Annotated in this window: 56 protein-coding genes (1 of these 56 only partly in view); 23 read left to right on the top strand and 33 right to left on the bottom strand. The window is 66.4% G+C overall.

The annotated features are described in order from the left end of the window. Positions 1–904, bottom strand: the 5' portion of a protein-coding gene (locus ACNQR1_RS13535) for an amidohydrolase family protein (protein ID WP_418046751.1). It extends 392 nt beyond the left edge of the window; only the first 904 of its 1,296 coding nucleotides appear in the window; the start codon lies at positions 902–904; its stop codon lies beyond the left edge, outside the window. A 237-nt stretch (positions 905–1,141) separates the two neighbouring features. Between ACNQR1_RS13535 and ACNQR1_RS13530 the strand changes: the two genes are divergently transcribed. From ACNQR1_RS13530 to ACNQR1_RS13500, 7 genes are all read left to right on the top strand, one after another. After that, positions 1,142–1,672, top strand: a complete 531-nt coding sequence (locus ACNQR1_RS13530; protein WP_418046749.1) for a carboxymuconolactone decarboxylase family protein — start codon at positions 1,142–1,144, stop codon at positions 1,670–1,672. A 25-nt stretch (positions 1,673–1,697) separates the two neighbouring features. Then, positions 1,698–3,047 carry an aromatic ring-hydroxylating oxygenase subunit alpha gene (locus ACNQR1_RS13525; RefSeq protein WP_418046747.1) on the top strand — a complete coding sequence of 450 codons (1,350 nt, stop codon included), beginning with the start codon at positions 1,698–1,700 and terminating at the stop codon, positions 3,045–3,047. Next, a complete protein-coding gene (locus tag ACNQR1_RS13520) occupies positions 3,040–3,369 on the top strand; it encodes a hypothetical protein (protein ID WP_418046745.1) in 330 nt (109 codons plus the stop codon). The genes ACNQR1_RS13525 and ACNQR1_RS13520 overlap by 8 nt, the downstream gene beginning before the upstream one ends. 2 nt (positions 3,370–3,371) lie before the next feature. After that, a complete protein-coding gene (locus ACNQR1_RS13515) occupies positions 3,372–4,613 on the top strand; it encodes an amidohydrolase family protein (protein ID WP_418046743.1) in 1,242 nt (413 codons plus the stop codon). Next, a complete protein-coding gene (locus ACNQR1_RS13510) occupies positions 4,597–5,043 on the top strand; it encodes a nuclear transport factor 2 family protein (RefSeq protein ID WP_418046741.1) in 447 nt (148 codons plus the stop codon). Before ACNQR1_RS13515 ends, ACNQR1_RS13510 begins: the two co-directional genes overlap by 17 nt. A gap of 61 nt (positions 5,044–5,104) precedes the next feature. After that, positions 5,105–6,229 (top strand): acyl-CoA dehydrogenase family protein, encoded by a 1,125-nt coding sequence (locus ACNQR1_RS13505; RefSeq protein ID WP_418046739.1) that lies wholly within the window; start codon positions 5,105–5,107, stop codon positions 6,227–6,229. Positions 6,230–6,289: 60 nt separating this feature from the next. Next, positions 6,290–7,039 carry an acyl-CoA dehydrogenase family protein gene (locus ACNQR1_RS13500; RefSeq protein WP_418050357.1) on the top strand — a complete coding sequence of 250 codons (750 nt, stop codon included), beginning with the start codon at positions 6,290–6,292 and terminating at the stop codon, positions 7,037–7,039. Between the two features lie 157 nt (positions 7,040–7,196). Here the strand turns inward: ACNQR1_RS13500 and ACNQR1_RS13495 are convergent, their stop codons facing one another. After that, entirely contained in the window at positions 7,197–8,684 is a 1,488-nt protein-coding gene (locus ACNQR1_RS13495) for an adenylate/guanylate cyclase domain-containing protein (RefSeq protein ID WP_418046737.1), read from the bottom strand. A gap of 15 nt (positions 8,685–8,699) precedes the next feature. Further along, positions 8,700–9,482, bottom strand: coding sequence for an enoyl-CoA hydratase (locus tag ACNQR1_RS13490; protein ID WP_418046735.1), 783 nt, complete (start codon positions 9,480–9,482; stop codon positions 8,700–8,702). Between the two features lie 205 nt (positions 9,483–9,687). Here ACNQR1_RS13490 and ACNQR1_RS13485 point away from each other — a divergent pair, with 205 nt between their 5' ends. From ACNQR1_RS13485 to ACNQR1_RS13475, 3 genes are all read left to right on the top strand, one after another. Further along, positions 9,688–10,407 (top strand): TetR/AcrR family transcriptional regulator, encoded by a 720-nt coding sequence (locus ACNQR1_RS13485; RefSeq protein ID WP_418046733.1) that lies wholly within the window; start codon positions 9,688–9,690, stop codon positions 10,405–10,407. Positions 10,408–10,456: 49 nt separating this feature from the next. Continuing rightward, the gene (locus tag ACNQR1_RS13480; protein WP_418046731.1) at positions 10,457–11,509 is read left to right on the top strand and encodes a dihydrodipicolinate reductase; all 1,053 of its coding nucleotides are present in this window, start codon (positions 10,457–10,459) and stop codon (positions 11,507–11,509) included. Between the two features lie 147 nt (positions 11,510–11,656). Further along, positions 11,657–12,502 (top strand): mycofactocin-coupled SDR family oxidoreductase, encoded by an 846-nt coding sequence (locus ACNQR1_RS13475; RefSeq protein WP_418046729.1) that lies wholly within the window; start codon positions 11,657–11,659, stop codon positions 12,500–12,502. A gap of 10 nt (positions 12,503–12,512) precedes the next feature. Here the strand turns inward: ACNQR1_RS13475 and ACNQR1_RS13470 are convergent, their stop codons facing one another. Beyond that, the gene (locus ACNQR1_RS13470; protein ID WP_418046727.1) at positions 12,513–13,319 is read right to left on the bottom strand and encodes an SDR family NAD(P)-dependent oxidoreductase; all 807 of its coding nucleotides are present in this window, start codon (positions 13,317–13,319) and stop codon (positions 12,513–12,515) included. Positions 13,320–13,358: 39 nt separating this feature from the next. On the opposite strand from ACNQR1_RS13470, the gene ACNQR1_RS13465 reads away from it, so the two are divergent. Continuing rightward, positions 13,359–14,636 carry a hypothetical protein gene (locus ACNQR1_RS13465; protein WP_418046725.1) on the top strand — a complete coding sequence of 426 codons (1,278 nt, stop codon included), beginning with the start codon at positions 13,359–13,361 and terminating at the stop codon, positions 14,634–14,636. Between the two features lie 18 nt (positions 14,637–14,654). Here ACNQR1_RS13465 and ACNQR1_RS13460 read toward each other — a convergent pair whose 3' ends face one another. The 18 genes from ACNQR1_RS13460 to ACNQR1_RS13375 form a co-directional block, all read right to left on the bottom strand. Beyond that, positions 14,655–17,081, bottom strand: coding sequence for a CaiB/BaiF CoA transferase family protein (locus ACNQR1_RS13460; RefSeq protein ID WP_418046723.1), 2,427 nt, complete (start codon positions 17,079–17,081; stop codon positions 14,655–14,657). A 4-nt stretch (positions 17,082–17,085) separates the two neighbouring features. Then, positions 17,086–18,069, bottom strand: coding sequence for an enoyl-CoA hydratase/isomerase family protein (locus ACNQR1_RS13455; protein ID WP_418046721.1), 984 nt, complete (start codon positions 18,067–18,069; stop codon positions 17,086–17,088). Further along, entirely contained in the window at positions 18,062–19,195 is a 1,134-nt protein-coding gene (locus ACNQR1_RS13450; RefSeq protein WP_418046719.1) for a M24 family metallopeptidase, read from the bottom strand. The genes ACNQR1_RS13455 and ACNQR1_RS13450 overlap by 8 nt, the downstream gene beginning before the upstream one ends. Next, complete coding sequence (locus ACNQR1_RS13445) at positions 19,185–20,465, bottom strand: M24 family metallopeptidase (RefSeq protein ID WP_418046717.1); 1,281 nt, start codon at positions 20,463–20,465, stop codon at positions 19,185–19,187. The genes ACNQR1_RS13450 and ACNQR1_RS13445 overlap by 11 nt, the downstream gene beginning before the upstream one ends. Next, the gene (locus ACNQR1_RS13440; protein ID WP_418046715.1) at positions 20,462–21,631 is read right to left on the bottom strand and encodes an amidohydrolase family protein; all 1,170 of its coding nucleotides are present in this window, start codon (positions 21,629–21,631) and stop codon (positions 20,462–20,464) included. The genes ACNQR1_RS13445 and ACNQR1_RS13440 overlap by 4 nt, the downstream gene beginning before the upstream one ends. A gap of 50 nt (positions 21,632–21,681) precedes the next feature. After that, positions 21,682–22,899 (bottom strand): cytochrome P450, encoded by a 1,218-nt coding sequence (locus tag ACNQR1_RS13435; protein WP_418046713.1) that lies wholly within the window; start codon positions 22,897–22,899, stop codon positions 21,682–21,684. 21 nt (positions 22,900–22,920) lie between these two features. After that, positions 22,921–23,115, bottom strand: coding sequence for a ferredoxin (locus ACNQR1_RS13430; protein ID WP_418046711.1), 195 nt, complete (start codon positions 23,113–23,115; stop codon positions 22,921–22,923). Next, a complete protein-coding gene (locus ACNQR1_RS13425) occupies positions 23,112–23,777 on the bottom strand; it encodes a TetR/AcrR family transcriptional regulator (RefSeq protein WP_418046709.1) in 666 nt (221 codons plus the stop codon). Before ACNQR1_RS13425 ends, ACNQR1_RS13430 begins: the two co-directional genes overlap by 4 nt. A 163-nt stretch (positions 23,778–23,940) precedes the next feature. Continuing rightward, the gene (locus tag ACNQR1_RS13420) at positions 23,941–24,744 is read right to left on the bottom strand and encodes an SDR family NAD(P)-dependent oxidoreductase (RefSeq protein WP_418046707.1); all 804 of its coding nucleotides are present in this window, start codon (positions 24,742–24,744) and stop codon (positions 23,941–23,943) included. Continuing rightward, a complete protein-coding gene (locus ACNQR1_RS13415) occupies positions 24,741–25,577 on the bottom strand; it encodes an alpha/beta fold hydrolase (protein WP_418046705.1) in 837 nt (278 codons plus the stop codon). The genes ACNQR1_RS13420 and ACNQR1_RS13415 overlap by 4 nt, the downstream gene beginning before the upstream one ends. Next, positions 25,574–26,155, bottom strand: coding sequence for an NADPH-dependent FMN reductase (locus ACNQR1_RS13410; RefSeq protein ID WP_418046703.1), 582 nt, complete (start codon positions 26,153–26,155; stop codon positions 25,574–25,576). The genes ACNQR1_RS13415 and ACNQR1_RS13410 overlap by 4 nt, the downstream gene beginning before the upstream one ends. 6 nt (positions 26,156–26,161) lie before the next feature. Beyond that, entirely contained in the window at positions 26,162–27,148 is a 987-nt protein-coding gene (locus tag ACNQR1_RS13405) for a cyclase family protein (RefSeq protein ID WP_418046701.1), read from the bottom strand. Positions 27,149–27,162: 14 nt separating this feature from the next. Further along, positions 27,163–28,005, bottom strand: a complete 843-nt coding sequence (locus ACNQR1_RS13400) for a coniferyl-alcohol dehydrogenase (RefSeq protein WP_418046699.1) — start codon at positions 28,003–28,005, stop codon at positions 27,163–27,165. Between the two features lie 16 nt (positions 28,006–28,021). Then, entirely contained in the window at positions 28,022–29,329 is a 1,308-nt protein-coding gene (locus tag ACNQR1_RS13395) for an LLM class flavin-dependent oxidoreductase (protein WP_418046697.1), read from the bottom strand. Further along, positions 29,326–31,134 (bottom strand): FAD-binding protein, encoded by a 1,809-nt coding sequence (locus tag ACNQR1_RS13390; RefSeq protein ID WP_418046695.1) that lies wholly within the window; start codon positions 31,132–31,134, stop codon positions 29,326–29,328. Before ACNQR1_RS13390 ends, ACNQR1_RS13395 begins: the two co-directional genes overlap by 4 nt. Then, positions 31,131–32,054, bottom strand: coding sequence for a 3-carboxyethylcatechol 2,3-dioxygenase (locus ACNQR1_RS13385; protein ID WP_418046693.1), 924 nt, complete (start codon positions 32,052–32,054; stop codon positions 31,131–31,133). The genes ACNQR1_RS13390 and ACNQR1_RS13385 overlap by 4 nt, the downstream gene beginning before the upstream one ends. Continuing rightward, entirely contained in the window at positions 32,011–33,690 is a 1,680-nt protein-coding gene (locus tag ACNQR1_RS13380; RefSeq protein WP_418046691.1) for a bifunctional 3-(3-hydroxy-phenyl)propionate/3-hydroxycinnamic acid hydroxylase, read from the bottom strand. Before ACNQR1_RS13380 ends, ACNQR1_RS13385 begins: the two co-directional genes overlap by 44 nt. Further along, positions 33,683–34,597, bottom strand: a complete 915-nt coding sequence (locus ACNQR1_RS13375) for an alpha/beta fold hydrolase (RefSeq protein ID WP_418046689.1) — start codon at positions 34,595–34,597, stop codon at positions 33,683–33,685. Before ACNQR1_RS13375 ends, ACNQR1_RS13380 begins: the two co-directional genes overlap by 8 nt. A 130-nt stretch (positions 34,598–34,727) precedes the next feature. Here ACNQR1_RS13375 and ACNQR1_RS13370 point away from each other — a divergent pair, with 130 nt between their 5' ends. The 3 genes from ACNQR1_RS13370 to ACNQR1_RS13360 are packed head-to-tail and all read left to right on the top strand — an operon-like array spanning position 34,728 to position 37,656. After that, a complete protein-coding gene (locus ACNQR1_RS13370; protein WP_418046687.1) occupies positions 34,728–35,453 on the top strand; it encodes an IclR family transcriptional regulator in 726 nt (241 codons plus the stop codon). Positions 35,454–35,467: 14 nt separating this feature from the next. Further along, positions 35,468–37,081 carry an FAD-dependent oxidoreductase gene (locus tag ACNQR1_RS13365; RefSeq protein WP_418046685.1) on the top strand — a complete coding sequence of 538 codons (1,614 nt, stop codon included), beginning with the start codon at positions 35,468–35,470 and terminating at the stop codon, positions 37,079–37,081. A 17-nt stretch (positions 37,082–37,098) separates the two neighbouring features. Continuing rightward, entirely contained in the window at positions 37,099–37,656 is a 558-nt protein-coding gene (locus tag ACNQR1_RS13360; RefSeq protein ID WP_418046683.1) for a TetR/AcrR family transcriptional regulator, read from the top strand. Here ACNQR1_RS13360 and meaB read toward each other — a convergent pair. After that, positions 37,645–38,523: a methylmalonyl Co-A mutase-associated GTPase MeaB gene (meaB, locus tag ACNQR1_RS13355; protein ID WP_418046681.1), complete on the bottom strand. Its 879-nt coding sequence runs from the start codon at positions 38,521–38,523 to the stop codon at positions 37,645–37,647. The two genes, ACNQR1_RS13360 and meaB, sit on opposite strands and share 12 nt — an antisense overlap. Positions 38,524–38,534: 11 nt before the next feature. Beyond that, complete coding sequence (locus ACNQR1_RS13350; RefSeq protein WP_418046679.1) at positions 38,535–39,695, bottom strand: thiolase family protein; 1,161 nt, start codon at positions 39,693–39,695, stop codon at positions 38,535–38,537. Positions 39,696–39,774: 79 nt separating this feature from the next. Between ACNQR1_RS13350 and ACNQR1_RS13345 the strand changes: the two genes are divergently transcribed. Beyond that, the gene (locus ACNQR1_RS13345; RefSeq protein ID WP_418046677.1) at positions 39,775–40,539 is read left to right on the top strand and encodes an SDR family NAD(P)-dependent oxidoreductase; all 765 of its coding nucleotides are present in this window, start codon (positions 39,775–39,777) and stop codon (positions 40,537–40,539) included. A gap of 83 nt (positions 40,540–40,622) precedes the next feature. After that, positions 40,623–41,408, top strand: coding sequence for an SDR family NAD(P)-dependent oxidoreductase (locus tag ACNQR1_RS13340; RefSeq protein WP_418046675.1), 786 nt, complete (start codon positions 40,623–40,625; stop codon positions 41,406–41,408). Positions 41,409–41,561: 153 nt separating this feature from the next. Here ACNQR1_RS13340 and ACNQR1_RS13335 read toward each other — a convergent pair whose 3' ends face one another. The 4 genes from ACNQR1_RS13335 to ACNQR1_RS13320 are packed head-to-tail and all read right to left on the bottom strand — an operon-like array spanning position 41,562 to position 45,584. Then, the gene (locus ACNQR1_RS13335; protein ID WP_418046673.1) at positions 41,562–42,326 is read right to left on the bottom strand and encodes an enoyl-CoA hydratase/isomerase family protein; all 765 of its coding nucleotides are present in this window, start codon (positions 42,324–42,326) and stop codon (positions 41,562–41,564) included. A gap of 4 nt (positions 42,327–42,330) precedes the next feature. Then, complete coding sequence (locus ACNQR1_RS13330; protein WP_418046671.1) at positions 42,331–43,428, bottom strand: acyl-CoA dehydrogenase family protein; 1,098 nt, start codon at positions 43,426–43,428, stop codon at positions 42,331–42,333. Further along, entirely contained in the window at positions 43,415–44,236 is an 822-nt protein-coding gene (locus ACNQR1_RS13325; RefSeq protein ID WP_418046669.1) for an acyl-CoA dehydrogenase family protein, read from the bottom strand. Before ACNQR1_RS13325 ends, ACNQR1_RS13330 begins: the two co-directional genes overlap by 14 nt. After that, a complete protein-coding gene (locus ACNQR1_RS13320; protein WP_418046667.1) occupies positions 44,214–45,584 on the bottom strand; it encodes a class I adenylate-forming enzyme family protein in 1,371 nt (456 codons plus the stop codon). Before ACNQR1_RS13320 ends, ACNQR1_RS13325 begins: the two co-directional genes overlap by 23 nt. Positions 45,585–45,725: 141 nt before the next feature. Here ACNQR1_RS13320 and ACNQR1_RS13315 point away from each other — a divergent pair, with 141 nt between their 5' ends. Beyond that, complete coding sequence (locus tag ACNQR1_RS13315) at positions 45,726–46,037, top strand: 2Fe-2S iron-sulfur cluster-binding protein (RefSeq protein ID WP_418046665.1); 312 nt, start codon at positions 45,726–45,728, stop codon at positions 46,035–46,037. Between the two features lie 70 nt (positions 46,038–46,107). On the opposite strand, the gene ACNQR1_RS13310 is transcribed toward ACNQR1_RS13315, so the two are convergent. The 4 genes from ACNQR1_RS13310 to ACNQR1_RS13295 form a co-directional block, all read right to left on the bottom strand. After that, complete coding sequence (locus ACNQR1_RS13310) at positions 46,108–47,169, bottom strand: CaiB/BaiF CoA transferase family protein (RefSeq protein ID WP_418046663.1); 1,062 nt, start codon at positions 47,167–47,169, stop codon at positions 46,108–46,110. Positions 47,170–47,242: 73 nt separating this feature from the next. Then, complete coding sequence (locus tag ACNQR1_RS13305) at positions 47,243–48,199, bottom strand: LLM class F420-dependent oxidoreductase (RefSeq protein WP_418046662.1); 957 nt, start codon at positions 48,197–48,199, stop codon at positions 47,243–47,245. Next, positions 48,196–48,597 carry a cobalamin B12-binding domain-containing protein gene (locus tag ACNQR1_RS13300; protein ID WP_418046660.1) on the bottom strand — a complete coding sequence of 134 codons (402 nt, stop codon included), beginning with the start codon at positions 48,595–48,597 and terminating at the stop codon, positions 48,196–48,198. The genes ACNQR1_RS13305 and ACNQR1_RS13300 overlap by 4 nt, the downstream gene beginning before the upstream one ends. Before the next feature lie 2 nt (positions 48,598–48,599). After that, on the bottom strand, positions 48,600–50,201 hold the full coding sequence (locus ACNQR1_RS13295) for a methylmalonyl-CoA mutase family protein (protein WP_418046658.1): 1,602 nt from the start codon (positions 50,199–50,201) through the stop codon (positions 48,600–48,602). Between the two features lie 255 nt (positions 50,202–50,456). Here ACNQR1_RS13295 and ACNQR1_RS13290 point away from each other — a divergent pair, with 255 nt between their 5' ends. From ACNQR1_RS13290 to ACNQR1_RS13280, 3 genes are read left to right on the top strand one after another with little or no spacing between them, the layout of a single operon-like run. After that, positions 50,457–51,305 (top strand): SDR family oxidoreductase, encoded by an 849-nt coding sequence (locus ACNQR1_RS13290; RefSeq protein WP_418046656.1) that lies wholly within the window; start codon positions 50,457–50,459, stop codon positions 51,303–51,305. Beyond that, a complete protein-coding gene (locus ACNQR1_RS13285; RefSeq protein ID WP_418046654.1) occupies positions 51,302–52,804 on the top strand; it encodes a class I adenylate-forming enzyme family protein in 1,503 nt (500 codons plus the stop codon). Before ACNQR1_RS13290 ends, ACNQR1_RS13285 begins: the two co-directional genes overlap by 4 nt. Continuing rightward, positions 52,801–53,103, top strand: coding sequence for a hypothetical protein (locus ACNQR1_RS13280; protein ID WP_418046652.1), 303 nt, complete (start codon positions 52,801–52,803; stop codon positions 53,101–53,103). The genes ACNQR1_RS13285 and ACNQR1_RS13280 overlap by 4 nt, the downstream gene beginning before the upstream one ends. 13 nt (positions 53,104–53,116) lie before the next feature. Here ACNQR1_RS13280 and ACNQR1_RS13275 read toward each other — a convergent pair whose 3' ends face one another. Next, entirely contained in the window at positions 53,117–53,752 is a 636-nt protein-coding gene (locus ACNQR1_RS13275; protein ID WP_418046650.1) for a TetR/AcrR family transcriptional regulator, read from the bottom strand. 90 nt (positions 53,753–53,842) lie between these two features. Between ACNQR1_RS13275 and ACNQR1_RS13270 the strand changes: the two genes are divergently transcribed. From ACNQR1_RS13270 to ACNQR1_RS13260, 3 genes are all read left to right on the top strand, one after another. Next, positions 53,843–54,124, top strand: coding sequence for a nitroreductase/quinone reductase family protein (locus ACNQR1_RS13270; protein ID WP_418046648.1), 282 nt, complete (start codon positions 53,843–53,845; stop codon positions 54,122–54,124). Positions 54,125–54,198: 74 nt separating this feature from the next. Continuing rightward, positions 54,199–55,602: an IS1380 family transposase gene (locus ACNQR1_RS13265; RefSeq protein WP_011768002.1), complete on the top strand. Its 1,404-nt coding sequence runs from the start codon at positions 54,199–54,201 to the stop codon at positions 55,600–55,602. 166 nt (positions 55,603–55,768) lie between these two features. Then, complete coding sequence (locus ACNQR1_RS13260; protein ID WP_418046646.1) at positions 55,769–55,939, top strand: hypothetical protein; 171 nt, start codon at positions 55,769–55,771, stop codon at positions 55,937–55,939. Positions 55,940–55,960: the final 21 nt, after the last annotated feature.

Here is a 55,960-nt window from a genome sequence, read left to right as displayed (position 1 = left end):
ACACCTCCGAGGGCAGCTTGTCGCCGAAGTCCTGGTGCGTCCAGGTCGAGTGCATGTCGTAGGTGCGGTCCACCCGGTCCAGGAAGTACGGAATCCACCCGGTGCCACCTTCGGACAGCGCGATCTTGAGGCCGGGGTATGCCTTGATGGGTGCTGACCACAGTAGGTCGGCCGCGGCCTGCACGATGTTCATCGGCTGCAGAGTGATCATCACGTCCATCGGGGCATCCGGGGCGGTGATCGCCAGCTTGCCTGACGACCCGATGTGCACGTTCATCACGGTGTCGGTATCGACCAGGGCCTCCCACAACGGCTTCCAGTACTCCAGGTCGTGGAAGGACGGGTAGCCCAACGTCGACGGGTTCTCGGTGAAGGTCAGCGAGTGCACGCCCTTCTTCGATACCCGGCGCACCTCGTCGGCGCACAACTGCGGATCCCAGATCGCCGGGATGGCCATGGGGATGAACCGTCCGGGATTCGACCCGCACCACTCGTCGATGTGCCAGTCGTTGTAGGCCTGAACCAGTGCCAGCGAGAACTCCGCATCCTCGGTGGCGAACAACCGCGCTGCGAAACCCGGGAAGGAGGGGAAGTTCATCGTGGCCAGCACGCCGCCGGCGTTCATGTCCTTCACGCGCTCGTCGGGGTCATAGCACCCCTTGCGGATCTCATCGAGTCCCTGGGGCTCCAGGCCGTACTCCTCCTTGGGTCGGCCGGCGACGGCATTGAGCGCGACGTTCGGGATCACCGTGTCGCGGAACTGCCAGGTGTCGCTGCCGTCGGGGTTGTGCACCAGACGGGGCGCCTCGTCGCGGTACTTCTCCGGAAGATGGTTCTTGAACATGTTCGGCGGTTCGATGATGTGGTCGTCGACGCTGATCAAGATCATGTCGTCTTTGTTCACTGCCTCGCTCCGTCCCATAGGCCGTCACATTGGTTCTCTATGAGAGAAAACTAGCTTCTCATCTAGAGAGAATCAATGTCTGAGGCTGCTGACAAGCAGATTTAGCCAGGTCACCATGCAATCTGACGCGTTCTTGTTGACCATCGACGCAAAAGATGGAAACCTCTTAGTCGGAAATGAGAACCTGATTCTCGCAACCGAGAGTCAGTGATGGGTCATCGAGAGGAGAACCGCCCCGTGCGCTTGGCCCCCTTGCCTGCCGAGGAGTGGGACGACGACGTGCGACGCGCACTGTCCGTCATGCTTCCGGAGGAGCGGCTCAATCCCGAGGGAGCGGGCACCGCGCTGTCGACGCTGGCCCGCCATCCCTCGCTGACCAAGGCGTTCCTACGGTTCAGCAATCATCTGCTGTTCCGCTCGACGCTGGATCCGCAGATGCGTGAGCTCGCCATCCTGCGGATCGCCCACCGCAAGAAGTGCGAATACGAGTGGACGCATCACGCTTTCATCGGCAAGTCCGAGGGACTGACCGATGAGCGGATCGTGAGCAGCACGAGTGGCGAAGGTGCCACTCCCCTCGACCAGCTGGTGCTCGACTCCGTCGATGAACTCGACGGGCAGGCGGAGATCTCGGACGGCACCTGGGCCGCGCTGAGCGAGCACCTCGACGAGCGCCAGCGCATGGACCTGGTCTTCACGATCGGCGGCTATGGCCTGATGGCCATGGCTTACAACACTTTTGGAATTGCGCCGGAATCCGGCCACTAACTCAAGAAGAAAGTAGAGGTAGATGATGGCGTTCTTCCCGAAGCCGGATGCCGGCAGCTGGACCGAGAACTGGCCCGAACTGGGCACCGGCCCGGTCAACTACGAGGATTCGATCGATCCCGAGCACTGGAAGCTGGAGCAGCAGGCCATCTTCCGCAAGACCTGGCTGCAGATGGGCCGCGTGGAGTTGATTCCCAAGAAGGGCAGATACATCACCCGTGAGCTGCCGTCGGTCGGTCCCGGCACCTCGATCATCATCGTCAACGACGGCGAGCAGATCCGCGCCTTCTACAACCTGTGCCGCCACCGCGGCAACAAGCTGGTGTGGAACGACTACCCGGGCGAAGAGGTCTCCGGCAGCTGCCGGCAGTTCGTCTGCAAGTACCACGCCTGGCGTTACGACCTCAAGGGCGATCTGACGTTCATCCAGCAGGAGCAGGAGTTCTTCGACGTCGACAAGGCCGACTACCCGCTCAAGCCCGTGCGCTGCGAGGTGTGGGAAGGCTTCATCTTCGTCAACTTCGACGACGACGCGGTGTCGCTCGAGGAGTACCTGGGCGAGTTCGCCGAGGGCCTCAAGGGTTATCCGTTCCACGAGATGACCGAGCACTACAGCTACCGCTCGGAGATCAAGGCCAACTGGAAGCTGTTCATCGACGCGTTCGTCGAGTTCTACCACGCGCCGATCCTGCACATGAAGCAGGCGGAGAAGGAGGAGGCCGAGAAGCTGGCCAAGTTCGGCTTCGAGGCGCTGCACTACGACATCAAGGGCGATCACTCGATGATCTCGTCCTGGGGTGGCATGAGCCCGCCGAAGGACCTCAAGATGGTCAAGCCGATCGAGCGCATCCTGCACAGCGGCCTGTTCGGGCCGTGGGACCGCCCCGACATCAAGGGCGTCCTGCCCGACGAGCTGCCGCCCGCGATCAATCCCGGCCGGCACGCCACCTGGGGTCAGGACTCTTTCGAGTTCTTCCCGAACTTCACCCTGCTGTTCTGGGCGCCGGGCTGGTACCTGACCTACAACTACTGGCCCACCGGAGTGGACAGCCATATCTTCGAGGCCGACCTGTACTTCGTGCCGCCGAAGAACCTGCGCGAACGGCTGTCCCAGGAACTGGCCGCGGTGACGTTCAAGGAGTACGCGTTCCAGGACGCCAACACGCTGGAGGCCACCCAGACGCAGATCGGTACCCGCGCGGTGCTCGACTTCCCGCTGTGCGACCAGGAGATCCTGCTGCGCCACCTGCACCACACCGCGCACAACTACGTCGACCGGTACAAAGAAGCCAAGGCCAACGGGAATGGCTCGACCAACGGCAAGCACGTCGCCCCGAGTGAGAAGGCCGCAGAAAAGGATGCCGCAAATGTCTAAGTTGCCCGAAGAATTCGCCGACCTGGAGCGGTTCAGCGACTGGTGCCTGCCCACCGAAGAGGAGCGTTACCAGAAGCGCCTCAACTCGTCGATGGACGAGATGCAGGAGCTCTACGACGCAGGCATGGCGCGCCTCGAGGACATCATGGTCTACGTCGACGCCCGCTTCCCGCTGGCGAGCATGCCAGACGACGCCAAGGCGCTGGTGCACCTCGGACAGTCGGTCGTCATGGTCAGTTTCCCGATCGAGGTGTGGAAGCAACCGCGAGTGCTCGACAGTGGCGCGGCCTACGTCAATCTCATCAAGGAGCCGGTGGTTTAGTCGTGCTGACCCTCAAAGCTGCGGGTCTTGTCGACGTCGATGCCGGGACGATCATTCGTCCCGGCATTGTCCGTGTCGACGGTGACCGCATCGTGGCCGTCGGAGACGGCACATCAGACCCAGTCATTGGTCCTGACGACGAAGTCATCGACCTCGGCGACTCCATCCTGCTGCCCGGCCTGATGGACATGGAGGTCAACCTGCTCATGGGTGGCCGGGGCGAGAACCCGGGCCTGTCCCAGGTGCAGGACGATCCCCCGACCCGCGTGCTGCGGGCGGTCGGCAACGCCCGCCGCACCCTGCGCGCCGGGTTCACCACCGTGCGCAACCTCGGATTGTTCGTCAAGACAGGCGGTTACCTGCTCGACGTCGCGCTGGGCAAGGCCATCGACGCCGGCTGGATCGACGGACCGCGCATCGTCCCCGCCGGCCACGCCATCACCCCGACCGGCGGGCACCTGGATCCGACGATGTTCGCGGCGTTCATGCCGGGCGTGCTGGAGCTGACCATCGAGGAGGGCATCGCCAACGGGGTCGACGAGATCCGCAAGGCCGTGCGCTACCAGATCAAGCACGGCGCCCAGCTGATCAAGGTGTGCTGTTCGGGCGGAGTCATGTCGCTCACCGGAGAGGCCGGGGCACAGCACTATTCGGACGAGGAATTGCGCGTCATCGTCGACGAGGCGCACCGGCGCGGGCTGCGCGTGGCGGCCCACACCCACGGCGCCGAGGCGGTCAAACACGCCGTGGACTGCGGCATCGACTGCATCGAACACGGCTTCCTGATGGACGACGAAGCCATCCAGATGCTCGTCGACAACGACCGGTTCCTGGTCACCACCCGCCGCCTGGCCCAGGCCATGGACGTGTCGAAGGCACCGAAGGTGCTGCAGGACAAGGCAGCCGAGATGTTCCCGAAGGCCGAGACCTCCATCAAGGCGGCCTACGAGGCCGGGGTGAAGATCGCGGTCGGCACCGACGCCCCGGCGATCCCGCACGGCCGCAACGCCGACGAACTCGTCACGCTGGTCGAATGGGGCATGCCGCCGGCCGCGGTGCTGCGTTCGGCCACCACCATCGCCGCCGATCTGATCAACGTCACCGACCGGGGCCGGCTGGCAGAAGGCCTCCTCGCAGACATCATCGCGGTGCCGGGTAATCCACTCGAGGACATCAGCGTTACACAACATGTGGATTTTGTAATGAAAGGCGGTAAGGTCTTCCGCAATGAGCACATCAACTGACACCCCGACGCGGACCGAGGATCTGATCGAGATCCAGCAGGTGCTCGCCAAGTACGCGGTGACCATCACCCAAGGCGACATCGACGGTCTGATCAGCGTTTTCACCCCGGACGGCACCTACAGTGCATTCGGCGAGACCTACACGCTCAATCGCTTCCCGGTGCTGGTGGACGCCGCACCCAAGGGCCTGTTCATGACCGGCACCGCCCTGATCGACCTGGTCGAAGGGGCCGATACCGCGTCCGGTACCCAACCGCTGTGCTTCATCGAGCACTCCAAGCACGACATGCGCATCGGCTACTACCGCGACACCTACGTGCGGACCGCCGAGGGCTGGCGGTTGAAGACCCGTGCGATGACCTTCATCCGGCGCAGTGGCGATCACGACCACGGCCGGCCACACGCGATCGGCAGGCCGGAGGCCGGATGAGCGAGCGTAGCGAGCGAATCGCAGATCTGAAATGCGGGAGCCGAGCATGCGAGGCAACCGCATGAGCGAGCTGTTCGAACCCGCGGCTTTCCGTACGGCGCTGCAGGATTGGCTCGCCGAGAATGACCTGACGCCACCCGATGACCATTCGCTCGAAGGTCACATGCGCCAGTTCGCCCGCGTGCAGAAGGCACTGTACGACGGGGGCTGGAGCCGCTACGGCTGGCCCGAGCACGCCGGCGGCCTGGGCGGTCCGGAGATGCTGCGCGCCATCGTCGGCGAGGAGGTCGTCGGCCGCAGGCTGGCCGAGCCCGGCCCCTACTCGATGCTGGAAGTGCTGGCGCCGACGATGATCGACTACGCGCCCAAAGAACTGGCCGCCGAGATGGTGCCGAAGCTGCTTTCCGGCGAAGAGCAGTGGTGCCAAGGCTTCTCCGAACCGGGCTCGGGCAGCGACCTGGCATCGCTGACCACCAGAGCGGTCCAGCGCGAGGACGGCAAGTGGGTCATCAACGGCCAGAAGGTCTGGACCAGCTTCGCGCAGTACTCACATCGGTGCATCCTGCTCACCCGCACCGGCGATGCGGACACCCCCAACCACCAAGCGATCACGGCCTTCTTCGTCGACACCGACTCCCCCGGCATCACTGTCCGGCCGTTGCGCACCATGCACGATGTCGATGAGTTCTGCGAGGTGTATTTCGACGACGTCGAGGTCGACGCGAGCCGGATGCTGGGCAATCCCGGCGACGGCTGGCAACTGGCGATGGACCTGCTTCCCTACGAGCGTTCGACCTGCTTCTGGCAGCGCATCGCTTATCTGTACTCGCGGTTCGACGCACTGGTCGACGCAGTGAAACGGCAAGGGCAGGTGGTGGATACGGATCTCGGAGAGGTCTACCTGGCCCTGCACACACTGCGCTGCCGTTCGGCGGCAACCCAGCGCCGGCTGGCCGAGGGCCACCGGCTTGGACCGGACACCTCGATCGACAAGGTGCTGCTGGCAAGTGCCGAACAGCTGCTCTACGACACCGCGCGCAACCTGATGCCCGGCGTCATCGAACTCGAAGACTCCGAATGGCGCACCGAGTACCTGTACTCGAGGGCGTCGACCATTTACGGCGGCACCGCCGAGGTGCAACGCAACATCATCGCGCGCCGCCTGCTGGACCTCGGGAAGGAGTGAGGCGTGACCGATTTGGATACCGAATCTCTCGGCCTGCTCGAAGACACTCTGCGCAAGACCATGCTGTCGGTCTCGGGCGCCAAGCTGGACGCCGCGCTGGCCGAACTCGGCTGGGCCGAGATGCTGTCCGACATGCCAGAGGTCGCCATGCCACTGGTGTTCCGGCTGCTGGGCGAAACGGGTTCGCACGCCTCGATTCTCAACGATGTGCTGCTTGAGACCATCGGAGGTCTACCCGGCGGAACGCCGCCGATGCCCTATGCCGGTGGCACCTGGGTCATCTGGGAACGCGAGGATCCCCCGGCCGGCGCCAACCACACAATGGGTGGACTGCCCCTGCGGGAGGTACCCGACGGCCAGTTGCTCCGGGTATCGGAGGCGCGCCGCGCCCTGGGCTGGTGGCTGGTCGGCTCGGCCCGTGCCATGCTGGCCCTGGCCCGACAGCACGCATTGGACCGGGTCCAGTTCGGCAAGCCGATCTCGTCCTTCCAGGCCGTGCGGCACCGGCTGGCCGAGACACTCGTGGCCATCGAAGGCGCCGAGGCCACGCTGAGCCTGCCCGGTGCGGACAACGTCGACCTGAACTCGCTGCTGGCCAAGGCGGCCGCGGGCAAGGCCGCACTCACTGCGGCGAAGCACTGCCAACAGGTGCTCGGCGGCATCGGCTTCACCGAGGAGCACGAGCTGCACAACCACGTCAAGCGGGTTCTGGTGCTCGACGGGTTGCTCAGCAGCTCAAGGGAACTCACCCGCAAGGCCGGCGCCGGCCTGCGGGCCCGCGGAACCGTGCCTCGCCTGGCCCAGCTGTAGGTTTTTTCCACCGCGAGCGTGCGGGTCTGCCGCCCGACACGCCGCGGTGGAGCGGCAGTGAGTGCACGCTCGCACCGGTCGAGCGTGCACGAAGTACGGCTATTTGTCGGCGTGTCGGCCGGCAGACCCGCACGCTCGCGGAGAACGACGCTCGCCGCTACGGCGAGTCCGCAACGGGCTCGGCGAAGACCGTGGCCGTCGAGCGACCGCGCAGCACCGTCGAACCGCGCACCACCCAGTGCTCCCCTTCGTCGGCATCGGCATGGGCCAGTGCACTTCCCGAGCACAACACCGTCGACTCGCGGTCCTTGGCGTGGTCGGCCAGCCGCGCCGCCTCGTTGACCGCATCGCCGATCACGGTGTACTCGTAGCGGTTCTCGGCGCCGATGTTGCCAGCGAACACGGACCCGCACGAAATGCCCACGCCGAATTCCACATCCGGCAGTTCGTGCAGCCGCGGGACCAGCGCCCGCGCGGTGGCCAGCGCCGACGAGGCCGGGTTGTCCAGCCGTAGCGGCGCGCCGAAGACAGCCAGTACCGCGTCACCCTCGAATTTGTTGATCAAGCCGTGATGCCGCTCGACGGTGTCCACCACGATCTTGAAGAACCCGTTGAGCAGCTGTGCCACTTCCTGCGGCGGTCGGGAGGCTGCCAGCGCGGTCGAGCCGACGAGATCGACGTAGAGGACGGCGGCCTCGCGGACGTCACCGGTGACCGCCACGCCCTGCTGCAGTGCATGCCGGGCCACATCGACGCCGACATAGCGACCGAACAAGTCTCGCAACCGGTTCCGCTCGGCCAGGCCGGCCAGCATCCGGTTGAATCCGTACTGGAGCCGGCCTATCTCTGACGACTCGTAGACCTTGACCGACACACCGGACCAGCCGCGCTCAACCGCCTTCATGGCCAGGACGACTTCTCCGACGGGATCGGAGACCGAACGCGCCACGAGAACCATCGACCGAAGTCCGAAAACCAGCGAGATGACTGCCACCACCAGCACCGCAGCCTCGACAGGCGCCGTCTTCTGCACGAACCAGCCGTTGGAGCGGGCAAGCACGATCAGTGCGATGCCCGCCAAGGGCAGCCCACTGAACAGCGTCCAGATGGTGACGAGGCGGGCCAGCACACCCGGCATCCGGACGATCGTCGCCGAGGACGCGGTGAGCGATGCTGCGACGATCGGCCGCAACATCCGTTGCGTCACCAGGAATCCCATACAGGCGGCCGCCACGCCGCCGAAGAGAATCGCACCCCCCATCACATACGCGACGCCTCCCCCGGCATCGAGGTTCAGCAGCGTGTAGACGACCGCGCTGACCGCCCACGTGGTGAACTGGATGATGGTCTGCCGCGGCGCGATGCGCATGGCGGCGCGCTGCTGTTGTGGCGTCGGATCCTTACCCGCGGCAAACCATTTGAACGTCGGGTGGAGGTTGACCCAGCCCACGACGGTATCCACGATTGCCGCCGCGACCATCAACGAGATCAGCGCGACCAGATTCGCCTGGGTCAGCAGCTCACGTGCGTCACCCACGGTGTTGCGGCTCAGCGCGAACACCACGAGCGTCACCGCGGCCGCGGCGGTGGTCTGCGCGTAGATCTGTCTGGCCGCGTAACTCACGCTGAGCCGGATCGCCCCCATCGGAGAGGCCCCGGCCTACTTGATGTTCTGCTTCATTCCGTCGATACCCATAAGGACCGGCCAGCCGCTGACACTGAGTGCATTGCCGTGCCCGGTCTGGTGGATGTCGAACACCGATTGGATCGCGGCGTAGAAGCCCTGTACGTCGAGGGTCTGATTGACGGCGCGTTTGGCCTGACGGAGCGCGAACGCCGGCATCTGCGCGATCTGTGCGGCCAGCTCAGCGGTCTGGGCGTCGAGTTCGTCCCGCGGCACCACGCGGTTGACCATGCCGGTGCGCTCGGCCTCCTCGGCGGTCAAGGCCCGGCCGGTGAACAGGATCTCCTTGGCCTTGCGGGCACCGAGTTCCCAGGTGTGCCCGTGGTACTCGACACCGCCGATACCCATCAGTGCCACCGGGTCGGAGAACAGCGCGTCGTCGGCGGCCAGGATCAGGTCGCACGGCCAGCAGAGCAGAAGACCGCCGGAGATGCAGCGGCCCTGGACCGCCGCGATCGACGGTTTGGGCACATTGCGCCACCGCAGCGTGTACTCCAGATAGCGCCGGGACTCGTGCTCGATGAGAAATTCCAGGGTGATCTTGTCGGGCACCGGCCCACCGCCACGCAGGTCATGACCCGCCGAGAAGTGCTTGCCGTTGGCCCGCAGCACGATCACCTTCACATCGCGGTCATCGGCAGCCCTGGTCCACGCCGCGTCGAGCTCGTCGAGCAGTTCGGGGTTCTGCGCATTGGCGGCTTCCGGCCGGTTGAGTGTGATCGTGGCGATCGAATCGGCAACGTCGTAGTCGATGTACACGTGTTTCCTTCTGTTCACAGCTGCCACACGACAGCCGACATCGCGACCGCGGCACCACCCGCGAACAGCGCCCCGGCGGCGCCAAATTTGATGCGAAACCCTTCTTCCCAAAGGACTTCTATAATTCCCTTCGTGAGAATACTATTCTCACAGTACGAAAGTTACAATCTCCGACACGTTGGCCGCGAGGGGGTCTGGCACCACAATGGCAAGGCGTTCTCCGGTACAGTCAGTTCATGTTCTCCCCACTCGACAAGCGTCGGAGCCGCCAGTGACTACCGCTGGCGAAGAACCCGCGTGGAAGCAACGAGCTGTCGAGCGGTCGATCAAAACGGCCAAGTTGCGCGCCGCCCAGCGCGTGCAGCGGTTCCTCGACGCGGCCCAGGCGATCATCATCGAGAAGGGCAGCACCGACTTCACGGTCCAAGAGGTCGTGGACCGCTCCCGCCAGTCACTGCGGAGCTTCTACCTGCAGTTCGATGGTAAGCACGAGCTCCTGCTCGCGTTGTTCGAGGATGCACTGAGCCGCTCGGCCGACCAGATCAGGGCCGCCACCTCGACGCAGGGCGAGCCGATCGAGCGACTCAAGGTCGCCATTCAGCTGCTTTTCGAATCGTCACGGCCCGATCCCGCCGCCAAGCGCCCGCTGTTCACCGACTTCGCACCGCGTTTGCTGGTGTCGCACCCGTCGGAGGTGAAGGTCGCGCACGCACCGCTGCTGGCCCTGCTCACCGAGCTCATGGAGGAGGCCTCCGAGGCCGGCCAGCTGCGCGACGGGATCAACCCGCGACGGATGGCCGCGATGACCATGCAGACGGTGATGTTCGTCGCACAATCCAGCGGCGGAGCCGACGATGCGTCGATCCACCCCATCACGGCCGACGAGGTCTGGGACTTCGTCGCCAACGGATTCGCCGCCAGCTAGCTGAGAATTTCGTTCTCCTAAGGAAAGAATTCTCCTTACACTCAGACGCGTGCCCGATCTCCGGACTTACCGCCATCGCGTCGCGCAATGGGCGACCGGCACCATCGGAACCCACGCTTTGCGCTCGATCATCGAGCATCCGAACCTGGACCTGAGCGCTGTTCATGTCTTCGGCGCCGACAAGGTCGGCACCGATGCGGGCGACCTGTGCGGCCTGAACCCCACCGGCATCACGGCCACCAACCGCATCGAGGCCATCCTCGACGCCGCGCCCGACTGTGTGCTCTACATGCCCGCGGCACCCGACATCGAGCAGCTGTGCCGGCTGCTGGGCGCGGGAATCAACGTGGTCAGCACCTGCGGCCAGTTCCACCACCCGGCGTCGATCGACCCGGCATTGCACTCCGTTGTCAGCGACGCCTGCGCGCTCGGCAACGCGACGCTCTATGCCACCGGAAGCAGCCCCGGGTTCATCACCGAGGCGATACCGCTGGCATTGACCTCGGTCCAGCGCCGGCTGGACCTTCTCGCGATCGACGAGTACGCCGATCTGTCCCAACGCAATTCACCGGAGCTGCTGTTCGACGTCATGGGCTTCGGCCGTCCGCCGTCGGGCCCCTTCGACGAGCGTCGGGCCGCCCACCTGCAGGCCAGTTTCGGCCCGTCACTGCGCCTGGTCGCCGACGCGATCGGGCTGCCGCTGGACTCGGTGCTCACCGAGGGCCAGTGGGGCCTCGCGGCCCACGACACCACAATCCGGGCCGGCCAGCTGGCCGCCGGAACGGTGGCTGCGCAACGAATCACCGTCTCGGGGCTGCGCGCAGGGCGTCGGCTGCTGAGATTCCGGGCGACCTGGTACTGCTGCACGGACCTCACCGAGGACTGGGACCTGCGCCCGACGGGATGGCACCTCAGCGTCGACGGCGACGCACCCCTGGACATCGACGTCCGGATGCCGATTCCGCTCGATCAGATGGCCGCGATATCCCCGGGCTACACGGCGAACCGCGCGGTCAACGCGGTGCCTTTCGTCTGCGCGGCCGCGCCCGGAATCCACTCGACCCTGGACCTGCCGCAAATCGTCGCCACGATGAACGTGTGAGAACACGATTCTTCTAAGCGGAGAGTACAAATTGCCTCAAACGTATCTGTCATTGACACAGCAGGCGACCCGGTGACACAGTTGCTGAGCAGGTGCACAGTACTTCACCGAGTATGTGCCGGACACGAAACAGAACTGGGGTAATCAATGACTGGACGGGTGGAAGGCAAGGTCGCGTTCGTCACCGGCGCGGCCCGCGGCCAGGGGCGTAGCCACGCGGTACGACTGGCGCAGGAAGGCGCCGACATCATCGCGCTCGACATCTGTGGACCGATCCGGCCCGGCGTTGAGACCGCCATCCCGGCCTCCACCTCCGATGACCTGGCCGAGACCGCCAACCTCATCAAGGGACTCAACCGACGCGTCGTCACCGCCGAGGTCGACGTGCGCGACGCCGATGCGATCAAGGCCGCCGTCGACAGCGGCGTCGAGCAGCTCGGCCGCCTCGACATCATCGTGGCCAACGCCGGCATCGGCAACGGCGGCGACGTGCTGCACGAGACCAGCCAGCTGGACTGGGACGAGATGATCGACATCAACCTCTCGGGCGTCTGGAAGTCGGTCAAAGCCGGTGTGCCGCACCTGATCGAAGGCGGCCGCGGCGGCTCGATCGTCCTGACCAGCTCGGTCGGCGGGCTCAAGGCGTACCCGCACTGTGGTAACTATGTCGCCGCCAAGCACGGCGTCGTCGGCCTCATGCGCGGCTTCGCCGTGGAGCTGGGTCAGCACAACATCCGTTGCAACACCGTGCATCCCACCCATGTGGCGACCCCGATGCTGCACAACGACGGCACCTTCAAGATGTTCCGGCCCGATCTGGAGAACCCGGGTCCCGACGACATGGCGCCGATCTGCCAGCTGTTCCACACCCTGCCCATTCCGTGGGTCGAGGCCGTGGACATCAGCAACGCGGTGCTGTTCCTGGCCTCCGACGAGGCGCGTTACATCACCGGCGTGACGCTGCCGGTCGACGCGGGAAGCTGCCTCAAGTAAGTCCGGACCCCTAGCCCGGACCGAGTGTGGCGGCGCCGGTCTGCGGGTGGCGGTACCAGCCACCCGCAGCCCGAGTGCCACCGTCGACGTGAATCGTCTGCCCGGTGATATAGCCGGACAGACCGGAAGCCAGAAATACTGCCGTTCCTGCGATTTCGTCGACATGACCAGCCCGACCCAGCGGGATGGAATCAGCGATACCCGGGGGCGGACCGTCCGGCGACAGAGCCAAGAGCCCCTCGGTGATGGTGAGGTCGGGAGCGATCGCGTTGACCCGGATGTTGTGCGGGGCAAGCTCGTACGACGCGGTCTGAGTGTAGTTGATGACGCCTGCTTTCGCGGCCGCGTATGCGGCGTACCCGGGGGCGGCTCGCACGCCCTCGATCGACGTGAGATTGATGATGCTGCCCGGCAATTCATCTGCGACCAATCGGCGCGCGACCCGCTGTGTGCACAACAGCACGTGGCGCAGATTGCTTTTGTACAGTGCGTCCCAGCCGTTCTCGCTCGTCTCCAACAGCGGCGAGGAGAACACGCCGCCGGCATTGTTGACCAGGATGCGTACCGGCCCCAGTTCGGCCGCGGTCCGTGTCAACGCGGCGTCCACCTGCGGGGAGTCACGAACATCGGTGACGATGCCCAGGGCGCCGATGGATTCGGCGGACTCTGCGCAGCTGTCCGCGTCGCGCTCCCATATGGCCACCGTGGCACCGAAAGCCGCGAGGCCTGCAGCGATACCCCGGCCGATACCGGTGCCACCGCCGGTGACAACTGCCACCTGTCCGGTGAGCAGAACGTCAGAGGGATTGATAGCCATGGCTATTCAGGTTAGTGGCGAGATGGGTGAGGAGGCCAGATGCGGCGCTGGGTGATCGGAGACGGAACCGGGCTCGAGTTTCCCGCTGATCCGGACACCCTCCGCAGTGCCGGCCCGGACTTCCTGACCTGCGCCCTGCGCACTTTCGGCGTTCTCCCGCACGGCAATCGGATCACCGAGATCACCCGCTTCGAGGAATGCGTCGGGGGCAGTACCGGCCGCAAGGCCCTACTGGATGTGCGCTACGCGGATCCGGGCGACCGGCTGCCCGAGGAACTGTTCGTGAAGTTCTCCCGCGACTTCGACAGCCCACGCCGGGACCGGGGCAAGTCGCAGATGGAGCTCGAGGTGGCGTTCGGAGCGTTGTCAGCCCGGACAGAGCTGCCGGTCACGGTGCCGGTGTGCCTGTTCGCCGACTACCACGCCGCATCGTGCACCGGGATGCTGTTGACCGAGCGGATCGCGTTCGGCACCTCCGCGGTTGAACCGCACTACGACAAATGCCTCGACTACCGGATGCCCGATCCCCTCGGGCATTACCGGGCCCTGCTCACCTCGGTGGCGCGGCTGGCCGGCGCCCACCGGTCCGGGTCCCTTCCCGACACGGTGACCGATCAGTTCCGTTTCGACGCCGCCAAAGTGACGGTCGGCGCCCGGACACACCACTCCCCTGACGAGCTCGCCGGGCAGATCCTCCGACTGGCCGCATTCACGGCCCGTTATCCGGCCCTGCTGCCGCCGAGCGTCGGCCACCCCGAGTTCACCGCCCGCATGCTCGCCGACGTGGGCCGGATCGCGGCTGCCGAGGACGCCATCATGGCCTGGCTGCACACCACCGTGGACCAGGTCGCGCTCTGCCACTGGAACGCCAACGTCGACAATGCCTGGTTCTGGACCGAGCCGGACGGGACATTGAAGTGCGGTTTGATGGACTGGGGCTGCGTCAGCGTGATGAATGTCGCCATGGCCCTGTGGGGCTCGCTGTGCAGCGCCGAGACAGAGATCTGGGAACGGCATCTCGACGGGCTGCTGGATCACTTCGCCGCCGAGTTTCACACCGCCGGCGGGCCAGCACTCGACACCGCGCGGCTACGCACCCAGCTGCTGCTCTACGCCGCGGTGATGGGAGTCGCCTGGCTCCTCGATGCTCCTGCCCACCTCACGGCCGCGCTGCCCGATCAGGACATCGACCGCTTCGATCCACGGATCGCCGACAACGAGCCGGTGCGGGCCCAACTGCTGATGCTCGGCAACGTCCTCCACCTATGGGAAACACAGGATTTCGGCGCGTTGCTCGACGAATTCGAGTATCGCTGAGTTCGGCTCGCCGCCCGCTCAGCGGGCGGCCTTGCGGCGTCCGCCGACCCCGGGCTCGGTGCCGATCACGCCGTCTGTGGCCAGAGCGGTGATCTCCTCGTCGGACAGCCCCAGTTCGGTCAGCAGTTCGTGATTGTGCTCGCCGAGCAGCGGCGCGGGCTGCCGGTGCAGCGCCCGTGGCCCGTTGGCCAGCGAGACCGGCAGTGTGCTGTGTGGTGCGGCGTTGTTCACCGGGTGCCCGACATGTTCGAAGAACCGCCGGAACCGCAGCTGCGGCAGCTCCAACTGCCGGTGCGGCTGCATCACCTTGGCCACCGGAACGCCCACGGGCCACAGGGTTTCGACGATCTCATCACCACTGCGCGGTAGACACCAGGCGGCGAGCTTCTCGTCGATCAGATCGTGCTGGGCCCTCCGCCCGTCGGCAGAATCCAACGCCGGATCCATCGCCCAATCCGGCTGCCCGATGGCCGCGCGCAAGGCGGCCCACTGGGTGTCGGTGCTCACCGCGATCGCCACCCAGCTGTCTGCCCGGCCGAACTCGTCGATCTCGGCGCTCTGGTAGATGTTCTGCGGCGCCGCGGCGGGCCCGCGGTTGCCGTCGCGTTGCAGCAGCGCACCGTAGGCCGAGTACTCGATGACCTGTTCGGCGGCGACATTGAGCGCCGCGTCGACCATCGCGGCCTCTACCAGCACTCCCTGTCCGGTTCGGCGGCGGTGCTCGAGCGCCAGCATCAACCCCGACAGGGCGTGCACTCCGGCATTGGGATCACCGATCGAATACGGTTCGAACGGAGTGCGATCCGGGTAGCCGGTGAGCCAACTCAACCCGGAAGCGTCCTCGATGATGTAGGCGAATGCCGGGTTGTCCCGCCACGGCCCGTCCAGCCCGAAGCCGGGCATGCGCACCATGATGATGTCCTCGCGCAGCTCCCGCAGCGAATCGAAATCGAGCCCGATCTGTTCGATCACACGCGGGGTGAAGTTCTCCACCACCACGTCGCAGGTGGCGATCAGCCGACGCAACAGATCCCGGCCCTGCTCGGTCTGGAAGTCAAGGGTCAGGCTCTTCTTGTTCGTGTTGAGCGCACTGAAGATCGGCGAGCGTTCCCACCACTGCTCCACGGTGGCCGGGATGCCGGCGATCAACCGCGTGCCGTCCGGTCGCGGGGTCGACTCCAGATGGATCACCTCGGCGCCGAGCATGCCCAGCGGGTGCGTGCACGACGGACCGGCCCAGAACGTGGTCATGTCGAGCACGCGTAACCCGCTGAACGGCAGCCGATCCCCGCCGGGCACACCGACCGGCACATCACGCGGAGTCAGCTCCGTGGCCCGGATCTGTTCGGTGTGCTCCCCCAGCCGTGGAGCCGGCGCCGCTTCACGCAACGCCACCCCGGGCAGCCGGTACGGCGCGGCGGGCTGGGTGAACCCGCGTTGCGGATTGCGGACGAACGCCCGCCGTTGCACGAAATGATCCATGGTGGTGACATTTTCACCGTTGCCGACCGGCGAGTTGGGGATCCGGAACGCCGCTGCCAGTTCACGAAGGTCTTCCGCCCGTTGCTCACGCACCCACGCGTAAAGCTCCTCGGCGTGCAGGTTGGCCTGCTGGGTGATCGTGAGCTCGGTGGTCTCGTCGATCCATTCGTCGTGCCCCGACATCGCACACAGGTCCCACCACTGCTGGGCGGTACCGCATCCGAGTGCGACCAGACCGTCGGCCGCCTCGGCGACCCCGGGAACCGTGGGTCTGCGCTCGTCACGCCACGGGCGGCCCAGCATCTCGAAGTAGGTGACCGGGTAGTACGTCAACCCCAGAACTTGAGCCTCCAGCGCCGACAGGTCGACCAGCTCACCGTGGCCGTCCCGGATCGCCCGCGTCCGGAACGCCAGCGTCATCGCCGCCGCATAGGCGCCCGCGAGCCAGTCACCCACCTGGCCGCCGATGGACACCGGCGCCCGGTCCTGCACGCCGCGACCGATACCGATCGCCCCACCCGACCACGCCTGCAAGGTGAATTCGGTGGCTGCCCGGCCGCTCCACGGACCGTCCAACCCGAACGGGGTGATCGTGGTGACGATCAGGTGCCGATGCCGGCGAAAGAGATCCTCCGGTGCGATCGACTGAGCGACAGCCGATTCCGGAGACCAGATCACCGCGTCCGCGCCTGCCGCCAGCTGGTCCAGCAGTCGACGGTCGTCCGGGTGGTCCGGATCGACGATCACACTGCGTTTACCGCCCGCGAGGAAGGTGAACAGAGCGCCGTCCTCGTCGGGGTCGATGTGCGCGCCGGACGCCGACCAGCGGCGCAACGGGTCACCCTCGGGGGCTTCGACTTTGATCACTTCGGCGCCGCCGTCGGCGAGGATCTTCGTGGCGTACGCCCCGGCGATCCCGCTGGACAGGTCGACGACGGTGTAGCCGTCAAGTGGTGCGCTCATGTGCTTATTCGGGTTTCGCCCTGTTCTTCTTGGAGAGCCGGAAATCGGGAGGGAACTTGCTGTCGTTGTCGTTGACCGCGGCCGACAACCCGGAGTCGATCGACTCGAACATGTCCAGGTCGTCATCGCTGTCGTTGGCCACGCCGTTGCCCATCGACTCGAAGAACGCGCTCAGCAGGCTCCCCATGTACTCACCCTGCTGCTGTTTGAAGATCTCGAAGAACATCTTCTGCTGAAAGACCGTGTCCACCGGCCGGTTCCGGGTACAGGCCAGCGCGTACTTCTGCACTTCGGCTTCGAGCTGGTCGCGGGGAACCACCTTGTTCAGGAAGTTGCAGTCGTACATCTCCGAGGCGGTGAACGGCCGTCCGGTGAAGACCATCTCCTGGAACTTCCGCAGACCCATCATCTGGACCCACGTCCACATCCGCGGTCCCCAACCGTGATACCGGAACGACGGATGCCCGAACAGGGCATCGTCGGACGAGATCACCAGATCGGCGTCGGCGCACTGGTAGAAGTGCCAGCCGTAACAGTAGCCCTTGGCCTCGACGATGCTGATCTTCTTGAAGTCCTGCAACGCACGGTTGCCTGCCTGGGAATTGGCGTACCACGAGCTGATGGTCGCGCCGTTGCGGAACGTGCCCTTGGGCGGGTACGTCACCTCCCCGACTCCGTCGTCCTCCAGGCGCAACTCGGCCAGGCGCACCGCCGGATTGTCGTTGCCTTCCATGAACTCCGGCAGATCCGCCCCGCTGCCCAGGTTGTCCCCGACGCCGCGGATGATCACCACCTTCACGTCGTTGTCGGCGTTGGCCGCTCGCAGCACATCTGCGTAGCGCAGCCGCGCCATCGACGTCGGCGCGTTGAGGAATTCCGGCCGGTTGAACGTGATGGTGGCGATCTTGGTCTTGCGGTCCTTCTCGTAGAGGATGATTTCTTCAGGTTTGGGCCGCTCTGCGGCAGAGGGCTGGAGTTGCTCAGGCATGTGCCGCCTCACTGTTCGATGGGGTCTGGGTCAGTACCTCGGGTCCGTCGGCGCCGACGACCACGGCATCACGGGTGAACACCGCACCGATGCCCTGCTCCCAGACGTAGCCCGTGACGGCAAGGACCATGCCCTCCTCGAGGATGTCGGCCTCGGCGGTCGCCCGCAGATTCGGGGCAACCACCGGCGGGTCGAATCCCAACCCGAGCCCATGTGCGACCGGCATCGCCGGCACCGGTTCCCCGGCCTGCTGGTAGGCATCCAGCAACGCGCTCGTGGGATTGCCGACGCGACAGGCATCGATCAGCCTGTCCCACAGGTCATCTCGACGCCGGTACAGTGACCGAACCGCATCCGTCGGTTCGCCCACGGACACCGTGCGCGCGACTTCGGCGACATAGCCGTCGGCGAGCACACCCGCCGACAGCACAACCAGGTCGCCCTCCCTCACGCGGCCATCTCCCTCGGCACGTCGCCACGGATGGTCCTTCGATGTGACCCACGCGGCGTCCTGCGTGGCCGGGGTGCTCACCCCACCGGCGGCCTCGGCCTCCAATATCGCACCGGCGAGGCGCTTCTCGGTGGTTCCCGGAACCAGCTCGGCGACGCCTCTCGCCAGTCCCGCTTCCGCCACGACCAGCGCGCGCCGCAGCGCCTCGATCTCCTCGGGGGTCTTCACTCGACGCGCCGCCCGCATCGCCTGCTCCCCGTCGACCAGCTCGGCGTTCGGAAAGGCCATCGGCAGCAACTTGGCGAATGTCGGTGTCAGGGCATCTGTTCCGATACGCCACGCCGAATCGGAACCCTCGATGCCTCGCAGCACATCGACCAGGGTCATCGGGTTCCACGCGAAGCCGTACAGATTCTCGTGTGGGATCTCCTCCGGGATGCCCTCGTCCCATGTGCTGTTCAGGTGAATCTCACCCGTGGCACGGACGAACGTGCAGATCGGCCCGAACGGCCGGGTACCCACCACCCACAACTGTGGTGCGCCGGAGATGTACCGGACGTTGGCCTGCCTGCCGAGTACCAGCGCGTCGAGGTCATGGGCCTCCATCTGAGCGATGGCGCGCTCCCGGCGGCTAACACGCAGCGCCAGCCCGTCGGCCTCGATTTCAGTTCCCACGGGACACCTCATAGGGGTCGTACGGATATGCGGTCAACGGCATCCAGCCGCTCTCGGTCACCACCACGATCTCCTCGCCGCGATAGCCACCGGTGCCGTCCTCCCAGACCACCGGCTCGAACACCAGCAACATGCCTTCCGGGAAGACGAAGTTGTCATCCCACTCCTGGCCGAGATCCGTTCCGATCATGGGCATTTCGGCAGCGCTGGTACCGATGCCATGTCCCAGGTAGAAGTGCGGCAGCCACGGCTTCTTCCCGCCGCCGGCCGCGGTGGCCGCCCGGCCGAGGTCGCCGCAGGTGGCGCCGGCCTTGGTCACCGAGAGCACCGCGTCGACGATGCGGCTCCATTTCTCGAACTGCTCCTGCTGGGCCGCGGTGGGATCCTGACCGACGATCCAGGTTCGTCCATGGTCGGAGCAGTAGCCGTGGTAGGCGATGGACACGTCGGTCCATAGCACGTCACCCTGCTGCAGCTCCCGCTCGGTGGTCAGCAGGGGCAGGGCGAGATCGCCGGTGGTGGTCCAAGTGCCGTCCGCCTTCGATGCGGGCATGACCTGCCAGATCGAGTCGAACATGTTGGTAGTGGCGCCCAGTTCGAAAGTACGGCGCACGAATTCGGCGGACAGGTCGATCTGGCGCACACCCGGGGCCAGCGACTTGTGGATCTCGGCAACCGCCTCTTCGGTGATCTGACACGCCCTGCGGATACAAGCGATCTGGTCGATCGTCTTGACGATCTTCGCAGCACCGACCACCGGGGCGGCATCCACTGGCGCGCTGGGGAACAGTGCACTGCCGGCTCGCCGCATCGCCCCGGTCAGCTCGTCGGTGGCGACCGTGGCACCCGCCGGAACCAAGCCGGCCAGAGTCTTCGCGAACTCCGCGACACCCTCGTCGAATTCGAGATAGACCGGCCCGTGCAGGTGATCATCGGGCAGCCCGGTTTCCATGGCCGCGCCCTCACGGAAGGGCAGGAACAGGTGCGGATGCTCGTCGTCGGCCAGCACTACCGCGATCGGCCGCTCGACATGCGACAGCCCAGCGTCGGCCAACGGCCAGGCGATACCGGTGGCGTACATGACGTTTCCGTTGCCGAGCAGCACGAGCGCGTCCACACCCTGCTCCGCCATCGCAGCGTGCAGACGCGCACCGACCTCTCGACGCATCCGGGCGAGGTCGGGCTCTGAGGGGATGTCGAGCGGGGTGAACCCGGTGTGGGCGATCTGTGTGACGCCCGTTCGGGTGGCAGTGCCCGTGGCAGTGCTCATTGGAGCCCCAGGAACTTCTGGATGTTGGTCGACACGATCTTGGTCGCGTTCTCCGGGCCGACCGCCTCGACGACCGTCGCCAGCGACTTCTCCGAGTATCCGAAGGTGCTCTCGTTGTGCGGGTAGTCGCTGGACCACATCACATTGTCGACGCCGATCTCGTCGATCAGCCGCAGCCCCAGCGGGTCGACCATGAACGACGCGGACATGTGCTTGTCCCAGTAATACCGAACGTCCTGCTGGAGCTCGTGGTTGAACATGTGCCGGTAGGAGGCCAGCATGTGCTCGGCGTCCTGCAATGCGGTGGGGACCCAGGCGATTCCGCCCTCGAACCAACCGACCTTCAGCTTGGGATGCCGATCGAGGATTCCCGAAAAGACGTACTTGGCGAACTGCTCACGGAACGAGTCGACGTTGACCATCATGCCGACCACCACGCTGTTGTTCTCGCACGGCGTCTTGGGCGGCGTCTCGCCGATGTGGTGGCTGACCGGGATGCCGGACGCCTCGATCTCGTCCCAGACAGCGTCCATCGCGGTGCTGCCGTAGTCGTAGATATTGCCCTCGTCGTCCTTGCCCGGGTTCAGCGGCAGCAGGAAAGTCTTGAGGCCGAGCGACTTCAGCTCCTCCAGGGTGCTGCGCGTACCCTTCGGGTCCCACCAGTTGATCAGGCCGACGCCGTAGAAGTGCCCGTTCGACTGCTCCTGTAGGGCAGCGATGTGCTCGTTGTAGATCCGGAACACCCGCTCACGCAACGCCTTGTCCGGGTAGTGAAAGAGGGCGAGTACAGCGTTCGGAAAAGCCAGTTCCTTGTCGATGCCGTCCTCTTTGAGCTCTCTGATGCGGGCCGCGATGTTGTTCGACGCGGCACCGGCGAGGTCGTCGTACTGCATCAGCACACGGCCGAAATCGCCTCCGGTCCAGGCCTTGCCCTTCATGCCGACCATGTAGGCGCCGTCCTCGTACCAGATCCGCGGTGCGGCACCCTTGAGCTCCTCGGGGAAGCGCTCGTAGAAGATGTCGTCGGCCACCGAGATGTGGTTGTCGGCCGAGAAGATCTCGGTGCCTTGAGGTAATCCGGAAAGTCCGTCCGCCGACGCGTGACCCTTGCGGTTCTTCGGTGCACCAAAGCCTTCCGGCGGATAGAGGGTCGTCGAAGCAGTCATCAGTGGTACTCCAATCGGGCTGTAGGGGCTGAAGGCCGGCGTGCCGGCAGTTACCACGTAACGGGGAGTTCGTAGACGCCGTAGGCGAGGCGATCGTGCTTGAACGGCACCTCGTCGAGCGGAATCGCCAGGCGCAGGGTCGGGATCCTGCGCAGCAGGGTGTGGAACACGATCTGCAGTTCGGCACGCGCGAGCTGCTGACCGACGCACTGGTGCCTGCCGTAGCCGAAGCCGAGTTGCTGGCCGGCGTCGCGGCTGAGGTCGAGCTTGTCGGGTTCGGGGTAGGCCTTTGCGTCCCAGTTGGCCGGGGACAGATCGATGATCACGCCGTCGCCCGCGCGGATCGTTTCGCCGCTGATCTCGATGTCCTCCAGCGCCACCCGGCGCTGACCGGTCTGGATGATCGACAGGTAACGCATCAGTTCCTCGACCGCGTTGGCGATCACCTTCGGATCGTCGGCCTCACGCAGGAAGTCGGCCTGTTCGGGGTTCTCCAGCAGCGCCAGGATGCCGATGCCGATCATGTTGGCGGTGGTCTCGTGCCCGGCGATCAGCAGGCCGGTGCCCAGCTGCGCGGCTTCCTTGACGCTGATCTCACCGGCAGTCACCCGCTCGGCCAGGTCGGAGACCGCGTCCTCGGACGGGTTCGCCTGCTTCTCCTCGACCAGATTGATCAGGTACTGGTGCAGGCTCATCGCGCCCTTCTGCATGGCGTCCGCCGCGGCGTAGCGGGCCAGGCCGGCGTTGGCATGCTCCTGGAAGAACTCGTGGTCTTCGTAAGGGACACCGAGCATCTCGCTGATCACCACGGTGGGCACCGGCAGCGCCAGCTTGGCAACGAGGTCGGCGGGCTGCGGGCCGGCCAGGATCTCGTCGATGCACTCGTCGGTGACCTTCTGGATCGCCGTGCGCAATCCCTCGACACGCCGGAACGTGAACGGCTTGGACAGCATCCGGCGGAACCGGGTGTGCTCCTCGGCGTCGGAGGTGAACACCGAACGCGGCCGCTTGTCGACAGTGGAGAGCATGTGCTCGTTCCAGTGCGGGAACCCCGCGATTCGGTCGTCCACACTGATCCGGGAGTCCGCGAACAGGGTCCGGGCCTCTTCATGGCCGGTGATCAACCACGGGGTGCTGCCGTTCCAGATCTTCACGCGGAACAGGCCTTTGGGGTTTCCCAGCATGGGCGGCGGCGGCGCGAACGGGCACCGCACGTCGCGTTCCATCGGGTAGTCGGGGATGTCGACTTCGGTCAGCGTCTCAGACATAGGGTGCTTCCATTCCTCAAGTCAGTCTTGAATCTCGATGGCCAGGGCTGGGCAGGCCGCCGCGGCACGGCGGGCGTTGTCGGTTTGGTCCGGTCCGGGTGTGGGTTCGAGCAGAACGACGACACCGTCCTCGTCGCGCTGGTCGAACACCTCACTGGCGTTGAGTACGCACTGCCCCGACGAGACGCACTTGTCCTGGTCGACAGTGACTTTCATATGAGGTCGCTTTCTTCGGTAACCGGCGCCATCCACAGGCCGACGATCGCATCGATCAATCCGGATGCCGCGCCCTGCCAGGTCGCCCGGGGCACGTTGCCCCCCTGGGCCATTGCTCGTTCACGGTCGGCGCAGCTGTGCATCAACAGATTGCGTGCCATGATGTTGCGCTCGGCGAGGATCTCGTCGGGAAGGTCCGGCAGGCTGTTCTTCATCCCGTCGATGACCTGGACGAGCGACTGCGAGCTCAGGGCGTCACGGACCACGATGTTGTGGTAGGCCGGATCGGTCATCACCTGGGCGGCGAACCTGGCGTACCAGGTCGGGTTACCCAGCGCGGCAAGGTGATCGGTGAGCGGCTGGACGAGGCAGGCGACCCAGTCCCGCAGCTCGGCCGAAGCGCCGGTGTCGGCCACCATCTGCTCGCGCAGGCACTCGATCGGACCACGGTGCTTGTGCTCGATCGCGCGGACCAGATCCGTCTTGGTACCGAAGTGGTAGCCGACGGCGGCGTTGTTGCCCTGCCCGGCCGCCTCACTGACCTGACGGTTGGACACCGCGAACACGCCGTGCTCGGCATAGAGCCGCTCGGCCGCCTTGAGGATCGCCTCCTGCGTACTGCTGGCCCGATCGGCACGAGCGGTCCGGTTGGCTGCTGTCACCGTTACAGTCAACGCCCCTCCTGTAATTAAGTCAAGCAGTTGATTTAAATGACCGACGCAGTCGCCGCGCGCACGGCAGCGAGCGCGCCGACACTACGGTTTTTAGCGGGATAACCCAGTTACCGCGGCATAAACCGTAGTCTCGTCGGGGCTGGTCGGCGGGCTATTTGGGCTTTCTGACGATGACCTTGCCTGCGACGGTGCCGCCGTCGATCGGCAGAACCGTTCCGGTCACGTACCGCGAGCGGTCGGTGGCGAAGTACAGCGCCGCCTCGGCCACGTCCTCGACCGTGCCTTCCCGCTTGAGCGGACGGTCGTTGCGCATCTGGGCGCGGATCCCGGCCTCGAACTCTTCGATGCGCTCGCGCTCCTCCGGTGAGGCCGACTTCGCCACGATCGCCGTACGAATATTGCCCGGCGCGATGGCATTGACGCGAATCTCGTAGTGGGCCAACTCGATCGCCGCCGACTTGGTGAACTGGATGACCGCGGCCTTGGACGCCCGATACGTCATGACGCCTCCGCCGGCCTGGATGCCGCCGATCGAGGTCAGGTTGAGGATCGAACCGCCACCGTGCTCTGCCATGTACCGGGCGGCGTCTCGGGTGCCGGCCATCACCGCACGGACGTTGACCCGCATCACGGTGTCGAAGTCGGCGAGGTCGTCGTCGAAGAAACGGCGGTGCATCCGGCCCGAGACCCCGGCGTTGTTGACCATGACGTCGAGGCCTCCGAAGGTGTCCACCGCCGTCGACACCAGACTTCCGACCTGCTCGATATCACCGACATCGGTGAACAGGAACCGGGTGCTCTCACCGAGCTCGTCGGCCAGCGCCTTCCCACGATCCTCGTCGACGTCGCCGATCATCACCTTGGCTCCCTCGGCGGCGAACCGGCGCACCAGCCCTTCGCCCAGCCCCGACGCGCCACCGGTGACCACCGTGACTTTTCCGGCCAGTTCGTTCATTGCACCTCTTCCAGGAATTCCAGCAGTACCGCCGTGAGCGCGGCCGGTTGTTCGATCTGCGGGCAGTGCCCGGAGCCGGCGATCACCGCACTGCGGGCGCCGGCGATCTGGCCGGCGATTTCGGCGGCCCAACCGGGCGGCAGCAGCTTGTCACGATCCCCCTCGATGATCATGGTCGGCACACCGATGCGGTCATATGCCCGTTGCGCCGACGGCATCGCCGGCGCCTCCAGGCCGGGCCGCCGAAACCGGGCTGCGGCCAAGGATTCCCAGGCCCCCGGCGCGATGCTCGACTCGTACCGCCGCTGCACGTATGCCTCATCGGCCGGGTAGGCCGGATCCGCGAACAGCGCGGTGACGATGCGTCGCATCCCGTCTGGCGTGGCGTCGTAGTCGTACAACGCCGCCGAATGCTCGTTGCGCTGGATCTCCCCTCCCCCGCAGATCGCGGTGAGCGACCGCATGGGCAGCCGCGGGGCTTCCGAGGTGGCATCGACCAGCAGGTTGATCGCGCCCATCGAGTTGCCGACGAAATGGGCTCCGGCGATACCGAGTTGGGCGCAGAACCGGGCGATGTGCCGAATCCGCATCCCCCGACCATCGTTGAAATCGATGACCTTGGCGCTCTCACCGAAACCCAGCATGTCCGGGGCGAGCACGCGGTAGTGCTCGGCGACCGCGTCGATGACGCGCTCCCAACCCAATTCGGCGCCGACCCCGAATTCACCTCCGTGCAGCAGGACGACGGGGTCGCCGGACCCGCCGTCGAGGTAGCTGGTCGTCAGGCCGTCGACGTCGATGGTCTTGCGCGCGAACGTGCGCTGAGCCGTCATCGTGCGGCCCCGTTGGACCGGCCGAAGGTGAGCAGCTGGGTGGCCAGCATGTCGAGTTGACCGCGTACGGTGCCGTCGGCCAGTTCGCCTGTCTCGGCCCAGATCTTGTCCGCGGAGTTGATCGCCACCCCCAGCGGGGTGGGCCAGGCGCGCAACGCGTGCCCGATGGAACGCAACTGTCCCAGCGTCCCCACCGCGGCCTGCCAGCCGTAGGCGCAACTGATGCAGCCCCACGGGGTGTTGTCCAGGTAGACCCGCGGGTCCTCCCGCAGATCCTCGATGTAGTCAAGGGCGTTCTTGACCAGACCGGAGATCGCGCCGTGATAGCCCGGCGAGCCCACCACCACGGCGTCGGCGTCACGCAGCGCGGAGACGAACTCCAGGGCCGCCGGCGTGCGCTCCAACGAATGCGGCGCATACATCGGCAGTTCCAGGTCCGGCCCGGCGAACATCCGGGTCCGGCCTCCCTGCCGTTGCACCGCCTCCAGGCAGTACCGCACGGCCCGTTCGGTCGAGGAGTCGGCGCGCAGCGTGCCGCCCAGCCCGACCACGAACGGCACTTTCTCAGTTGACGTCATGCTTCCTCACTTGATCGCAATGGGATTCACCGGCGAGCCGACGGCGCCGGTAACCCGCAGCGGCGGCGCGATGAGCTGGAACTCGTAGACGCCGTCGGCCGCACAGTCCGCGGCCAGCGCACCCAGATCCCAGTACTCGCCGAGCATCAGGCCCATGTCGCGCAGGCACAGCATGTGCATCGGCAGGAACGTGCCCTCCACCCCGTTGGCCGGGTCCGGGTCCTCGACCATGAGATTGTCGGCTGCGACTGCGGCCACCTGGTGATCGTGCAGCCACGAGGCGCAGTGCCAGTCGAGCCCCGATCCGGGCTCCGCCCCCTCGCCGCTCGCCAAAAACCTTGTCCACCAACCTGTGTGCACCACCACGATGTCACCCGGACTGATACTCACCCCTTGCGCCCTGGCCACATCGTCGAGCTCGGCAGGCGTGATCGGATTGCCCGGTTCCAGGAACTGCTCGGCACCGCGGTGGCGCACCACATCCAGCAGCACCCCACGGGAGGTGATGCCCTTGCCGTCCACCTTGTCGATGCCGCAGTGGAAGGCACCGAAGCTGGTGACCGAATCGGCCGGGAAGCCGTTGTAGAGCTTGTCCTCGTAGTAGACGTGCGACAGCGCGTCCCACTGCGTGGCGGCCTGCAGCGGCATGACGATCATGTCGTCGTTGAAGCGGAACGGGTTGTCCACGAAGAAACCGCTGACCTCATGGGCCACCGAATTACGCAGCCACTGGGGACCGTACTGCGCCAGTGTGTTCGCGTCCCCGCCGTCCACGGTCATCACATGCGTCGGGTTCTGCCGGAACTGGAAGGCCCCCTGTGGCCCGGCCGAGGAGAAGTCGCCGCCCAGCGCGAACACCTTGCCCTGCCTGACCAGTGATGCGGCCTCGGCGACCTTGTCCGGGGTGATCAGGTTCAGGGTGCCGAGTTCGTCCGCATCGCCCCAGCGGCCCCAGTTGCGCACGTCGTCGGCGACCTTGCGAAAGTCGCTCATCGTCCCGGCCAAGCTCAGCTCCTCCGCTCGGTATCGGCAGTGTCCACTACAGCATCGACCAGGGTCAGCTCCCGCTGGGCCAGAATGCCGCCATCGGCCCAGATCACCTGCCCGGTCACGTAACTGGCGGCGGGACTACCCAGGAACGCCAGCAGAGCCGCCTGTTCGGCGGGCTCGGAGTTGCGGCCCAGCGGGGTGGTGAACGAATCGAGATACTGCTGACCGTAGGCCGAGCGCAACTGATCGAGAATGGGCGTTTCGGTGACGCCGGGCCCGGTGCAGTTGATCCGGATCCCGCGGGCGCCGAGTTCGGTGACCCGGCACATGCCGTACAGGATCATTGCCTCCTTGGACAGCCGGTAGCCGCCGTCGGCCAGCGCCTCGGGATGGTCGGCGCACCACTGCAACCCCTCATCGACCGATCGGGTCCGGATCAACCCCGCTGTGGTGGAGCGGTTTTCACGGTACCCGGATGCCGCCAGCGAAGACACCGAGGTGATCGATCCGCCCGCGGCGATGCGGTGTTCCACCGCCTCGGTGAACTGCCGCGTCCCCAGGAAGTTGATCCGCACCACGAGCAGCGGATTGCCGATGCCAGAGGACACCCCGGCCACGTTGAACAGGGCGTCCACCGGCCCGTCGACCGCACCGGCGGCACGGTCGACGGACTCCGGGTCCGCGAGGTCCAATTCGATGAAGGTATCGGGCAGGCGATCGGGCGGCCGGATGTCCAGGCCCGTCACCCGGGCGCCGAGCTCACCCAACGCACGGGTGACCTCGGCGCCGATGCCCGACCCGCAGCCGGTGACCACGACGTGTCTGCCGTCGTAGCGCACCAACTCGTCGAGTGCGGTCACAGTTGCCGACTTCTGCTCACTCCGACTTCCCGCGAGCGTCCTTCTCGGCCTGGGCGGCCTTGACCCGGCCTTCGTTGATCTCGGCCATCGCCTCGGGGATCTCGCCGGCGGTGAACTTGTCACGGCCGGTGGGCAGTCCGCCGAAGGCGTAGGTCTCGTCGAACAACGGGGCGTCCGACGGGCGGCGACGCGACTCGACCTTCTCGATCACCGGCTCCAGGCGCTTGGCCTTGTCCGCCACCGCCTTCGCATCCCGCTCGATGAACTCGGGCAGGATCTCCTTGCCCATGATCTCGATGGACTCCATGGTGCCCTCATGGCTGCGCGGGTTGAGCAGCAGGATGATCTCGTCGACCCCGCTCGCCTCGTAGGCGCGCAGGAACTCGCGCACGGTGTCGGGCGAACCGATGGCACCGCGTCCGGGACCGTAGGCCAGCGTGGGATCCTCCTTGACCGCCTCCTCGTACCGCTCCCACACCTTGGTGCGGCCGGGGGTGTGCATGCCGGTCAGGTAGTAGTGCATGATCCCGAACGAGAAGAAGCCACCGCCGATGCCGAGGCGCTTGAGTGCCTCGTCGTCGGACTTGGCCACCATCATCGACAGGTCGCCGCCGATGGCCAGGATGTTGGGGTTGATTGCCGGGGTGATGGGAGCACCCTGCTCTTCGAATTCCTGGTAGTACCCGTCAACCCGCTCCTTGAGGGCTTCGGGACCCGTGTAGGCGAAGCTCAGTGCACCGATGGCCTTCTGGGCGGCCATCTGCACCGACGACGGGCGGGTGCAGGCCACCCAGACCGGCGGGTGCGGCTTCTGCAGCGGCTTGGGGATGACGTTGCGGGCAGGCATCTCGACGTGCTCGCCCTTGAATCCGGTGAACGGCGCCTCGGTCATACAGCGGATCGAAACCTCAAGGGCTTCTTCCCACATCGTGCGCTTGTCGGCGGGGTCGATGTCGAAGCCGCCCAGCTCGGCGACCGAGGAGCCCTCACCGGTGCCGAACTCCACCCGCCCGTTGGACAGATGATCGAGGGTGGCGACGCGCTCGGCGATGCGGGCGGGGTGGTTGATCGGTGGGGGCAGGTGCATGACACCGAAACCCAGCCGGATGTCCTTGGTGCGCTGGCTGGCGGCAGCCAGGAACATCTCCGGCGCGGTGGAGTGGCAGTACTCCTCCAGGAAGTGGTGCTCGGTCAGCCAGACGGTGGAGAAACCGGCCTTGTCGGCGGCCTCGACCTCGGTCAGTCCGTGCTGGAACAGCTGATGTTCGTCATCCTCCGACCACGGCCGGGGCAGTGGGAACTCGTAGAACAGCGAAATCTTCATCGGTTTCCTCCTGGGGTGTTGCTGACGTTGTCCTGGACTTGATGGTTGGCGGCTGGTGAAACTCGTTGTGCGACCGGTTGTTCGATGCGCAGCTCGGCTTGAAGGTCGGCGATGTGCCTGGCTGCGACGTATCCGAATGTCATTGCGGGGCCGATGGTCGCGCCCGCACCGGCATAACTGCGGCCCATGACCGCCGCCGAGACGTTGCCCACCGCGTAGAGCCCGTCCACCGTGGACTCGTCGGCGCGCAGGACCCGGGCGTACTCGTCGGTGCGCAGACCGCCCGAGGTGCCGAGGTCACCGAGGATGATCTGGAACGCGTAGTACGGCGGCTTGCCGAGCGGACGCAGATTCGGGTTGGGCAGGGTCGGGTCCCCGTAGTAGTTGTCGTACGCGCTGTCGCCGCGGTTGAAGTCGTCGTCGTGCCCGCCGTGCGCCAACTGGTTGAACCGTTCGGCTGTCGCCCGCAGGTTCTGCGCGGGCACACCGATCTTGCCGGCCAGTTCCTCCCAGCTGTGGGCCTCGACGACCACACCGGAATCCAGCCAGGCGCGTGGCACCTTGCGCCCGGTGGGCACGGGGGCGAACGGAATCTTGGGAATCGGCAGGTGCCCGGCCACCACATACCGGTGGAACGAGTCGATGTCGGTGACCAGCCAGCACGGGATGTGCTCGACCCCGGACTGTTGTCCTTCGAGCATCGCGTGGGCGAAGTCCATGTAGGGCGCGGCCTCGTTGATGAACCGCTTGCCGGCACCGTTGACCACGAATTGCGACGGCATCATCCGCTCGTTGAGCATGAACTGCAGCCGCCCGTCAGGCCAGCAGATGGCCGGGAACCACCACGCCTCGTCGAGCAGTTCGGTGGCGCCGCCGGCTTTCTCACCGGCACGGATGCCGTCGCCGGTGGCCGCGGGATTGCCGAAACTCCAGTCCTTCTCCAGTACCGGCAGGTGCTCCTTGCGCCACGCCATGTCATGGTCGAATCCGCCGGAGGCGAGGATCACTCCCCCGGTGGCCCGGACCCGCAGTGGCTTGCCCTCCCTCTCGATGACCGCACCGAGCACCGCACCGTCCGGATCGGAGATCAGCGAGGTCATCGGTGCATCCAGCCAGAGCGGGATGTCGTGCTGCTTGAGCGCCAGCCGCATCCGGGCGGCCAGCGACTGGCCGATGGCCGCCATCCGGTCTCCGAACACCCTGGCCCGCACCATCCGCCAGATCAGCTTCAGCAGAACCGCCTTGCCGCGCCAATTCTGCCGGACCTGGTAGAAGAGCCGAAGATCCTTGGGGGCGAACCAGATTCCCTTGGGAGCCAGGGCCAGTGGGGCGAGCAGTTCCTGTTCGTGTTCGCCGAGCTTGCGCAGGTCGATGGCCGGGACGTTGATGGTGCTGCCCTGCTCGGAGCCACCCGGCAGTTCCGGGTAGTAGTCGGCGTAGCCGGGCTTCCAGACGAACTCGAACCAATCGCTGTTGTGCTCGAGGAAGTCCATCATCTCCGGTGCGGCCTCGACGTACTTGCGCAGCCGCGCGTCGCTGACCGTGCCCTCCGTGATGCGCTTGAGGTAGTCGAACACGCCGTCCGGGGAGGGGACGTAGCCGGCCCGGCGCTGCGACGGCGCACCGGGCACCCAGATGCCTCCGCCGGACAGTGCGGTGGAACCACCGAAATGGGAGGACTTTTCGACCACGAGGGTTTTGAGACCGGCCGCATCGGCGGCCAGCGCGGCGGTCATACCGCCGCCCCCGGATCCGATGACGAGCACGTCGACCGTTTCGTCGAACGTCGTGTTGTCTGAGGTCATGCTGCGATTCCTACCGCCGTCCTGATTGCGAATCCTGCGATCAATTCCGGTGCCGCCCGGTAGAAGTGGTTCCCGGTTCGGTACGGCCCGTTGGCTGCGAGCGCCGCGAATGCGGCCACCCAGGTGCGGATCTCGTGCGCCGAATTGCCCCCTTCGGTGGCGATGAAGCTGTTGGACCAGCCGTCCAGATCGGTCAATCGGCCCTCGTCGAAGATCTCCAGCAAGCTGTGGTCCCATTCGGGATTCAGCGGCCGTAGCGCACTGTCACCGTGGGCGAAATCCTGAGCTGCCTGGCTCACCGCCGTCTGCCGGGCCATCCGCTGTTCGGCGGTCATCGGTACCCCGTGCACGATCCGGTCCAAGGCCGCCGGCGGTGCGGTGGCCAAGGTCGGCACCGGTGGATCATGCGACAGCCCACCGGAACCCAGCACCAGTACCCGCTTGTCGAGGGTCGCCAGGAATGCACCCACTGCCGCGCCCAGTGCCCGGGACCGCGCCAGCGGTCCGAGCGGGGTGGCGACCGAGTTGATGAAGATCGGCACGATGGGGCGCGCGGTCGCTTCACCGAACAACTCCTGAAGCGGCTGCACGGTGCCGTGATCGACGTCCATGCTCGTCGAGATCGCGATGTCGACCCCGGACTCCCACACCGCCTCGGCGCACTGCTGGGCGATGTCGCCGGCGACGTTGAGCGCACCTTCGTGCGTGCCGTAATCCCCCACTCCTGCCGCGGCGGTGCCGATGCAGAAAGGAGGCATCAGCCGGTAGAAGAAACCGTTGTAGTGGTCGGGCGAGAGGGTGACGACCAGTTCGGGGTCGTAGTCGGCAACAAACGCACGAGCACTCGCGACCGCTGTTCTGATCTCGCCGAGGAGATCAGCCGACGGTCCCGGAAGATTCAGCAGTGGGCTGTGGGACATACAGCACAGGGCTACCGGCATCGTTCGCACCTCCCTCCCGAACATGCAGCACGTCGAACAGGGCGGCGCTCAGTTCCGGGGCGCGCTGGGCGATGTCGGCCCCGGCGATGCACCGGTCCGGGCGCAGCACCAGCACCGATTCGGCATGCACGTCGAACCAGGATTTCAGCGCACCGGTGCGGTCACCCACGACCACCACCGAGCCGTCGTCGTGGTCCGCGTCGTGCCCGGTCCAGAACAACTGGGTCTGTGGCCGGGCCGCGATGAACTTCGCGCCCAGGCCTTTCCAGCGCTGATAAGCCTGCTCACCGAGCAGTGCGCGCGGATTGTTGTTCCAGCACAGCACCGCGAAATTCAGCCCGATCACATCGTCGAGCAACACGTTCGACTGCTCGCGGGTGTCCACCCGCGGCTGGATGAACAACGTGCCGGCGGGAGCGTCCGGCGTCGGCGCCTTCGGGTGGTAGACCGCACCCTGGTCATAGCGCGGCATCGGCTTGAACCGCATCTCCAGCACATAGCGCTTGAGTGCCGGAACCACGGACGCACCGCGAATCAGCTTGTCCCGCACCACCGCGATCTTGCGGTTGGTAGGCGAGATCACCCGGCCAACCAACGTCGACAGATCGATCATGGCCCGCGCGTGCTTGCGGCGCTCGGTGTCGTAGCTGTCCAGCAGCGCGTCGCCGGCCTGACCGTTGACCACCGCGGCCAGCTTCCAGCCGAGGTTGGCCGCGTCCCGGATACCGCTGTTGTAACCCTGGCCCTGCCATACCGGCATCAGATGCGCGGCGTCGCCGGCCAGCATGAACCGGCCCTTACGGAAGTTCCCGGCGATACGGGAGTGGTGGGTGTAGACCCGGCGGCGGATCACGTCGACCTTGTCCGGATGCGGTACGAACGGAGCGAGCAGCCGCGCCACGAACTCGGGATCCTCGGCCTGCTCGTCGGTTTCGTCGGCATGGATCATGAACTCGAACCGGCGGATGCCGTGTGCGATCGAGATCGAGGCGTACGGCCGGTCCGGGTCGGCACCGACCTCGCTGTTCGGATGCCCCAACGGATCATTGGCCAGATCGACCACCACCCAGCGCGTCGGCGAGGTGGTGCCGTCGAACGAGACCCCCATCAGGCGGCGGGTCGCGCTGCGCCCGCCATCGCACCCCACCACGTAGCGTGCGCGCACCGTGGGGACGTCCGGGCCGAATTCGACCGTGACCCCGTCAGCGGCCTCGACGGCCGATTCCATCCGGCGGCCCCAGGCCACCTGCACGTGCTCGAACCGCTCCAGGCCGGCCAGCAGTTGCGCGTCGACGAGCGGCTGAACGAAGCCGTTGCGCTTCGGCCAGCCGAATCGGGCGTCCGGAGGCGCCATTTCGGCCAGCAGCCGGCGGTTGCCGTCGTAAAACCGCAGGATCTGATTGGGCACGGTGTGCGGAAGAACCGCCTCCACCAGTCCGATGGACTGGAAGGTCCGCAGCGACTCGTCGTCCAGACCGACCCCGCGCGGGTAGTCGATGAGGGTGTCGCGTTCCTCCACCACGAGCGTTCGGACGCCCTGGATGCCAAGGACATTCGCCAGGGTCAGGCCGACCGGCCCGGCCCCGACGATGAGGACGTCGACCTCGTCAGCCACGTTCGGACCCCAACAGGAAGTCCAGGTGCAGCCGGTTGAACGTCTCGGGGTCCTCGTACTGCGGCCAGTGCCCGCAGTCGGGCATGACCTCGAACCGGGCACCCGGGATCATCGATGCGATCCGCCGGCCCTCGCTGACATCGGCGGTCGGGTCGTCGCTCGTCCACAGCACCAGCGTGGGCGCGGTGATCGAACCGTACTCCCTCTCCCCCAGCAGATTGCGCGCCCGGATCTCCGGATCCTGCAGCGCCATGATGTCCCTCATCGCGGCGACGAAACCGGGCTGGCGGTACACCGCCTGACGACTCGCCACGATGTCGTCGTAATCCTTTGTCTTGTCGGCCATCAGCCACTTGATCCGGGCCTGCACGGTTTCCCAGCTCGGGTTCTCCGCGGCCGCCATCGACAGTGTGATGATCCGCTTCATCACCTCGGGGTCGGCCTGCGAGCCGCCGGCGGTGTTGAGCACCAGCCGGTCGACGCGGTCCGGATGATCGGCCGCGGCGCGTGCGGCCACCCAGCCACCGAGTGATTCACCGGAGATATGGGCGCGCTGCGCGCCGATCGTGTCGAGGAAGCCGATCAGGTGATCGACGTAGTGCGACACCTCCAGCGGGTGTCCCGGCTTGTCGGTGTAGCCGTGCCCGAGCATGTCGATCGACCACGTCGAGAAGTGCTCGGCATGGGACTCCAGATTGCGCACGTAGGCCTCGGCATGCCCGCCCGACCCGTGCAGCAGAACCAACACGGGCAGTTTCGGGTCACCGGCATGCAGGTAGCGGGTGCGGACGCCGCCCACATCCAGATAGCCCTGCGAGAACGCCACCCCCTGCAGGTCGGCCCAGACGCTCTCGTGCTCGGTGGCCGAAACGGAACCGGATGCCGGCCCGGCGGCAGTGCTTGTCATGTTCCCCTCTCCGGAGGTAGGGAGAATGATATTCTCCAAATTTGTAAGCACTTTGCTCATATAGCGCACATCAGCGTGCATTATTATCAGAGCATCACTCTCGCGGTTCTATCTGTCAAGGAGGGGCGCGATGCCGGCCAAGGCAACCCAGCCGCAGGCACAAACGAAGACCGACAGCACTCCCAACGGCGTGCCCGGTTCGCAGACGCTGGCGCGTGGTCTCAGCGCGCTCGCGGCCATCGCCGCGGCCCCGACCGGGCTCACCGTGCAACAGGTCGCCGACCACGTCGGCGCCCACCGCACGATCGCCTACCGGCTGTTGGCCACGCTCAGTCAGTTCCGGTATGTGACAAAAGGTGAGGACGGCCGCTACCGGCCCGGCGCCGGGCTGGCCGCGCTCGGATCGTCCTTCGACAACAACATGCGCGCGCTCAGTGTCCCGACCCTGCGGGCACTGGCCGACGAGCTCGGCAGCACGGTATCGCTGCTGGTGGCAGAGGGCGATCAACAGGTGGCGGTCGCGGTGATCGTCCCGACGCAGGTGTTCTATCAACTGTCCTTCCACGAGGGCAGCCGCCACCCGCTCGACCGCGGCGCCGCCGGGGTGGCACTGCTGGCGAGCATGCCGCCGCGACCGGGGGAACGTGAGCTCGTGCGCCAGACCCGCGAACAGGGCTGGGTGATCACCCACGGCGAGATCGAACCGGACACCTACGGCCTGGCGGTGCCCGTGCGCAGGCGCCTGCCGTCACCGCCCACCTGCATCAATCTCATCTCGCACCGCGAAGACGTCGTGCTGGGCGGCAAGGACGCGGTGGTCCGAGCGGCAAATGAACTATCGGCGATCCTGTACTGAAAGGCGAGGCGCACATGACGGATTGGGACAACGAGGTCGACGTCGTCGTACTGGGCAGCGGTGGCGCCGGGCTCACAGCCGCACTGACCGCATCGGTCAACGGCGCGTCGGTCGCGATCTACGAGAAGGCGCCCACGGTCGGCGGCACGACAGCGGTCTCCGGCGGAATCGTCTGGATCCCGGCCCATGACCGCAGTGCAGACGGGCCGCTTCCGGTCTCCGACGCGGTGGACTATCTGCAGGCCCAGTCACTCGGCTACATGGACGCCGATCTGGTGGACACCTTCGTGCGGACCGGCCCGGCGATGCTCGACTTCGTCGAGGAACACAGCGAGCTGCGTTTCGCCGTCGCCGAAGGCTTTCCCGATTACAAGCCCGAGCTTCCGGGCGGGCGCCCGGGCGGTGGCCGGTCGCTGAGCGCCGGTCCCGTGGACCAGGCCAAGCTCGGTGCCTGGCGGGACCGGATCACCTCCTTCCCAGCGGATTTCAGCAATGTCGGCATCGACGCGGAGACCCGTGCTCGCATCCATGCCGTCTACGACGATCCCGAAGCCGACCTTTGCGTCGCAGGCACGGCGCTGATCGCCGGTCTGCTGCGCGGCCTGCTCGATCGCGGCATCCAGCCGGTCACCGAGGCCCGCGCCATCGAGCTGATCGGTGATGCCGACGGCATCGCCGGGGTGCTGATCAGCGTCGACGGCGCCGATGTCACCGTGCGTGCCCGCAGTGGCGTGGTGCTGGCCACCGGCGGATTCGAATGGGACGCCAAGCTGGTCGAGGCCTACCTGCGTGGACCCATGCGCGGCGCGGTGTCCCCGCCGAACAACACCGGAGACGGCCTGCGGATGGCCATGGCCCACGGCGCCGATCTGGCCAACATGGGTGAGGCGTGGTGGGTTCCGATCGTGCAGATTCCCGGCGACACCATCGACGGCCACCCACGCAGCCGCAGCGTGCGGCTGGAACGCACCCGGCCGCGCAGCGTCATCGTCAACCGGGCGGGCAAGCGCTTCCTCAACGAAGCCGGCGAATACAACTCGATGGCAGGCGCTTTCCAGTACCTCGACCCCAAGATCGGCTACGCCAACGACCCGGCCTGGATCGTGTTCGACTCGGTGCACCTGCAGCGCTACGGCTTCCTCGGCGTCGAACCCGGCGACCCGGTGCCGGACTGGTTCTGCGAATCGGCCACCCTGGCCGAACTCGGCACCAAGACCGGCATCGATGCCGAAGGCCTGGCCGAGACCTTGAACCACTGGAATGACAACGTCTCCCGCGAGATCGACCCGGACTTCGGCCGCGGATCCAGCGCGTACGACGGGTATTGGGGCGACAATTCGGCCGCCACGCCGGCCGGCCAGACCCTCGGGCCGCTCGACACCGCGCCGTTCTACGCGGTTCCCGTCAAGATCGGCGCGATGGGCACCAAGGGCGGACCTCGCACCGACCGCGACGGCCGGGTGCTGCACGTCAACGGCGCACCGATCCCCGGCCTGTTCGCCGCGGGCAACGCCATGGGCGGCGTCACGGGCAAGGCCTACGGCGGGGCCGGGGGCACCCTCGGGCCCGCAATGGTGTTCGGCTACCGCAGCGGCTACGCCGCGGCGACGGGCAAGTCGGTGAGCTGATCGGTTACGGTCGAGTCGTGCTCGGCACCCCGCGCAGCGCAGCTCAGACCCGCATCCTCGATGCGGCGCTGGAGCTGTTCGCCGACCACGGGGTGAGCGGCACGTCGTTGCAGATGATCGCCGACGCGCTCGGTGTCACCAAAGCCGCTGTCTACCACCAGTTCAAGACCAAGGAAGCCATCGTCATCGCGCTTACCGAGCGTGAACTCGGCCAGCTCGAGGATGCGCTGGAGTCCGCAGAGGCCGAGGGTTCACCCACCCGGGCGCGGGAAGTGCTTCTCACCCGGGTGATCGACATGGCCGTATCACGTCGACGTGCCGCCAGCACACTGCAGTTCGATCCGGTCGTGGTGCGGCTGCTCGCCGAACACGAACCGTTCCAACAGTTCATCGACCGGCTCTATGCGGCCATGCTCGGCGATCAGTCCGGCGACGGCGCGCGGGTCCACGCTGCCGTGTTGTCCGGCGTGATCAGCGTGGCGGTGATGCACCCGCTGGTGACCGACGTCGACGATGACACGCTGCGCGCGGAGCTGCTGCAGACGATGCGGCGTGTCCTGGCCCTACCCGGCTGAATCTGCGATCAACTGCGCTGCGGCGCTGTACGGATCGGTTGTGCCGTCGGCCACCGCGGCGGCCAGCCCGTCCAGCTCACCGTGATTGCGCAGCAAGGTCTGGGCCAGCGACAGGATCTGGGTTCGAGCACGTGCCGTGCGGCGCGCCGCGGTGTCGGAGCGGTGGTGAGCGTCGATGGCCTCGACCAGCTCGGCCAGCCCTTCCCCTTGAGCCGCAACGAGTTTGAGTACCGGCACGGTCGCCTCGGCGCGCAGGTCACGCGCGGTCTGATCGGCACCCTCGCGGTCGGCCTTGTTCACCACCACCAGATCGGCGACCTCAAGCAGCCCGGCCTTGGCAGCCTGCACGGCGTCACCGGCTCCGGGATTGAGGATCACCACGGTCGGGTCCGCGATCGCGGCGATCTCGATCTCGGACTGACCCACGCCCACTGTCTCCAGCACGATCAGGTCGTAGGACAGTGCGGCCAGCAGCCGGATCGCCGCGGGGACCGCGGCGGCCAGTCCACCCAGGTGCCCACGGGTCGCCACCGACCGGATCAGCACGTCGGCGTCGTTGATGTGGGCGGCCATCCGAATCCGGTCCCCCAGCAGCGCACCGCCGCTGTACGGGGACGACGGATCCACCGCGAGGACCGCGACCCGCAGACCACGCTCCCGGTAGGCACCCACGAGCGCACCGACCGTCGTCGACTTTCCGGCTCCCGGCGGCCCGGTGATCCCGATGACGCGCGGCGACGCCGCGCCGAGCACCGCGAGAACCTCGTCGCGACGGTCGCTTTCGACCAGGCTCAACAACCGCCCCACGGCACGTTGGGATCCGTCGCGCGCCGCGGCGATGAGCTCTTCGATGTTGTGCTTCGTCATCACGTTTGACACTACGGCGAAGGCACCTCGATGACCGTCGCCGAGCCCATACCGCCGCCGGCGCACATCGCGGCCACGCCGATACCGCCGCCGCGCCGGCGCAGCTCATGGACCATGGTGGCCAGCATCCGAGCCCCGGTGGCGGCCACCGGATGGCCCAGAGAGCACCCGCTGCCGCTGACGTTGACGATCTCCGGGTCGATGTCGAGCAGCTTGACGGTCGCCACACACATCGCCGCGAAAGCCTCGTTGATCTCGAACAGGTCCACATCCGACAGTGAAAGCCCGGCCCGGCCAAGGGCTTTGGTGATGGCTTCGACCGGGGCCAACCCGGTCGAAGCCGGGTCCACGCCCACCGAGGCCCACGACTTGATGGTGGCCAGGGCCGGCAGACCGAGCTTGTCGCTGGCGATGGTCAGCAGCGCGGCCGCGTCGTTGGCACCGCAGGCATTGCCCGCGGTGATGGAGAATCCGTCGATCTCGGGGTGCAGCGGCTTGAGTGCGGCCAGTTTCTCCAACGTCGTGTCACGGCGCGGATGCTCGTCGGTGTCGAACAACCCGTAGGGAGTCTCGATCGCAACGATCTCCTCCTTGAACCGGCCCTCGTCGATCGCCGCGATGGCCTTGAGGTGCGAGCCCAGCGCCCACTCATCCATCTCCTCGCGACTCACCCCGGCCTTGACCGCGGCGTTCCAGCCGACCGTGATCGACATGTCCATGTTCGGCGCGTCCGGCCGGTCAGGATGGGTGGGCGGGAACCAGTTCACCCACTCCGCGTCCTTGGCACTACCGGCCGCGCGGATGAACCGGGGCGAGGTGGAGGCGGAGTTGACCCCGCCGGCCAGGATCAACCGGTCCATCCCGGCACGGATGGACGCGGCGGCACTTTGCACGGCCGCCTGGCCCGCAGCGCAGTGCCGATTGATCGACGCCCCGGGGACCGTGGTGAGGCCGGCGGTGATCGCGGCGTGGCGGGCGATGACACCGCCGCCGTACAGACCTTCGCCGAGGATCACGTCGTCGACTGATACGGCCAGGTCGGCAGGGATGTTCTCCAATGCGGCTCGCACCACGTGATCGGCCAGCACGTAGGCATCCGTATCGCGCAACGTGCCCTTCTTCGCTGTGCCGATGGGAGTCCGCAGCGCGGACACGATGACGGCTTCTGGCATTGATCTGCTCCCTGGTTTACCCGGTAAGAGAATGTTATTCTCGCAGTTAGAGAGTGTCAGTTGCAAGAAGGGGAACCGTATGCAAATCGCCGGTAGTTCCGCGATCGTCGTCGGCGGGGCGGGTGGCCTGGGTGAGGCGACCGTCCGCCGCCTGCAGTCAGCGGGAGCCAAGGTGGTCGTCGCGGACCTCGCCGACGAGAAAGGCGCCGCACTGGAGAAGGAGCTGGGGGTGCGCTATGTGCGCACCGACGCCACCTCCGAGGAGTCGGTGCTCGCAGCCATCGCCGAGGCCGAAGCCCTTGCCCCGCTACGTATCTCGGTGGACACCCACGGCGGGCCCGCCGCAGGCGGACGCCTGGTCGGCAAGGACGGTTCCCCGCTGGACCTCGAGGGCTTCAAGAAGACCATCGAGTTCTATCTGACCGCGGTGTTCAACGTGATGCGCCTGTCGGCCGCGGCGATCGCCAAGACCGAGCCATTGGAGGAAGGTGGCCGCGGCGTCATCGTCAACACGGCGTCGATCGCCGGGTTCGAGGGCCAGATCGGTCAACTCCCCTACTCGGCCGCCAAGGGCGGTGTGCTCGGCATGACGCTCGTCGCGGCGCGTGACCTGTCGCCGTTGGGCATCCGGGTCTGCACCATCGCCCCCGGCACCATCAACACCCCCGCCTACGGCAAGGCCGCCGATCAACTCGAGCAGTACTGGGGGCCGCAGGTGCCGTTCCCCAAGCGCATGGGCCGCTCGGTCGAGTACGCCCAGCTGGCGCAGAGCATCATCGAAAACGACTATCTCAACGGCGAAATCATCCGCCTCGATGGGGCGTTGCGCTTCCCGCCCAAGTAGATGTCGTCCTCCCCGCCCCGCGAGCGTGCGTGTCTGTCGGTGAAAACGCCGGTACTGACCAGCATTTCGTGCACACTCGGTTCATGACGAACGTGCACGAAACGTCGGCCCACCGTGGCGGTGCGACCGGCAGCCTGAACGGAAAGGTCGCATTCGTCGCCGGGGCCAGCCGCGGCATCGGCGCGACGATCGCTGCCGCACTGGCCGCTGAAGGTGCCGCAGTAGCCGTGGCCGCGCGCTCCGAACAACCGGGCAAGCTGCCCGGCACCATCGGTTCGGTGGCCGCCGACATCAACGATGCCGGTGGCCGGGCAATTCCGGTCGCCTGTGACGTCACCGACGAGGAATCGGTCAACAAGGCTGTGGCCACGGCGGTTTCGGAGTTCGGCGGTATCGACATCCTGGTCGCCAACGCCGGTGTGCTGTGGCTCGGCCCGGTCGAGACCACACCGCTCAAGCGCTGGCAGTTGTGTCTCGACGTCAACCTCACCGGAGTGTTCCTGGTGACCAAGGCGGCCATTCCTGAAGTGCGCAACCGCGGAGGCGGGTCGCTGATCGCGATCACCACCACCGGTGTCGACATGGTCGAGCACGGCGCCAACGCCTATTGGGTGTCCAAGGCCGCGGCCGAACGTCTCTATCTCGGCCTGGCGTCCGACTTGCGCGATGACAACATCGCAGTCAACTGCCTGAGCCCGTCACGCGTGGTGCTGACCGAGGGGTGGCAGGCCGGCGGCAGCGGGCTGCAGATTCCGCCGGAGATGGTCGAGCCGCCCGAGGCCATGGGCCTCGCGGCGGTACGGCTGGCCGGTCAAGACGCCAGCGGTGTCTCCGGTACCGTCCAGCGCTCCGAGGCGCTCACGTTCTAGTCGCACCGCGACTCCGTACCTGCCGATGACGCCGGCGCGCGTAACAGCTTGTGCCCCGTGGCATCCCGCGAGCGTGCGTGGAGTGCTGCCTCGACACGGAGTGTCGGGCAGCAGACACGCACGCTCGCGGTGCAGGGTGAGCGGTGCAGGGGGTCAGTTCTTGGCGATCAGGCCGTCCACGATGCGATTGAAATCAGCAGTGCCGAACGAGACGTACTCGGCGAGGTTGGCGTAATCCAGTGACGCCATCACCTGCTGCTCCAGCTGGATGTTCATCAACCGCTTGGTGGCCTCGACCGCCTGCTTGGGCAGGTCGATCAGCTTCTTCGCGCACGCGATCGCCTCCGACAGCGGATCCTCGACGACGTGATTGGCCAAGCCCAGTTCGACCGCCCGCTGAGCCTTGATCCGCACACCGGTGAGCGCAAACTCCTTGGCCTGCAACAGGCTGATCTGCGAACCCCATACCAGCGGGCCACCGTCGGCGGCCACCAGCCCGATCTGGACGTGCGGATCGGCGAAGTGTGCGTTCTCGGCCATGTAGACGACATCGGACAGCGCTGCCAGGCTGCAGCCCAGCCCGACGGCCGGGCCGTTCACCGCGGCGACAACCGGGATGCGGCAACGCACCATGCCGATGACGAGATCGCGGCCGTGCTTGATCGTCTTCTGGCGCAAGGCTTCATCACGCCGCAGCTCGTCGAGGTAGTTGAAGTCGCCGCCCGCCGAGAAGGCCCGGCCCGCACCGGTGATCACCGCGGCGCGCGCGTCGGCGTCCTCGTTGAGCGCTTCCCACAACCGTGCAAGCCCGACGTGCAGGTTGTCGTTGACCGCATTGAGCGCGTCGGGACGGTTCAGCGTGATGATGCGCAGTGCGCCATCTGCCTGCACATCGATTTCGTCTGGCATTCCGTACATGTATCTAGACTCCCAGCCCGAGGATTCGTGACGCGATGATGTTCTTCTGGATCTGCGATGTGCCACCCATGACGCTCTGGGCGCGGCTGTAGAGGTACGCGCTCAGCAGTTCAGGATCACTGGTGCCGGTCACCGCCAACGCGGCATGCCCGACGGACTGCTCGACCCAGGTCATCAGCAACTTGTCCAACGAGCCATCGGGCCCGTGCTTGAGCCCGTCGAGCTGTTCGGACAGCCGCCGGCGCACATGCAGACGCAGCATCTCGGCCTGCACCCCGGCCCAGGCCAGGTCTTCGGGCACCTTGCCGCCCGCGCCTTCGACCCGAGACGCCATCTCGCGCACCAGCTTTCCATAGCGCGCCGAATAGCCGAGAGTCGACGGTTCGCGCTCATGGCTGACCACCGTCATTGCAAGGCGCCAGCCGTCGCCCGGCTCACCCACCATGTTCGAGGCCGGCACCACCGCACCGTCGAACGCCACCTGACCGAATTCCGTGGTGACGCCGTTGATCATCTGCAACGGCCGCTGCTCGATGCCGTCCTGGTGCATCGACACGATGAACGCCGAGATGCCCTTGTGTCGTGCCACATCCTTGTCGGTGCGGGCCAGCACCAGGCACCAGTCCGCCACATCGGAGTAGCTGGTCCAGATCTTGTGCCCGTTGATGATGTAGTTGTCGCCGTCACGCGTCGCCGTCGTGGTCAGCGAGGCGAGATCCGAACCGGCACCGGGCTCCGAAAAGCCCTGGCACCAGCGCTCGGTCCCGTTGATCATGCCCGGCAGGAAGCGCTGTTGCAGTTCCTTGCTGCCGTGATGTCCCAGGCCGACGACGAGATAGCCGAGGCTGGGGCGCGGCGGGGCACCTGCCCGGGCCAGCTCCTCATCGACGATGACGTCGTAGACCGGCGGCAGGTCCCGGCCGCCGAACTCTTCGGGCCACGAGGTGCCGAAAAAGCCTGCGGCATAGAGAGCCTGGTGCCACTCGCCCATCCGGGCCCAATAGTCGTCGCCGGATGCCTTGAAGGACGCGGCGTTGTCCGCCAGCCAGGCCCTCAGTCGGTCCCGGAAGGCAGCTTCCTCAGGTGAATCACGAAAGTCCAAGATCGATGTCCTCCAGTCCGACGGGCCACAACTGTGTGGATGCCAGTACCCGGCGCAGGTACACATGCGCCAGGCATTCCCAGGTGTTTCCGATTCCGCCGTGCACCTGGATCGCAGTCTCACAGACGGTGCGCGCGGCGCGGGCGCAGTAGACCTTGGCGATCTTTCCGGCCCGGACGGCTTCCTCGGCCGGCAGCTCGTCGACGGCCCACGCCGCGTGACGCAGCACGCTGATCGATCCCTCGATCAGGGCGAGTCCCTCGGCCAGCAGGTGTGCGACAGCCTGGTACGACCCGATCGTGGACCCGTACTGCTCACGGACTTTCGCGTAGTCGACGGCCAGCGCGTGCACGCCGCGGGCGGCACCGACCAGGTCGGCGCTGGTGGCCGCCAGCGCGAGCGCCTGCCAACGCAGGGCGTCCTCGCTCGACAGCTCAGCGAGCTCGGCGGGCGACTCGACCACGCCCACCGTGCTGCGGGTCAGATCCACACCGGCGGTGGCGGCTTCGTCGGTCCCGACCTTCACCTCGCGATCCAGCCGGCGGGCCAGATCGTCGGCGAGCACCGGACCGAGGAAGGGCACGTCGACCAGACCGCGTCCGAACTCCTCGGCGATGATCGCCACTTCCACGCCGGAGGCGCCGTCGGAACGCAGTGTGCGCCACTCGGTTGCGGCGACCGTGCTCTCCAATCGGGCAATCCGGCCCTCATCCGACAGTTCTCCGACCGCATCCGGTCCGAGGTCGTCGGCCAGTTTCGCTGCGGCCTCTCGCAGCTGCTGCTGTTCAGACGTCAGACGAACGTCCATGCCGCTCCTTCAGCACTCGTCGCAATACCTTTCCGGAAGGTAACCGGGGTATCTCGGTTACGAACTCCACGCGGCTGGGCCGCTTGTACGAGGCCAGCCGCTCACCGACAAGGTCGATGAGCTCCTCGGCCGACACCGCAGAATGTGTTGTCACGGCGGCCACGATGGCCTCGCCGTCGGCCGCGTCGGCCACCCCGAACACGGCACAGTCGGTGACCGCGGGATGGCCGTGCAGCACTGCCTCGACCTCCGCCGGCGCCACTTGGAAGCCGCGGACCTTGACCATCTCCTTGGAACGGTCGGTGATGCGCAGGTATCCGTCGTCGTCGAGGTAGCCGATGTCACCGGTGCGATACCAGCCGTCACAGAACGCCCCCGCGGTGGCCTGCTTCGGCAGATAGCCCGCCATCACCGAGTCCGACCGCACCTGGATCTCGCCGTCCTCGCCGATCCGGACGTCGACCCCGCGAACCGGGGTGCCCACGGTGTCGATGTGGGTGGCATCGAGCGGATTGCACGCGATCACCGGGAGTTCGGTGGTGCCGTAGGCCGTCAGCCACCGGATTCCGGCCCGCTCGGTGACGGCGTCGGCGACGCTGCGGGTCACCGGGGTGGCGCACCACATCACGTAGCGCAGCGAGGACAGGTCGTAGCGGCCCAGATCGGGGTGCGCGGCCAGCGCCAATGCGATTGGCGCCACGGCCATCTCGATCGTGATCCGATCGGATTCGATGTGCCGCAGCATGGTGTCGACGTCGAAGCGGCGGTGCAGACGCATCCAGGCGCCGGTGTCGAGCACCATGGCGATGTTGAGCAACCCCAGGATGTGCGATGGCGGCGTCATGATCTGCATGCGGTCGTCGCGGGTGAAGCCCAGCGCGTCACGCCAGTGGTCGATGGCCACGGCGAACCCGCGATGGGTGTGCCGCACCGCCTTGGGCAGGCCCGTGGTTCCCGAGCTGAAGACGAACAACGCGTCGGCGTCAGGCTCGGGCGGATCGAACTGCCGGAGACCGGGCGTGATCGGCTCATCCAGGTGCAGCATCGACATCTGCGCGGCCAGCACCTCGTGGTCCCCCACCGCGTGAGCAGGCGCGGTCAGCGCCAGCACATGGGCCACCTCGGCAGCCTTCCACGCCGGGCTGATCAGCACGGCTACCGCGCCCAGACCCCAGATCGCCCGGAGCGCCACGACGAACTCTGGTCGGTTGGACGACATCATGGCGACGCGGTCACCCGGCCGGACGCCTCTGCGCTCCAACTCGGTGGCCATTCCGCTGGTCAGCGCGTCGAGTTCGGCCAGGGTGTACTCACGGTCGTCGAACGCGAGCACGGCGGCGGTGCGCACGCGAGGAGCAGTTATGGCCCCAGCCAACATGCAACCCCTCTCAGAAGACTCTGCTGCGCCCTGAACACGCCGAGAAGATACTATCACTTAACGAGAATGGTATTCTCTTCATATCAGAACGTACTTGCACAGGGGAGTCACATGACCGCAGAACCGATGACCGACAGCGCAGCGGACGGCAAGGTCACGATCGTGTTCGACCGCGAGCAGCTGTCCGTGCCGCGGAGACAGGGCGAGACACTGCTGGAGAGCGCGCGTCGGGCCGGTATGACGCCGCCGTTCTCGTGCGAGGCCGGTAACTGCGGCACCTGCATGGCCAAGGTTCTCGAGGGGACCGCCACCATGCGGGTCAACGACGCGCTCGACGACGACGAGGTGGCCGACGGCTACGTGCTGACCTGCCAGGCCGTCCCGGACTGTGACTCGGTGACGGTTTCCTACGACGAGGACTGAGCTGCGGCGGGCGGTGCCACCGGTCGATCGTGCCGCCGGTTTCTACCTCTGGGCTGCGCAATTCAAGCAGTCACGACCCTGGGGTAGAAACAGGCGAGCACTGTCCGTACTCGTCGAACACCGGAGCCGGCCGATAGTCGGGTGTGTATCCCACGACGTGCACGGGGCTACCCACCAACCGGAAATCGCCGGCGTCGACGAGCATCTCGGGCGTCGCGTCCAGCGCCTGCGGCAGGGTACGCACCGCGGCCGCCGGAATCCCCAGCGGCTTGAGCCGTGACTCCCAGCCCGCAGCGGTATCGGTCGCCAGCGCGGCGGTCACCACGTCCAGGACCTCGTCCCGCCGAGCGGCCCGTTCGGCCATGGTCTCGAAACCGTCGATCCCCGACTCACCGGCAAACGACTTCCAGAACCCGTCGTGGGTGATGAACAACGCCAGGTAGCCATCTGCGGTCGGGAACAGCTGCGCGGGTACGTAATACGAATGCGCACCGAACGGATGGCGGCGCGGTTCGGCGCCGTCGTTGAGATAGGCCGAGGCACGGTAGTTCAGCTGGGAGAGCATGACATCGCGCAGCGACACGTCCACCTGGCCGCCGCGGCCCGAGACGATCATCGCCAGCAGGCCCAGCGCGGCGGTCAGCCCGGTCGAGTTGTCCGCCGAGGAGTAGCCCGGCAGGGTGGGCGGGCCGTCGGGATCACCGGTCATCGCCGCCACCCCGGTGGCCGCCTGGATGACGTAGTCGAATGCCGGGTCGTCTCCCCCGTCCAACCCGAACCCGGTCATCGCGACACAGACGATCTCGGGGTTGAAGCGCTGCAGATTCTCAAAGGTCAGGCCTAGCCTGCGGATCACCGAAGGCTTCATGTTCACCAGGAGCGCATGCGAATCAGCAACCAGTTCGGCGAGTTTCGCTTGTCCGGCCTCCGAGGCGAGGTCGAGGCAGATGCTGCGCTTACCCCGGTTGAGGCTGGCGAAATAACTGTCACTGACCTGACGGGAGATCTCCCCGCCGGGGGGTTCGACCTTGATCACTTCGGCGCCCAGGTCGGCCAGCATCATGGTGGCGTACGGGCCGGCCAGCATGACGCCGACTTCGATGATGCGGATACCCGCCAGAGGCCCGGTCATTTCGCCGAGACTACGGGTTTGGACGTGATCGGGCCGAGAAGCCGCCACAAAGCGTAGTTTCGGCGGGGGCTTGTCACCGGACCGCCTTCGCAAGCTCGGCGATCACCTCACGGGTCCGGTACTTCGACGCGATCAGCTCGTCGCGGTTCTCCCCGATCGGCAGCAGGCGCACCGACAAATCGGTCACCCCGGCATCGGCGAACTGCTTGAACCGCTTCAGGATCGACTCCTCGTCACCCGCTGCGAGCAGATCGCCGACGTTGCGGGCCTCCCCACGATCCAGCAGTCGCTGGTAGTTGGGTGAGGTCTCGGCTTCGGCGAGGACGCGGTTGGCCCGGTCCTTGGCTTCCTCGATCTCGGAGTTGGCGCACAGCGTGACCGGGATGCCGGCGACGATACGCGGCGCGGGCTTACCGGCTTCGGCGGCGGCCTTGTTGATCTTGGGGGCGATGTGCTCGCCGATGGCCTTCTCGTCAGCCATCCACAGCGATGTGCCGTCGGCGTGCTCACCGGCGATCTGCAGCATCACCGGGCCCAGCGCGGACACCAGCACCGGCATCGGGGTGTCGGCACCCAGCACCGTCGGGTTGTGCACGGTGAAGGAATCATTCTCCACGTCAACGTCTCCGGGCCCGGAGATGGCCGCGTTCAGCACCTGCAGGTAGTCCCGCGTGTAGGCGGCCGGCTTGTCATACGGCAGGCCCAGCATGTCGCGGACGATCCAGTGGTGCGACGGCCCGACACCCAGGACCAGCCGGCCACCCGAGATGGCGTGCACCGACAGCGCCTGCCGCGCCAGCGCGATCGGGTGTTGCGCCTGCAGCGGCACCACCGCGGTCCCCAGCTCGATACGCGTGGTGTTCGACGCCATCAGCGCCACCATGCTGAGCAGGTCGAAGTCGTTGGGCACCTGCGGCATCCACGCACTGTCCAGGCCTGCCGACTCGGCCCATTGAATGTCGGCGACCAGCTTGGAGACCTTGCGGGCCATGTCGCCACGCTCGGCCCCGATCATCACGCCCAGCCTCATGATTCCGAAACCTTCTCTGTCAGAGCACGGACGTCGGTCACCAACGTTTCGAGCGACGTACCCGTCGGGAACACGGCTGCCGCACCGGCATCCAGCAGTTTCTGGACATCGGACTGCGGGATGGTGCCGCCGACGACGACGGCGATGTCACCGGCATCGGCTGCCCGCAATGCCTCGACGGTACGGGCCGTCAGCGCGACGTGCGCACCCGAGAGGATCGAAAGACCCACCAGGGCAACGTCTTCCTGCAACGCGATCGACACGATGTCCTCGATGCGCTGCCGGATACCGGTGTAGATGACCTCGAATCCGGCGTCACGCAACGTACGCGCGACGATCTTGGCCCCGCGGTCGTGACCATCGAGACCGGGCTTGGCGACCAATACACGAGTAGCCATGCTCAGAACACCACCGGCTGCTGGAACTCGCCCCACACCGACTTCAAGGTCGACACCATCTCTCCCACTGTGCAATACGCATTGGCGCAGTCGATCAACCGGTGCATCAGGTTGTCTGCCCCCGGTCCACTGCCTTCGGCGCCCCTGGCCAACGCGGCCAGAGTCTCTTTGACCGCAACGTCGTCGCGCTCGGCCTTGACCTTCGACAGCCGCTTGAGCTGCAGATCGCGACCCTCTGCATCGAGCTCGTAGGTGTCGATGTCGGGCGCCGGCTCGTCGGTGACGAACTTGTTGACCCCGACCACCGGGCGCACCCCCGACTCGACCTCCTGGTGGATCTTGAACGCCTCGTCGGCGATGAGGCCCTGCAGGTAGCCGTCCTCGATGCAGCGGACCATCCCACCGTGCTTTTCCAGGTCGTCCATGATCTCGACGATCTTGGCCTCGGTGGCGTCGGTGAGTGCTTCGACGAAATACGAACCGCCGAGCGGGTCGGCGACCTTGGTGACGCCGGTTTCGTAGGCCAGGATCTGCTGGGTACGCAGGGCCAGCGTCGCGGACTCCTCGCTGGGCAGGGCGAACGGTTCGTCCCACGCTGCGGTGAACATCGACTGCACGCCGCCCAGCACCGCCGCCAACGACTCGTAGGCGACACGCACCAGGTTGTTCTGTGCCTGGGGCGCGTACAGCGAGGCCCCGCCCGCCACACAGCCGAACCGGAACATCGAGGCCTTGTCGGTGGTCGCGCCGTAGCGCTCCCGCACGATCGTGGCCCAACGCCGCCGGCCGGCACGGTACTTGGCGATCTCCTCGAAGAAATCGCCGTGGGTGTAGAAGAAGAAGGAGATCTGCGGCGCGAACTTGTCGATGGTCATCCGGCCGCGCTCGACCACGGTGTCGCAGTAGGTGACGCCGTCGGCGAGCGTGAACGACATCTCCTGCACGGCGTTGGCGCCGGCGTCGCGGAAGTGCGCACCCGCCACCGAGATCGCATTGAACCGGGGCACCTCGGCCGCGCAGAACTCGATCGTGTCCGCGATCAGCCGCAGCGACGGCTCGGGCGGCCAGATCCAGGTGCCGCGCGACGCGTATTCCTTGAGGATGTCGTTCTGGATGGTTCCGGTGAGCTTCTCACGCGGCACACCCTTCTTCTCCGCGGCAGCGACGTAGAAGGCCAGCAGGATGGCCGCGGTGCCGTTGATGGTGAAGCTGGTGCTGATCTTGTCCAGCGGGATGCCGTCGAACAGGATCTCGGCGTCGGCCAGGGTGTCGACGGCAACGCCCACGCGGCCGACTTCCTCGCCGTACTCTTCGTCATCGGAGTCGTAGCCACACTGGGTCGGCAGGTCCAGGGCGACCGACAGGCCCGTCCCGCCCTGATCCAGCAGGTAGCGGTATCGGCGGTTGGACTCCTCGGCGGTGCCGAAGCCCGAGTACTGGCGGAAGGTCCAGGTCTTGCCGCGGTAGCCGGACGCGAAGTTACCGCGTGTGAAGGGATAGGTCCCGGGGGCAGGCGGCTCGACCGCACGGTCGTCCGGTCCGTAGACGGGCGCCAGCGGGATGCCAGATGGAGTCTCTACTGGAGGGACAACTTGCTCGCTCATCAGTGGATAACGTACTTGCTAAAAATGAGAATGCCAATACCGCGTGGTGGAAATGTGGCGCCTGTACTGGCCGGGAGGGCTCCGACCTGCATACCGAGGGCCTATGGCGACACGAGCGAACGGGAGTGGTGGACGCCGTTTCCGCGGGCGGTGCACGCCACGATTACGACACTTGCTAAAAATGAGAATGCCAATACCATTTCGGTACGGTTGACACACGGCGCATAGCGGACGCTGCGCTCGACGAGGAGGACCATGTCCAGCCAGCAGGAGTCATTCACCGATCGCACGCTGGTCGTATCGGGCGGCAGCCGCGGTATCGGACTGGCGATCGCGCTCGGCGCCGCCCGCCGCGGAGCGAACGTGGTGCTGCTGGCCAAGACCGCCGAACCCCACCCCAAGCTGCCCGGCACCGTGCACACCGCGGTTGCCGAGGTGGAGGCCGCGGGCGGCAAGGGCGTCGCGGTCGTGGGCGATGTGCGCAAGGAAGAGGACGTGGCCCGCGCGGTCGAGACCGCGGTCGAGCACTTCGGCGGCGTCGACATCGTGATCAACAACGCCAGCGCCATCTCGACCGACCCCACCGAGACGCTGTCGGCCAAGAAGTTCGACCTGATGATGGACATCAACATCCGCGGCACCTTCCTGCTCACCAAGGCCGCGTTGCCGCACCTGCGAAAATCCACCAACGGGCAGGTGCTGACCCTGGCCCCGCCGATGAACATGAACCCCTACTGGCTGGGCGCCCACCCCTCCTACACCCTGTCCAAGTACGGCATGACACTGCTGTCTCTGGGCTGGGCGGCCGAGTACGCGGACGCGGGCATCGGTTTCAGCTGCCTGTGGCCCGAGACCTACATCGCCACCGCCGCGGTGACCAACCTCGCCGACGGCGACAAGATGGCCTCACAGTCCCGTACCCCCGAGATCATGGCGGATGCGGCCGTGGAGATCCTGTCGCGCCCGGCCGCCGAGGTGAACGGTCAGACCTTCGTCGACTCGGAAGTGCTCACCGCTTCCGGTGTCACCGACCTCTCCCGCTACGGCGGCGGGGATAATCCGATCATCGACATCTTCATCGACGCGCCGGGACAGGGCCTATGAGCATCTCGCTACTGCTGGAGATGGCGGTCTCGGGTGGAGGAGACCGCACCGCAGTGGTGTCCGACGATCTCCGCCTGACCACCGAGGAACTCAGCGCTCTGGCCGACGGCGGCGCCGGTGTGATCGCGGCGTCCGGGGCAGCCCACGTGGCCTATGTCGGCACCGGCGGCGCGATGCTGCCGTTGCTGCTGTTCGCCTCTGCCCGTGCCGCTGTTCCGTTCACCCCCCTGAACTACCGCCTCAGCCGAGACGGTCTGCACGAACTGATCGAGCGGCTGCCCGAGCCGCTGGTGGTCACCGACGCCGAATACGCCGATGTCGTCGCCGGAGCGGGCAAGCAGGTCATCACCTCCGAGGAGTTCCTGACCGCGGCGCGCGACGCTGAACCCGCAGCCGAGTTCGCCGACCCCGACGCGGTCGCGGTCGTGCTGTTCACCTCGGGCACCACCTCACGTCCCAAGGCCGTCGAGCTCACCCACAACAACCTCACCAGCTACATCACCGGAACAGTCGAATTCGCCTCGGCGGCAGAGGAAGACGCCGCCCTGATCTGCGTCCCGCCGTATCACATCGCCGGGGTCAGCGCGGCCATGTCGAACCTGTACGCCGGCCGGAAGATGGTCTACCTGCGCCACTTCGACGCCGGCAGATGGGTCGAGCTGGTGCGCACCGAAGGCGTCACCTCCGCGACGGTGGTGCCGACCATGCTGGACCGCATCGTGACCGCGCTGGAGTCCGCCGGCCTCGAGCTGCCCACCCTGCGCAACCTCGCCTACGGCGGCTCCAAGGTGGCGCTGCCCCTGGTTCGCAAAGCACTTCAGCTGTTGCCGAACGTCGGCTTCGTCAATGCCTACGGACTGACCGAAACCAGTTCCACCATTGCCGTTCTGGGCCCCGACGATCACCGGGAAGCGCTGGCTGCCGAGGATGCGGCCGGCGCCCGGCGGCTCGGATCGGTGGGCCAGGTGGTGCCCGGCATCGAGGTCCAGATCCGGGCCGACGACGGTACCGTGCTGGGTTCCGGTGAGACCGGCGAATTGTTCGTGCGGGGTGAGCAGGTGTCGGGCCGTTACACCGACATCGGGTCGGTTCTCGACGACGAAGGCTGGTTCCCCACCAAGGACGTCGCGATGCTCGACGAAGGCGGCTACCTGTTCATCGGTGGACGATCCGACGACACCATCATTCGCGGCGGGGAGAACATCGCCCCGGCCGAGATCGAGGATGTGCTCGTCGAGCATCCCGAGGTGCGCGACGTCGCCGTCGTCGGCCCCGAGGACCCCCAGTGGGGACAGATCATCGTGGCCGTCGTGGTGCCGGTCGAGGGCACCTCCCCCGACCCGGATGCGTTGCGCGATCATGTGCGCAAGCAGTTGCGTGGTTCACGTACCCCTGACCGGGTCGTGTTCCGCGACGAGCTGCCCACCAACCCGACCGGCAAAGTCCTGCGCCGCCAACTCGTCGACGAACTCGCACCAGCCTCTAAGGAGTCAGCATGATCAAGAACGGCACCCGCCTGCAGAGCCAGGTGTGCGACACCCAGGTCATCGTGGTGCGCAGCGCCGACAGCCTCGACGACCTCCGCGCCGGCGGTGTCGCGATGGTCCCGCTCGACGCCGAAAAGGATTCCGGCGCAACGATCGACGCGGCGTTCTCGGATGGCAACCTGATGGGCAAGCGCTACGTCGACGACGGCGGCGCCGAGGTCCTCGTCACCAAGGCCGGAGCCGGCACCCTGTCGGTCGGCACCACCGCGCTCAGCCTCAAAGAAGCCAAGCCCCTGCCTGCCAGCGACTAAGTCGACGCCGGGGCTAGGACTGCATCAGACTCGCGGCAACCGTCGCGGCCTCGGCCGCGCCGGCCGGCAGTGGAGTAGCCGCGGCGGCGCGTAGACCGTCGAGCAGCAAGGCAATTTGGCGGCGGGCGACCGCAGCGGCATCCGGGCCGCCATTGTCGGCCAGGCAAGCATTGAGCCAAAGCGCTGTGAACAGGTCGTCGACGGTGACGTCAGCACGCAGCGAACCGTCGGCCTGAGCGCCGGCGATCAACCGTGAGCCGAGTTCCAGACTGGCCTGGCAGATCTGCTCGATCGCCGGCGAGGCGTATCGCGAGGTGCACATGGCATCGCTGAAGGCATGATCGCCGGCTTGCAGATCACACAATCCAAAAATGAAGGTGGCGAAGCGATCCCACGCTGAGCCGGCGGACAGCGCGCGCTCGGACAGGTCCTCCAGCGTCTGCGCGAGCAGGGCGGGCAACGCTGCGTCGATGAGGTCCTCGCGAGTCGCGAATCGGTTGTAGAGCGTCCCGATGCTGACCCCGGCGCGCGCCGCGATCGCTTCGAGCGGAGCGCCGAGTCCCCGCTCCTGAAACTCGCCCTGCGCGGCTTCGAGCAGTTTCTCGCGATTGCGGCGCGCATCGGCGCGTAACGCGCGTTGTGCAGGCATCGCACCTCCAGAATTAACTTGACACGCACCCTCAATATAGCGTTAGGCTGGGCGGCATAACTTGAGCCTGTTCCTCAATTTGGAGAAACCGTGAAGCTGCCCTGGTACATCAAGCCCGGCAACAAAGCGATCGTCGCGCTATCCCGGCTCGGACTCAGCTTCGGCGCAAAGGGTCCCGTGATCCTCACAGTCACCGGACGTAGATCCGGACGACCCCGCGCCACACCGGTCACACCCATGTTCGTCGACGGCAAGCAGTACGTCGCGGCGGCACCGGAGGCCGCGTGGATCGCAAATGTGCGGGCCGACCAGACCGCGACGCTAAGCCTCGATCCACCGATGAATTGCCTGTGTAGGTGGGTGTCGATATAAGGAAAGTGCCCCTTGAGCTGGGAGGATTGGTGTTCTCTACGCATCAATCAGGCCAGTTAAGAAAGGCACTTCCAGTGCAAGTGTCCCACGGGTTCGCTGCGTCGTCGGCGGTCTTCGATGAGGATCATCTCGTGTCGTGCGCCGGACTGGTGCCGGTGATGACACTGGCTGAGCAGACCGGCCTGCCGAATCTGTTGGCTGACAAGATCTTCATCCCCGCGCCGAAGATCAAATCCGGGTCAGCGAATCCGGCACCGAAGCTGGCCACGGTGATCGCCGGGATGTGCGCCGGCGCCGACAGCATTGATGACCTCAACATCGTCCGGGCCGGGGGCATGAAAACACTCTTCGGCGATGTGTACGCACCATCAACCATCGGAACCCTGTTGCGGGAGTTCACCTTCGGACACGCACGCCAACTCGAATCAGTCCTGCGCGAACACTTGGCCGCCCTCTGCCGGCGCGTTGAGTTGCTACCCGGATCCGACAGCGGTGTGTTCATCGACATCGACTCCCTGCTACGACCGGTCTACGGCCATGCCAAACAAGGCGCCTCCTACGGACACACCAAAATCGCTGGCAAGCAGGTCCTGCGCAAAGGACTCTCGCCGTTGGCGACCACGATCAGCACCCCCGGTGCGGCGCCGGTGATCGCCGGGATGCGGCTGCGGGCCGGCAAGACCGGCTCCGGTAAAGGAGCCGGTCGAATGGTCGCCCAGGCCATCACCACGGCCCGAGCGGCCGGGGTCACCGGCCAGATCCTGGTCCGCGGCGATTCGTCCTACGGCACCCGCGCCGTCGTCGGCGCCTGCCGACGCCATGGTGCGCAATTCTCGGTGGTCATGGGCCGCAACAGCGCGATCAACCGGGCCATCAACGCCATCGACGACGCGGCGTGGACACCGGTGAAATACCCGGGCGCGGTGCGTGATCCCGACACCGGAGAGTGGATCTCTGATGCCGAAGTCGCCGAAATCAGCTACACCGCATTCGCGGCCACCACAGACCGCTTCACCGCCCGACTGGTGGTACGTCGGGTCAAAGATGCGCGCTTCCGCGACGCCCTGTTCCCGGTCTGGCGGTATCACCCGTTCTTCACCAACACCGACCTACCAACCGCCGACGCCGACATCACCCACCGTCAACACGCGATCATCGAAACTGTCTTCGCCGACCTGATCGCCGGCCCCTTGGCCCACATGCCCTCCGGGCAATTCGGCGCCAACTCCGCGTGGGTGCTCTGCGGGGCCATCGCCCACAATCTGCTGCGCGCCGCCGGTGTGCTTGCCGGTGGAGCGCACGCAGTGGCCCGGGGAGCCACCTTGCGACGCACGATCATCACCGTCCCGGCACGGCTGGCCCGACCGCAACGCCGACCCATCCTGCACCTACCCAGCCACTGGCCCTGGACCGAGCACTGGCTCACCCTGTGGCGCAACACCATCGGCTACAGCCCACCCGCTACCGCAACCGTCTAACCGTCGCCGAACAGGCCCCACCGAAGCACACAGGAAAAGCTGGGCAGACCAGCGGCTACATCCTGCCCACCCCACAAACCGCCGTCAGAATCACCGTCGAACCACACCACTCAAGTCAGTCCACGGATTGAGGCTAAGTCGGGGTCGTCGAGTCGAGCAGGTACGGGTGATCGAACTTTCCGACGAGGAAGCCAGACCACTACTTCGCCTGCTGCCCAGCCTGATTCCCGGCTGGGTCGGCTTCCTTCGTCAGGGCGGACTGGTGACCGACGGTGGCCCCGAAGAGTTCGAGGCGCTGCTGGGGCGGATGCCGATCTTTCGGATGGACCCCGCGTAGGTGCGCCATGCCGCAACCGCC

It is taken from the genome of Mycobacterium sp. 48b, assembly GCF_048282725.1.
Classification (GTDB): Bacteria; Actinomycetota; Actinomycetes; order Mycobacteriales; family Mycobacteriaceae; genus Mycobacterium.
The sequence above is the reverse complement of the archived record's forward strand: the minus strand, read 5'-3'. Positions and strand labels throughout refer to the sequence as shown.

Excerpts from the sequence above, each read along its gene's own strand:
- ACNQR1_RS13495 (WP_418046737.1), bottom strand. The coding sequence starts at position 8,684 with ATGGGGGCGATCCGGCTCAGCGTGAGTTACGCGGCCAGACAGATCTAC.
- ACNQR1_RS13410 (WP_418046703.1), bottom strand. The coding sequence starts at position 26,155 with ATGACGTCAACTGAGAAAGTGCCGTTCGTGGTCGGGCTGGGCGGCACG.
- ACNQR1_RS13420 (WP_418046707.1), bottom strand. The coding sequence starts at position 24,744 with ATGAACGAACTGGCCGGAAAAGTCACGGTGGTCACCGGTGGCGCGTCG.
- ACNQR1_RS13520 (WP_418046745.1), top strand. The coding sequence starts at position 3,040 with ATGTCTAAGTTGCCCGAAGAATTCGCCGACCTGGAGCGGTTCAGCGAC.
- ACNQR1_RS13290 (WP_418046656.1), top strand. The coding sequence starts at position 50,457 with ATGTCCAGCCAGCAGGAGTCATTCACCGATCGCACGCTGGTCGTATCG.
- ACNQR1_RS13460 (WP_418046723.1), bottom strand. The coding sequence starts at position 17,081 with ATGAGCGCACCACTTGACGGCTACACCGTCGTCGACCTGTCCAGCGGG.
- ACNQR1_RS13510 (WP_418046741.1), top strand. The coding sequence starts at position 4,597 with ATGAGCACATCAACTGACACCCCGACGCGGACCGAGGATCTGATCGAG.
- ACNQR1_RS13345 (WP_418046677.1), top strand. The coding sequence starts at position 39,775 with ATGCAAATCGCCGGTAGTTCCGCGATCGTCGTCGGCGGGGCGGGTGGC.
- ACNQR1_RS13280 (WP_418046652.1), top strand. The coding sequence starts at position 52,801 with ATGATCAAGAACGGCACCCGCCTGCAGAGCCAGGTGTGCGACACCCAG.
- ACNQR1_RS13310 (WP_418046663.1), bottom strand. The coding sequence starts at position 47,169 with ATGACCGGGCCTCTGGCGGGTATCCGCATCATCGAAGTCGGCGTCATG.
- ACNQR1_RS13385 (WP_418046693.1), bottom strand. The coding sequence starts at position 32,054 with ATGTCCCACAGCCCACTGCTGAATCTTCCGGGACCGTCGGCTGATCTC.
- ACNQR1_RS13470 (WP_418046727.1), bottom strand. The coding sequence starts at position 13,319 with ATGGCTATCAATCCCTCTGACGTTCTGCTCACCGGACAGGTGGCAGTT.
- ACNQR1_RS13275 (WP_418046650.1), bottom strand. The coding sequence starts at position 53,752 with ATGCCTGCACAACGCGCGTTACGCGCCGATGCGCGCCGCAATCGCGAG.
- ACNQR1_RS13405 (WP_418046701.1), bottom strand. The coding sequence starts at position 27,148 with ATGAGCGACTTTCGCAAGGTCGCCGACGACGTGCGCAACTGGGGCCGC.
- ACNQR1_RS13390 (WP_418046695.1), bottom strand. The coding sequence starts at position 31,134 with ATGACCTCAGACAACACGACGTTCGACGAAACGGTCGACGTGCTCGTC.
- ACNQR1_RS13395 (WP_418046697.1), bottom strand. The coding sequence starts at position 29,329 with ATGAAGATTTCGCTGTTCTACGAGTTCCCACTGCCCCGGCCGTGGTCG.
- ACNQR1_RS13295 (WP_418046658.1), bottom strand. The coding sequence starts at position 50,201 with ATGAGCGAGCAAGTTGTCCCTCCAGTAGAGACTCCATCTGGCATCCCG.
- ACNQR1_RS13500 (WP_418050357.1), top strand. The coding sequence starts at position 6,290 with ATGCTGTCGGTCTCGGGCGCCAAGCTGGACGCCGCGCTGGCCGAACTC.
- ACNQR1_RS13365 (WP_418046685.1), top strand. The coding sequence starts at position 35,468 with ATGACGGATTGGGACAACGAGGTCGACGTCGTCGTACTGGGCAGCGGT.
- ACNQR1_RS13475 (WP_418046729.1), top strand. The coding sequence starts at position 11,657 with ATGACTGGACGGGTGGAAGGCAAGGTCGCGTTCGTCACCGGCGCGGCC.
- ACNQR1_RS13505 (WP_418046739.1), top strand. The coding sequence starts at position 5,105 with ATGAGCGAGCTGTTCGAACCCGCGGCTTTCCGTACGGCGCTGCAGGAT.
- ACNQR1_RS13375 (WP_418046689.1), bottom strand. The coding sequence starts at position 34,597 with ATGACAAGCACTGCCGCCGGGCCGGCATCCGGTTCCGTTTCGGCCACC.
- ACNQR1_RS13340 (WP_418046675.1), top strand. The coding sequence starts at position 40,623 with ATGACGAACGTGCACGAAACGTCGGCCCACCGTGGCGGTGCGACCGGC.
- ACNQR1_RS13325 (WP_418046669.1), bottom strand. The coding sequence starts at position 44,236 with ATGGACGTTCGTCTGACGTCTGAACAGCAGCAGCTGCGAGAGGCCGCA.
- ACNQR1_RS13415 (WP_418046705.1), bottom strand. The coding sequence starts at position 25,577 with ATGACGGCTCAGCGCACGTTCGCGCGCAAGACCATCGACGTCGACGGC.
- ACNQR1_RS13370 (WP_418046687.1), top strand. The coding sequence starts at position 34,728 with ATGCCGGCCAAGGCAACCCAGCCGCAGGCACAAACGAAGACCGACAGC.
- ACNQR1_RS13305 (WP_418046662.1), bottom strand. The coding sequence starts at position 48,199 with ATGAGGCTGGGCGTGATGATCGGGGCCGAGCGTGGCGACATGGCCCGC.
- ACNQR1_RS13315 (WP_418046665.1), top strand. The coding sequence starts at position 45,726 with ATGACCGCAGAACCGATGACCGACAGCGCAGCGGACGGCAAGGTCACG.
- ACNQR1_RS13350 (WP_418046679.1), bottom strand. The coding sequence starts at position 39,695 with ATGCCAGAAGCCGTCATCGTGTCCGCGCTGCGGACTCCCATCGGCACA.
- ACNQR1_RS13435 (WP_418046713.1), bottom strand. The coding sequence starts at position 22,899 with ATGTCTGAGACGCTGACCGAAGTCGACATCCCCGACTACCCGATGGAA.
- ACNQR1_RS13465 (WP_418046725.1), top strand. The coding sequence starts at position 13,359 with ATGCGGCGCTGGGTGATCGGAGACGGAACCGGGCTCGAGTTTCCCGCT.
- ACNQR1_RS13300 (WP_418046660.1), bottom strand. The coding sequence starts at position 48,597 with ATGGCTACTCGTGTATTGGTCGCCAAGCCCGGTCTCGATGGTCACGAC.
- ACNQR1_RS13440 (WP_418046715.1), bottom strand. The coding sequence starts at position 21,631 with ATGACTGCTTCGACGACCCTCTATCCGCCGGAAGGCTTTGGTGCACCG.
- meaB (WP_418046681.1), bottom strand. The coding sequence starts at position 38,523 with ATGACGAAGCACAACATCGAAGAGCTCATCGCCGCGGCGCGCGACGGA.
- ACNQR1_RS13525 (WP_418046747.1), top strand. The coding sequence starts at position 1,698 with ATGGCGTTCTTCCCGAAGCCGGATGCCGGCAGCTGGACCGAGAACTGG.
- ACNQR1_RS13285 (WP_418046654.1), top strand. The coding sequence starts at position 51,302 with ATGAGCATCTCGCTACTGCTGGAGATGGCGGTCTCGGGTGGAGGAGAC.
- ACNQR1_RS13485 (WP_418046733.1), top strand. The coding sequence starts at position 9,688 with ATGGCAAGGCGTTCTCCGGTACAGTCAGTTCATGTTCTCCCCACTCGA.
- ACNQR1_RS13455 (WP_418046721.1), bottom strand. The coding sequence starts at position 18,069 with ATGCCTGAGCAACTCCAGCCCTCTGCCGCAGAGCGGCCCAAACCTGAA.
- ACNQR1_RS13445 (WP_418046717.1), bottom strand. The coding sequence starts at position 20,465 with ATGAGCACTGCCACGGGCACTGCCACCCGAACGGGCGTCACACAGATC.
- ACNQR1_RS13335 (WP_418046673.1), bottom strand. The coding sequence starts at position 42,326 with ATGTACGGAATGCCAGACGAAATCGATGTGCAGGCAGATGGCGCACTG.
- ACNQR1_RS13430 (WP_418046711.1), bottom strand. The coding sequence starts at position 23,115 with ATGAAAGTCACTGTCGACCAGGACAAGTGCGTCTCGTCGGGGCAGTGC.